Source organism: Flavobacterium sp. LK-23 (assembly GCF_058135255.1).
Map to the genome: position 1 here is coordinate 115344 of NZ_JBYUVT010000003.1, position 57671 is coordinate 173014.

The window sequence follows — 57671 nt, forward strand, 5'->3', positions numbered from 1 at the left end:
ATTGTGACCAATAAAAAGACCAAATAGAAAAATTAATCCTGATTCATACAGGTTTTATATCTTGTTAGTTTTTAGATTCCCCAAATCTGCCTAAAACATTCATATACTCCGATAAAATCTTAATTTTATTAGTCCATTTTGTCTCTAACTAATAACTGTATTAAAATGATAAAATTTATAGCAAAAAGTGCTTTTGTTACAGCATTTCTGTTTTATAGCCCGTCATATTCTGCAACCATTCAGCCAGATAAAAACGTTATTTCAGCAAAAATTAATAACGCTGTTATAAAAACAGGTGCAGACAACTACGAAAAATACTTACCGCTTTTAAAAGATAAAAAAGTTGGAATTGTAACCAACCAGACCGGAATTTTATCTAATAAAACGCATGTGGTTGATTTTCTATTGGAGAAAAAAATTGCTGTTCAGACTATTTTCGCTCCCGAGCACGGATTTAGAGGAACAGCCGATGCCGGTGAACATATCGTGGATGGAAAAGATCCGAAAACAGGTCTTCCGATTATTTCACTTTATGGCGACAACAAAAAACCAAAACCAGCGCAGTTATCTGGAATTGATGTGATGATTTTTGACTTGCAAGATGTAGGAGCAAGATTCTATACCTACATTTCTTCTTTGCATTATGTAATGGAAGCTTGTGCAGAGAACAATATTCAGCTTATTGTTTTTGATCGTCCAAATCCAAATGGTTCTATTGTTGACGGACCGCTTTTAGAAAAAGAATTTACAAGTTTCGTCGGCATGCACCCTATTCCGCTCCTTCACGGAATGACAATTGGTGAATATGCTCAAATGGTAAATGGAGAGAAATGGCTAAAAGATGACGCTCAATGTAAACTAACCGTTATTCCTTGTGTAGATTACAGCAGAACAATGCCATATAGTTTATTGGTAAAACCATCTCCGAATTTACCAAATGACCAGTCTATAAATTTATACGCAAGTCTATGTCTTTTTGAAGGAACAAACGTAAGTATGGGACGCGGAACTGAGAAACAATTTCAAATCTACGGTTCTCCATATTTAACCAAAACCAATTTCAGTTTTACTCCAAAACCCAATTTTGGCGCAAAAGATCCTTTATACAACGGAAAAGAATGTTTTGGAGAAGATTTGACTGCATATCCCAAATTGAAACAATTAGAATTGAAATGGCTTATTAAAGCATACCAGAATACCAGCGATAAAACAAAATTCTTTAACGCATTTTTTACCAAACTGGCTGGAACAAAAAAACTACAGCAGCAAATTGAAAGCGGTGCTTCTGAAAAAGAGATAAGAAAGACTTGGCAGAAAGATCTAGAAGCTTTCAAAAAAATGCGAACAAAATACCTGATTTATAAATAATATTTCTAATTCAGTTCCTTTAGACTTAATTTTTTAAACAATAGAAACATAGACTTTGATAGACTTACACAAAAGCGTTTCATTAGCATAAACACACACATATATATTGCTATGCAGAAATGTAGTTCTCTTTGGTTTGCTTTTTAAAGATTGGTTACCTTTTTAAACAAAAATCAAAACCTGTGTTTCTATGTTTTAAAAATTAAATTCTATTCTAATAAAAATATCAAACTATTAATGTAAAATAGAGAAGCCTGATAGTAGAAAAATCTCGGTTTCAACAATCAAAAAAAAGAAAAATGAAAAATAAAAATCCTGAAACTGAACAAGAATCTTTGTACAAAGACTTGGATCAAATGAGCGTGAAAGAACTTCTTACAAACATTAATACAGAAGACAAAAAAGTTCCGCATATTATTGAAGAGCAGATTCCTAAAATAGAAAAACTGGTTAAGGCCATTGTAAAAAAAATGCAATTGGGCGGAAGATTATTTTATATCGGAGCTGGAACTTCTGGGAGAATCGGAATTTTAGATGCATCTGAATGTCCGCCAACTTTTGGTGTTCCGCATGATATGATTATCGGAATCATTGCCGGTGGAGACACTGCCATTAGAAAAGCGGTAGAAAATGCAGAAGATGACACCGAACAAGCATGGAAAGATTTGGCTAAGTTTGAAATTTCAAGTTTAGATATGATTATCGGAATTGCTGCTTCTGGTAATACGCCATACGTTTTAGGAGCGCTTAAAAAAGCTAAAGAACACAATATTAAAACAGGAAGTATTTCTTGCATCAGCAACGGACTTATCGCTCAAGAAGCTGATTATCCAATTGAATTAATCGTAGGCCCTGAATTCTTAACAGGAAGTACGAGAATGAAAGCTGGAACGGCTCAAAAATTAACTTTGAATATGATTTCTACTTCGGTAATGATCAAATTAGGAAAAGTAAAAGGCAACAAAATGGTTGACATGCAGCTGTCTAATGAAAAATTGGTAAAACGCGGCATCAAAATGATTATGGAAGAACTTGGCATTGAATATGATGTTGCCGAAGAATTACTCCACACACATAAAAGCGTTAGAGCTGTACTTTCAGCTCACAACAAAAATCAGGAAAACTAAAACCACACTATCAAAATCTTTTTATAGATTTATACAAATTCAAAAGCTGAATAAATTCATTTTTTGGAGTTTTTAACACCGACCTAACAGAGTAAAATCTGTTAGGTCAATTAAAAAATCTTCTTGATTTGAATTATTTATAAAAACCAAAAAAACACCAAAACTATAAAATGACACCAAGTACCATCCTTCTCCTTATTATCATTTATTTCGGAACATTATTCTATATATCGCACAGAGTCAGCAGAAAAGACAGCGGAAATGAAGCTTTTTTTACTGCCAATAAAAATTCAAAATGGTATTTAGTTGCTTTCGGAATGATTGGAACGGCTCTTTCTGGAGTAACCTTTATTTCTGTTCCTGGAGAAGTTGGCGCGCCAAGTGGTGAACAATTTAAATATTTTCAGTTTGTATTAGGAAATGCTCTTGGATTTATTGTCATTACCAAACTCTTGCTGCCACTGTATTACAGAATGAATCTGACTTCAATTTACGGTTACATCGAGCAAAGAATGGGCTTTTTCAGCTATAAAACAGCCGCTTCTATTTTCTTAATTAGCCGCACAATAAGTTCTGCTTTCAGATTGTATTTGGTCGTGATCGTTTTACAGCGTTTTGTATTCGATTTTTATCATGTTCCTTTTGCGTTTACGATTTTAATTTCGCTGTTGCTTATCTTTTCTTATACCTATAAAGGCGGATTAAAAACGATTATTATTACCGATACTTTACAAACCTTTTTCCTTGTAACTTCTGTTTTTCTTACGATTTATTTCATTTGCGATCGTATGGATTTGAGTGCCATTAGCGCATTTGAAGAAGTAAAAAACAGTAATTATTCTAAAATCTTTTTCTTTGATGATTTCTTTGGAAGTAAATTCCATTTCATAAAACAAATTCTGGGTGGAATGTTCGTAACCATTGCTATGACAGGTTTGGATCAGGATTTAATGCAAAAAAACTTAAGCTGTAAAAACATTGGCGAAGCACAAAAAAACATGTTCACTTTTACAGGAATCTTTGTTATCATTAATATTTTCTTTTTGAGCGTTGGAGCACTTTTATACATCTATGCAAACAAAAACGGAATTGCTGTTCCAACCGATTTAGTTACCGGAAAACCAAGAACCGATTTGCTTTTCCCTGAAATTGCTTTAAATCACTTAGCGCTAATTCCTGCAATAGTATTTTTATTGGGAATTATTGCTGCCACTTTTGCTACTACAGATTCTGCCCTAACAGCCTTAACAACTTCATTTTGTGTTGACTTTTTAGGTATGGACAAAGCAGAAAACAGCCATAAGAAAAACACTGTAAAAATTAGACATTTAGTGCATATCAGTTTTTCTATTTTAATCTTTTTTATCATCCTAATTTTCAACTCAATTAACGACAGTTCTGTAGTGGGTATGATCTTTAAAGTTGCCTCTTACACTTACGGTCCATTATTAGGGTTATATGCTTTTGGTTTGTTCCAAAAATCAAGACATGTAAACGACAAACTGGTTCCATTTATCTGTTTGCTTTCTCCATTGTTTACTTATTTCATCAATGAATATTCTAAAGTTTTATTTTCAGGATATGTTTTTGATAATGAATTAATTATACTAAACGGATTAATTACTTATTTAGGATTGTTTGTTACCAGTTCGCGCAGTGAGAAAGAAATAAGTTTCTAATTCAGCTTAATACTATTGATGAATCAATTTGAGTTTAATGCACTTAAACTCAAATTGATTTTTAAAAAAAATTATATGAAAAACTCCTTCATAAAAATTAGTTTATACGCCGCTTTTATATTTTTAATTACCAATTGCGCATCCAAAAAAAATAATGGCGCAACAGATGATAAAAAGGATATTCCTTTACAAGACACTGTTGTTTACATACCCAAAAATACTTCAGAGAAAAAAAACTTCTTTAAAGATTCTGATAAAGAAACGGCTTGGGTTGACAGCATTTACAGTAAAATGACCGTACAGGAAAAAATCGGGCAATTGTTTATGGTTTCGGCCTATTCCAATAAAGATTCTGTACATGTTAACCAGATCAGCAAACTGATAGAAGATTATAAAATAGGAAACGTTATTTTCTTTCAAGGCGGGCCAGTTCGTCAGGCGAAATTGACCAACTTATATCAATCGAAAGCTAAAATTCCTTTGATGATCGGAATCGATGCCGAATGGGGATTAGCCATGCGATTAGATTCAACGTATCGTTATCCTTGGAATATGACTTTGGGCGCTATTCAGGATTTAAGTTTAATTGAAAATGTGGGAAGAAATATGGCAGCCGAAAACAAACGAATCGGCGTTCATTTTAACTTTGCTCCTGTTTTAGATATTAATACCAATCCGAAAAATCCAATTATCGGAAACCGTTCTTTTGGCGAAGATAAAGTTAATGTAACCGAAAAAGCTCTTGCCTTAATGAAAGGAATACAAGGAAATGGCGTTTTCTGTACCGGAAAACACTTTCCTGGACATGGAGATACTTCAACCGATTCGCACCACGCCTTGCCTACCGTTAATTTTTCTAAAGAACGTATGGAATTGGTCGAACTATATCCATACAAAAAATTATTCGACGAAGGTCTGGCTTCTGTAATGGTCGCGCATCTTAATATTCCAAGCTTAGAATCACAGCCAAATTGTCCTTCCTCGGCTTCTTATAATGTGGTTACCAATTTGCTTCAAAAAGAATTAGGTTTTAATGGCTTAATTTTTACAGACGGTTTGGCAATGAAAGGCGCAGCCAATTTTAAAGGTCCTGGAGATCTAGAAATCGCTGTTATTTTAGCAGGAAACGATATTTTACTTTGTCCAGAAAATGTACCAGTTGCTTTTCAGAAATTGGAAGAGGCTTACAATACGCAAGTAATTACTGAAGAACGATTGGCACATTCGGTTAAAAAAATTCTTCATTTTAAATACAAAGCAGGACTGAACAAATACAAACCGATTGATTTAAATAATTTGTATAATGATTTGAATCCGTCGCAAAATGATGCTTTGCATTATAAACTATATGAAAATGCTATTACGGTTTTAAAAAACGAAAAAGAAATTCTTCCTATAAAAGATTTAAGCGAAAAAATCGCTTATATAAAATTGGGTGAAGACACGAACAGCGCTTTTATTTCTACGCTAAAAAAATATACTGAAATTACAGAAGTCAAAGACACCAATCTTGACAGTCTGAATAAAGAATTGAAAAAATTTGACAAGGTTATTATCAGCTATCATAAAGTAAACAAAGCTTGGGAAAAACAAGAATTCACATTACAAGAAATGCTTTGGCTGAAAGAAATTGCAAAACACAACAAAGTGATTTTGGACATTTTTGCAAAACCATACTCGCTATTATCAATCAACAATTTTGATGATATTGAAGGATTGGTGGTTTCGTATCAAAACTCAGATATTAGTCAGGTGGTTTCGGCAGGATTGCTTTTTGGTGCTATTGAAGCCAAAGGAAAACTACCTGTTTCTATCAATGATGCTTTCCATGTAAATGATGGTTTGACAACCGAAAAACTAAATCGTCTTGCTTTTACAGCTCCAGAAAATGTAAATATGAATCCGGCAATTCTATCCAAAATTGATGCTGTGGCACAAAAAGCTATTGACGAAAAAATGGCGCCTGGAATGCAAGTTTTGGTGGCTAGAAAAGGAAATGTTATTTTTCAGAAATCGTACGGAGCACAAACTTATGATAACGGAAAAAAAGTAACCGATTCAGATTTATACGATGTGGCTTCGATTTCAAAAATGATTTCAACATTGCCGAATGTGATGCAATTGTATGACAAAAATAAAGTAGAATTGGATACCAAACTGAAAGACATGCTGCCTTTTTTTGCCAAAACAAACAAAGAAAACATCACTTTCAAAGATTTGCTGAATCATTACGCAGGACTTCAGGCTTGGATTCCGTTTTACAAAGCGACATTAGACAGCAACATTCAGCCTTCTGAAAAATACTATCGAAAAGCAGCCGAAAACGGTTTTACAACAAAAGTAGCTGACAATCTTTATATCCGAAACGATTATCATGATACGATTATGAAAATCATTGCTGAAAGTCCTGTGGCTTTGAAAAAAGAATACAAATACAGCGACTTTACTTTTATCATTTTAAAAGAATATTTAGAAAGAAAAACACATAAAAAATTAGAAGAGCTGAGTCAAGAAAATTTCTACAGCACTCTAGGAATGACTAATACGCTTTATAATCCGCTAGATAAATTTAACAAAAGCAATATTGCTCCAACTGAAATTGATAACTATTTCAGACATCAAGTCATTCAAGGTTATGTACACGACATGGCCGCGGCAATGGAAGGCGGAGTTGCAGGTCATGCAGGAATTTTTTCTAATGCCATGGATGTTGCCAAAATGATGCAGCTTTATCTGCAGAAAGGAAATTATGGCGGTATTCAATATTTTTCTCCACAGACTTTTGATGCTTTTAATACGTGCTATTACAAAGATCAAGGCGTTCTTCGCGGACTAGGATTTGATAAAAGAGTACACAAAGGCGGACCAACCTGCGACTGTGTTTCTGAAGCAAGTTTCGGCCACACCGGTTTTACAGGAAACATGGCTTGGGCAGATCCAGAAACCGAAATTGTGTATGTTTTTCTATCCAATAGAACGTATCCAGAAGTAGTAAATGACGAAAATAAATTAGCCAAAGGAAAAATCAGAGAAGAAATTCAACAGATCATTCAAGACGCGATAATGAAATAAAAATTCCAAATTTTAAATTCCAAATCCCAAAATCTATATTCTATATTCTATATTCTAAAATCTAAATTCTAAAATCTAAATTCTAAAATCTAAAATTCTAACCTATCTAAAATATCAACCCAATGACAAAAGAACGTTTAACCTCACTTGATGTCTTTAGAGGATTTACCATTCTCTTAATGACGATTGTCAATAATCCGGGAAGCTGGTCATCTATTTACCCGCCTTTAGAACATGCTGAATGGCATGGCTGTACGCCTACTGACTTAGTTTTCCCGTTTTTTGTTTTTATTATGGGAACGGCGATTCCGTTTGCAATGCCTGTAAAATATTTTGACGGAAGTGTTTTCAATAAAATTTTAGTGCGTTCGCTTCGAATTTTCTGTTTAGGATTATTTTTAAGCGTTTTCAGCAGAATTCATTTATTTGGTTTAGAAGGAATTCCGTTATTAGGATTGCGATTAATAATTGCTTTTGCGGTTGCGTATGCCCTTTTAGGAAACTTTTCAATGAAAGTCAAAACCATTCTTGCCATTGGTGTGTTTCTAATTATTATTTCATTATCATTTAGCGGACTTGAACATTTTGAAGACACGAGAATTCCAGGCGTTTTACAGCGAATTGCCATTGTGTATTTCTTTACTTCTATTTTGTATTTAAAGACTAATTTAAAAACACAGCTTTTAGTTTTAGCAGGACTTTTAGTTGGATATTGGCTTGTAATGGCTTTTGTTCCCGTTCCCGGTTTTGGTCCTGCCAATTTCGACAAAGGCACCAATTTGGCTGCTTGGATAGACGATACCCTTTTAAACGGACATTTATGGGCTTCATCTAAGACTTGGGATCCTGAAGGAATCTTAAGCACTTTGCCAGCCATTGGAACTGGAATTTTAGGAATGTACATAGGCCAGCTATTAAATTTATCTGTTGATAAAATGGAAATCGTAAAAAAGACTGCCATTGCAGGAACTGCTTTAGTAATTGGAGGTTTAATTTGGAACATCTTCTTCCCTATTAACAAATCGCTTTGGACAAGTTCTTATGTTTTATATACAGCCGGAATTGCAACGCTATGTTTAACACTTTTGTATTATATCATTGATATTAAAGGACATAAATGGACAAAATTATTCCTAATCTGGGGTGTAAACCCGATGATTGTATTTTTCTTTTCTGGAATAATTCCGAGAGTTTTAAGTGGCATAAAAGTAGCCGACCCTGAAAAAGCTGGAGAAGAAATTGGACTTCAAGCGTACATCTATAATCACGGAATAGTTCCTTGTTTTGAAAACCCACTAAATGCATCACTCGCTTATGCTTTATCATACGCTGTTTTCTGGTCGTTGATCTTATGGATTTTCTACAAAAAGAAGTTGATTTTTAAAGTGTAATTAAGATTATAATGAATTACCACAACCAGTTACAATTTAATATTCCGTAGGAATATCTGGTCGGTAGAAAAAGAATATGTCATTTTGCATGGTGTTCGATTTTATATAACAGCGTTCTGTTTTACCAACCAAACGTTCCTACGGAACGTATAACCGCAATTCAAATTTAATTCTACCGATGAAACATTCCTACGGAATGAATTGTTTTTGAGGATATATAATCGCCGTAATTAGCATAAACTTCGCAGAAGAAAGTGACGCACTTAAATGCTTGATTAATTTCAGCCAATGGGTTAATTCCATTTTATTCATTAAAATAAAAATATTTCAGCCGGACTTAATAGTTTGATTTGGTCATCGTTCTAGCACTTATTTAGGTAAGATCACTTTTCTTTTTTTCTAAAATTTTTAGAAAAGCAGTATCTTGCCGTACTAATAAAAAGTGTCAGTTTATAAATTATGGATAGTCCAGTTGAAATTCCTTTTAAAAGCTTTATTCAGCTTAAACCAGAAGAAAGCACTGCTATTTATCTGCAACTTGTTTTTGAGTTTATCAAAGCCATACAAACGGGTTTTCTTCCCGAAGGCACCAAACTTCCCGGTACCAGAATTTTATGTAAAGTGCTTTCTGTTAACCGAAACACTTTAATCAAAGCCTTTCAAGATTTAGAATCACAAGGCTGGATTGAAACACTTCCGAACAAAGGAACTTTTATTTTATCTCAGCAAAAACAAAAAAACAAAGCCGACTTTACTATTTCGAAAGAACAAAATGTATCTCAAGATAATATTGGCTTTAGTTTTCAGCGTTCGACTATTCTTGAAAGTCCAATAGAAATCAGTAATCTGCCACATCAATTTAATGACGGAATGCCAGATTTAAGATTAGTTCAAACCGATGTTCTGGCGAGATTATACGTTTCAAAACTAAAAAGACGAAAAACATCTAAAACCTACGAGCAGATAGAATTGCGTTCGCATTCGAATTTTAAAACTCATTTTTCTAATTATCTCAATCTTACTCGAGGCATTCGTATTTCAACTTCAAATCTTCTTACGACAAGCAGTCACGAAATTGCTTTGTATTTGGTTACAAAAGTACTTATTACTCCAGGCGATAAGGTCGTTGTAGCTTCACCAGGATATTATATGTCAAACATGACGCTGACCAATACTGGAGCACAAATAATTTCTATTCCAGTGAATGATGACGGAATTGACACCAAACGTTTAAAAGAAATTTGCGAAACAACAAAAATCAGAGTTTTATACTTAACATCCAATTATCATTATCCCACGACTATTTCGCTTAGCGCTAAAAAAAGAATCGAAGTTTTGGAATTGGCCAATCAATACGGATTTGTGATTTTGGAAGACGATTACGATTTTGAGTTTCATTACGATAATAATCCTGTTTTGCCATTAGCCGCTTTTGATTCCAATCAGAAAGTAGTTTATATCGGTTCTTTCGGAAAATCATTGCCATCAGGATTCAGTTATGGCTTTGTGGCCGCGACTGCCGAATTTATCAAAGAACTCGAAAAGCATCAAAACATTCTTGAACCAAGAATTGATGTTATAAAAGAACAGGTTCTTACCGAATGGATTACCGAAGGCGAAGTGCACCGACTTTCTAAAAAAAATAAAAAAATCTACAAAGAACGACGCGATTATTTTGTCTCAATTCTAAATGAAAAACTCAAAGGCAAAATCAAATTCAAAGTGCCACCAAGAGGATTGGCAATTTGGGTCGAATGGCTCGATCATTTTAATCTGGTTCAGTTTCAAAAAGAATGTTCCAAACAGGGTTTATTTCTGCCAAAGACTATTTTATATCAAACCAAAAATCTTACTGCCACACGTTTAGGATTTGGGAATTTGGAAAAGGAAGAAATGGTAAAAGCAGTTTCTATTTTGAGCGAATGTCTTGAAATAATCACACATTAAACTAGGTATAGAACACTGATAATTATATAATTACGAATTTTAATCCTATAACAGGAAAAACCTTTTTAAAAGTAACTTTGAAATAGAGTTTAATTCAAAAAGGTTTTTTTATGATCTACATCACTATACAATTACTATTAATTACTATTGGGGCGACATCAGCCATGACTTGGTTTAGTTATGTTATGTCAAAAAACTTTAGAGAATTGTATAAAGAACCTGTTTTATTGAGTTTTGCTTTAAAAAAAACAAATATCAATCTCTCCGAAAAATCTAGAAAAATTTTAGGATGGCTGATACATTACATTATTGGTTTTCTATTTGTTATGGGATATCATATAGTATGGGTGAAGGATATTTTACCAATTTCTCCACTAAGTGCTCTTATATTAGGAGTTATCAGTGGTGTAATTGGCATACTCAGCTGGATTATTATATTTAAAATGACCAATCATCAACCCCCAATTGATTTTAAAGGTTATTATATTCAGCTGTTCTTTGCCCATATTATTTTTGCCTTCACAGCAACGGCGCTTTACTATATTTTACTTACGCTTTAATACTTCTGAAAGCTTATGTCACTGTCTAAATACAATCAAAAGAGAGATTTTAAACAAACCCGCGAACCAAAAGGAATAGTGGAAAAATCGGCAAACGAACTGATTTTTGTCGTGCAGAAACATGCCGCATCGCATCTTCATTATGATTTCAGGCTGGAAATGGATGGTGTTCTAAAAAGCTGGGCAGTGCCAAAAGGTCCGTCAATGGATCCTGAAGTAAAACGTCTCGCAATGATGGTAGAAGATCATCCCTACAGTTACAAGGATTTTGAAGGTACAATTCCAGAAGGAAACTACGGCGCTGGAAATGTGATTGTTTGGGATAATGGAACGTATACTTCAGATGAAAAAACAGCTTCCGACGAAAAACAATTATTAAGCGATTTAGAAAAAGGGCGTTTGAGTTTTGTTTTAAAAGGAAAAAAACTCAAAGGCGAATTTTCGTTGGTTAAACTTCACGGCAAACAAGAAAATGCCTGGCTATTAATCAAGAAAAATGACAAGTATGCTTCTACTGAAGATATTTTAGAAAAAAATAAATCGGTTATTTCTAAAAGAAGTTTGGAACAGCTTATAAAAAAATCTGAAAAACTGGCTTCAAAAAAAGAAGAAAAAACAGTTGAGAAGAAAACGGCAAAAAAAAAGTCTAATCCGAAAATTGAAATAGCTGAGTTTATAAAACCGATGCTTGCCACTTTACGCGAAAAGCCATTTGATGATGATGAATGGGTTTTCGAAAATAAATACGATGGCTACAGGACGATTGCCGTTATTAATGATCAGCAGGTAGATTTATTCAGCAGAAATCAGCTTTCATTTACTGATAACTTCAAACCAATCGCCGAAGAATTACAACAAATAGATCATAACGTAGTTTTGGATGGCGAAGTTGTGGTTGAAAATGATGCTGGCAAAGCCGATTTTCAACTGCTTCAAAATTACATGAAAACCGGAATTGGGAATCTCAAATATTACGTCTTTGATTTATTGAATTTGGATGGAAATCTGATTACTGAATTATCGCTTTTGGAACGAAAAGAACTGCTGAAAATTCTCTTCAATAAATATCCTTTTTCGAATGTTTTTTATTCTGAACATACCGTTGGCGACGGAATAAAACAATTTGAAAAAGCGGTTAAAGATAAAACGGAAGGCATAATTGCCAAAAGAGCCGATAGCACTTATACAGCAAACAGAAGAAGTACAAACTGGCTTAAAATAAAAACAGCAAACGAAGAAGAAGCCATAATTATCGGAATCACCGAACCTAAAAATTCGAGAAAATATTTTGGTGCGCTTCTTTTAGGTCAATATCACGGTAAAAAACTGCAATATATTGGCAAATGCGGAACAGGTTTTACCGAAGCTGTACTGAAAGATTTATACACTCAACTTGAGCCTTACTTTATAGAAAAATCTCCGCTTGACGAAAAAATCTCTTTGCGCGATCATATACAATGGTTGAAACCAAAAGTCGTTTGTCAGGTAAAATTTTCCGAATGGACGCAGGATCAGCATTTGCGACATCCTGTTTATCTTGGAATAAGAGTAGACAAAAAAGCTACAGAAGTTAATTTTAATGGCAATATCAATGACAATATCAATGGCAATATCAATTTGGAAAACGATGTTAATGGGAGTTCTAATTTAATTGAAATGGAAAAATCAAACAAACACAAAACTGAGAACGATTACGATTTAAAAATTGGTAAAACGACCTTACATCTCACCAATCAGAATAAAGTTTACTTTCCAAAAGATGGCATTACTAAAGGTGATATTGTGCAATATTACAATGAAGTTTCGGAACTGATTTTGCCGTATTTAAAAGATCGGCCAGAATCGATGAACCGTTTCCCGAACGGAATTGATTCTCCTAGTTTTTATCAGAAAGATGTTGATGTCGATAAAATTCCGAAATGGCTTAAAACCAAGAAAATCTTCTCAGAATCCAACAATGCCAACATTGATTATCTTATTTGCAATAATAAAGAAACACTACTCTATATGGCCAATTTAGGCTGTATCGAAATGAATCCGTGGAATTCTACCATCAAACATATTCAGAATCCAGATTGGCTCGTAATTGATTTAGATCCCGCAAAAGACGACTTTAAACTAGTGGTTCAAACTGCTTTGGTTGTAAAAGAAGTTTTAGACGAATTGGAAACCGAATGTTTATGCAAAACTTCGGGTGCTTCGGGACTTCATATTTACATTCCGCTTGGCGCGCAATACGATTATGATTCGATTAAAATTTTAGCCGAACTAATTGCCAAAGAAGTACATTCCAGACTGCCCGATATTACTTCGATTGACAGAAGCATCAAAAAAAGGAAAAATAAACTGTACATCGATTTTTTACAAAACCGACGCGGACAAACTTTGGCAGCGCCGTATTCTGTTCGTCCAAAACTTGGCGCAACGGTTTCTACGCCTTTAGAATGGAGTGAAGTGACTGAAAAACTGCATCCGTCGCAATTTACCATCAAAAATGTATTAAATCGTTTTGAGAAAAAAGGCGATTTATGGAAACCCGTTTTATCGAAAGGCGCCAATATTAAAAAGATTATTCACAAACTGGAAAATAGTCAAAACAGTTAAGACGATTTTTTCTTTTTGTTTTCAAGACTGGCTTTCAGCATTTCCATTAAATCGTCGCTTTGTTTGTGCACGACTTTTAGTTTTGGAGCTGCTTTTTGAGGTTTTCCTTTGGCTTTCTTTTTAATGATATCCAAAAGCTTGGCGGTATATTCATCTTTAAAACCAGAAATATCAAATTTCTCCGTTAGCTGATCGATTAGTTTTTCGGCCATGTCCATTTCTTTTGTCGATTTTTTAGACATTGGCGGCAGTTTTAATTCAGCTGTACTTCTAATCTCCTGTTCAAATCGAATTCGGTTTAAAACAATGACATTTTTGTACGGTTTTAGAATTGCCAGACTTTCTTTATTTCGAAGTACAAATCTTGTAATACCCACTTTTCCTGAAGCTTCAAGTGCATCGCGAAGCAATCCGTAGGCATTCATGGCACCTTTATCGGGTTCTAGATAATACGGCTGTTCGTAATAAATACTTTGGATTTCTTTTTCGAAAGCAAAACTTTCAATATCGATTGTTTTGGTTTTAATAGCGTCTGCAGCTTCAAAATCAGAATCTTCCAGAATAATATATTTGCCATCCAAATTATATCCTTTTACTATATTGGCGTAATCTACTTCTTTGCCCGTATTTTCATTAACACGTTTAAATTTGATATTGGCATGATCTTTCGCATCCAGCATATCCATATCCAGAGTGCTTTCCTGCACTGCCGAAAACATTTTTATCGGAATGTTAATCAATCCAAAACTTACCGAACCTGTCCAAATCGATCTCATAATTTTTGTTTTAAAAATTGAACTCTAATTTAACTCAATAAAAAAACGTAAACCTTACAAAATCAACAGATTGTTTTATATAATTGTTAAGGGTTAAAGGGTTAATACTAACCGCGTATTCCCGTGGTTGAAACCACGGGCTATGTTTGAATAAATGTACGTATAGTACAAAAAAAATGAGTTATGAATTATAAGTTAGGCAACACTTCTAACTCATAACTCCTAACTCCTAACTCATAACTTTTAACTTTTAACTTAAAAAAATTACCAGCCTTTAACTGCTCCTCCTTTAAATTCTTGTTCAGCAGCTTTTTCTACTTCTGGAGATTGAAAAGCCTGTAAAAACTGTTTTACTTTTTCTTCGTTTTTATTGTCTTCGCGGCTTACCACCAAATTTACATAAGGAGAATCTTTGTCTTCAACAAACAAAGCATCACGAGATGGAACCAATCCTGCTGCAGAAGCAAAAGTATTGTTAATGATCGCAATAGACACGTTTTGGTCGTCTAAGGCACGAGGCAATTGAGGTGCTTCTAATTCTAAGATTTTTAAGTTTTTAGGATTACTCACAATGTCTGTTACTTTTGGCAATAAACCAACACCATCTTTCAACTTCAATAATCCATTTTTCTGTAGAAGCAACAAAGAACGCCCTCCGTTTGTTGGATCATTTGGGATAATAATTGTGCTTTCGTTTTTCAATTCAGAAAGGCTTTTTGTTTTTTTAGAATACCCAGCAATCGGATATACGAATGTATTTCCGATAATGGCTAATTTGTAACCTCTTTGTTTCGATTGCTCGTCTAAATAAGGTTTGTGCTGAAACGCATTCGCATCGATATCACCTTGGCTTAAAGCTTCATTTGGAATCACGTAATCGTTGAAAGAAACTAGTTCTACTTCCAATCCGTATTTTTCTTTAGCTACTTTTTTAGCCGCTTCCGCCACTTTTAGTTCTGGACCAGAAGCCACACCTACTTTTATAAAATGAGGATCGTTATTTTTTTTGTTTCCGCAATTGGATAAAACAAGCGCCAAAGCCAAAACTCCAGCCGTTTTTAAAATATTAAGTTTCATATATTTCTAATTGTAAATTGTTAATTATAAATTGTTAATTGAGGATTATCTATGATCGAATCGTTTTGATAATCTGTCTCCAGCAAACTGAATTACGAATACCAGAATAACCAATAAAGCCAAAACTGAGTTCATTGTTACGGCATCATAACCAATATAACCGTATTGATATCCAACTTGTCCTAAACCACCTGCTCCAACAGCTCCTCCCATTGCAGAATATCCGACAAGAGTAATTAAAGTTATTGATGCTGCATTGATTAAAGAAGGCAAAGCTTCTGGCAGTAATACTTTGTACACAATTTGCAAAGGAGTTGCTCCCAAAGCTCTTGCTGCTTCGATTAATCCCGACGGAAGACCTAGCAAACTATTTTCTACCAAACGGGCAATAAACGGTGCTGCACCAATACTTAACGGAACCAAAGCGGCACTCACACCAATAGAAGTTCCGACAATAGCACGTGTAAACGGAATCATCCAAACGATTAAAATAATGAATGGAATAGAACGAAAAACGTTTACCACAACTGATAATGTTCTGTTTAAAACCGGCTGTTCCAGAATCTGGTTTTTACGAGTTAAGAATAATAAAATTCCTGTTGGAAGTCCTAACAAAAACCCGAAAAAGCCCGATACAAAAGTCATAACAATGGTTTCCCATGTTCCTTTTAACAATAAATCTATAAGAGAATCAGACATAACCTATAATTTCTGTTTTAATATGTTTTGAATTAAAATATTGAATTGCTGCGTCGTAATTTTCGCGTTTCCCTGAAAGTTCAATCAGCATTACACCAAAATTCACTTCGCCAGCCTGATCCATTTGCGCGCTAACAATTTTAAAATCGGTATCAAAAAGTCTTGAAACTTCTGAGATAACAGGCTCGTTAACCGATTTTCCTGTCATTTCCAGTTTTAATAACGGATTCAGATTTCCGTTGTCTTCTTTTTGCAATTTATCCTGATAAACAGATGGAACTTCGATATGAAGCGAAGAAGAAATAAATTCTCTTGTTAATTCATGTTTTGGGTCTGCAAAGATTTCGCCCACACTTCCCTGCTCGATTAATTTTCCGTGACTGATTACCGCTACTTCATCGCAAATCGATTTTACCACTTCCATTTGGTGCGTGATCAGCAAAACCGTAATATTAAGACGTTTATTAATGTCTTTCAGTAAATTTAAAATCGATCTCGTTGTTGCAGGATCAAGCGCGCTTGTCGCTTCATCGCACAGTAAAACTTTCGGATTATTAGCCAAAGTTCTTGCAATGGCAACTCTTTGTTTTTGTCCTCCCGAAAGACTTGCTGGATAATCATTGGCTTTTTCTGCCAATCCGACTAATTGCAATAATTCTAAAACGCGTGTTTTGATTTCCGTTTTTGGCGTTCCAGCCAATTCTAGCGGAAAAGCCACATTTTCGAAAACCGTTCTCGAAGAAAGTAAATTGAAATGTTGAAAAATCATTCCGATTTGTCTTCTTTCAATCGCCAATTCCGCATTTGACAACTGCATCAAAGCTTTTCCGTCAACGATAATTTCGCCAGAAGTTGGTCTTTCCAACAAATTCACGCAGCGAATCAAAGTACTTTTTCCTGCTCCGGAAGTTCCAATTACACCAAAAATTTTCCCCTGAGGGACCCTTAGAGAAACATCAGACAAAGCAGCTACAATTCTGTCTTTCTGATGAAAAGTTTTGGTTACATTTTTTAATTCAATCATTCTTTACAGTTTAAAAAACAAAAAAGCCTTCCATTAATGAGTTGAAAGGCGTTTTCGAAATAAATTTTATCATTTTATATATTAAGCCAGATCAATAAACACCATAACAGCACCACAGCACATCATACTGCGACGATAATAATTATTCATTTTCTGGTTCTGTTTCTTCATAGCGAGTGCAAATTTAAATAGTTATTTTCAATTTTAAGCTATAAATTGTCAAAACTTTTATTGCCCTATCAATCTAGTAGGCTTTTTTTTTGAAATTCCAAATTTTTGAAATTCCAAATTCCAATCTTAGTTTTAAATTCCAATTTTAGAAATTCCAAATTCCAAATTCCAATCTTGAGAATCGAAATTCCAAAATCCAAATTTTATTTCAATTCAAAAAAATCCAAATTCCAATTTACCCGACACTTCGGAATTGGAATTTGGAATTTTTATTCTTTGGAATTTGAAATTTCAAGTATTGGAATTTTAAAAAAACTAGTTGTTCTGTTCTGCAATTACCGACTTATTCAATTTTATTACTCTGATTTTTTTATTGGTATTATCAGATAAGAAAATACGATCGTTAAGTTGTGCTGTTCCAACAATAGTTCCAAAAGCATTTTGCCCTAGAATATCAGAAACGCTTAAAGCCGCTTTATAATTCTTTTTAATGAACTCGTCTTTGGGATATAATTTTAAATAAGAGGCACTTCCAACATTTTCTGAAGTAACTGCCCAATCTTTGCTAAAAGATACTGCAACTGGTTTTATGTCTACAAATTGCACTTTTTCTGGCTCAATAGGAGTGGTTAACGAAGCTGCAGCATTGGCTTTAATATTGGCAATATTATAGTATAAATAGCTTTTTGCATCTCTTCCTCCTACAACCAAATTTCCATCAAAAACATCCAATGAATATACTTCTGTATATCCGTTTAAGGTATTTAATTTGGCAATAGGCTTTAAATTCCAATCGCTTGTTTCTGTAATTTGAGTAGCGTCAAGAACTTTTATGCTCTTTTCTTTTTCTTTTACAAACACCAATCCGTCTTTTGCTACAACGCCAAAAACGTGAACAAAAGTCTGCCACCATTGACCATTTCCAACAGTACTAATTCCAGCATTTGTAATCTCATCAAAAACAAATAATCTCGATTCTGTACTACCAACATAAATACGCCCACCATCAACAGAAACTGATGTTAAACTTGTTAGCGCAATAGTTGTGTTTCCTTTTTTATATTCTTTTATTGTTTTAATATGTTCTAAAGTCAGAGCATTAAAAATCTCTAGTACATTTCCGTTAATCACATACAATTTCTCATTTGCAATAGTGATTCCTTTTGGATCAAATGCGTCTGTGCTTCCTGGAATATTTACGTTTGTAATAGAAGCTTCATCAGTCGGATAATAATAGGTATAATCTTTAGATGCTGGATCATCTTTACTGCAACTTGTAAACAAACAAATTGCTAAAATTAGGGGCAGAATATGTTTCATGTGTAGTTTATATTTTAGTTCCATTTTCCTTCGCCTTTATATTTTAGCAAAAATGGATTTTTAGGATTAACAGTAAATACTGGTTTCTTATAAGTTCCTTTTACGTAAGCCGTTTTTGAATACGTTTTTAAAACGTCTGGATCTGTAAAGGGAAGGTCATTTAAATAAATTAAGTATTTATAAAAATGAGTAAGCATTTCCTGCTGACCTCCGCCTTCGCCGCTATTCGCCAAATTACTGCTGTGGTTAAAACCTATATGATGCGAATATTCGTGAGACCAAACCGACATTTCTCCAACCCAATGTCCAGTTACATAACCCGATTCCCATTGCGATGCCAGATTTCCTCCGCCCCAAGCAGAATCTCCTCCAACCATTGCCAGCCAAACGGTTCTTTTATCTAGATAATTCCAATATATTTTTTCGATTTCTTCTTTAGAATAATAATCGTAAACACCCTCTACATCATCAGCATTTCCGTGCCAGTTTAATGCGCCGTTTATAGCTGTTCCTGCTGTCGCTGCCTGTTCTTGTTTGTATTTGTCAAAATTGGTAAAAGTGTCATAATACAGAGGATGGCTTAAAGCATAAGAATAATTAATAATCATGGTAATTGCTTCTTTTGCCAATGCAGGATTCATAGGAAGAAATTTACCCAACTCATTAATATGGTATCCGTCATGAAACTGAACTAAATGATTTGATTTTATTTTTTTGAATTTTTTAAACAAAGGATCATCTGATTCTACAGAAAATTCAATTGCTCCAGATGAAAATCCTTCAATTTTATCAATTGTTACAGTGTTTCCTGTTTCTAACAAATAATCGTTTTTTTGCTCTGTCAAAGGAATTTTATGAAAAGAACGGTGAAAAGCAGGAACTTTTGAAAAACTATAAAGCAAAAACTTTTTATCGTAATTAGGCAATTTTGCATACACTTTTACGTCGGTCAATCCAACTGGAGAATAAAGCGAAATTTGTACAGAATCTTTTCCTTTTTGAATAATTTGAAACGGTTCGTTTACTCTAAACCAACGATCTGTTTTATCATACATTTTTGAAGGACTTTCGTTATCCTCAAACATGGTCATTGGTTTATTTTCTGCTGGTAAAGCCGAAGCATCTATACTTGGCAGGTAATTTGGCCTGTAGTTTTCGCCATCGTCACTACATCCAAAAATAATACTTGCCAATAGGGCAAATACGAAAAAGTGAGTGTTTTTTCTCATCAGTAAGTAAGTAGGTTTGGGGTTAAATATGGTGCAAAACTATCAATATACTTTGTATAAGCAAGTTAAATGCAAGAAAAATATGAATATAAAATATACTAAAAGTAAGTTTTTATAAACACCTACTATACTTAAAGGTCAGGTTTTAAAGTTTCTATTCCCTAAAATCTAATGTCTTGATTACAGTTAAATCAGAATTGAACTCAACAAAGCTTGCGGGAAAATCTGCACGTATTTTTCCTATTTTATTTTGCATGCCAATTGCAGCAGCTACTCTTGTAGTCGCCATTTTTATAGCTTCATCTGCCGAAACATTCAAATGATTATAGGCATTTTGCACTGCTTCTGTCATTGAGATTGAAGCACCAGCAAGATTGCCATCCTCATTTCTATAGAAACCATCAACCAAATGAGCGTCAAAGTTATCCCATTTAAAATTAGCCACTTTACGCCCTAAAAAGGTAGCATCACTAATTAAGAAGAATTTATCTTGTTTTAATTTGTACGCTATTTTTGCTGCTGCATAATCACAATGCACTCCATCGAGAATAACAGGAGCGTAGACTTCTTCGTTTTCAAAAACAGCTCCAACCAAACCCGGTTCGCGATGTCCGAATTGTGTCATGGCATTAAACAAGTGTGTAACTAGATTAATTCCTTTTGCAAAATAAGGCTGGGCTTCTTTATGCGTAATAGTAGAATGTCCGATCGAAATTGTAATACCGCTTTCGATCAGCATAGTAAGCTGTTTTTCTGTAAAACATTCTGGAGCTATGGTAATGACTTTTATAACGTCTTTTCCTTTGCTGATAATTTCTTGAAGTTCTTCGTCAGTTGGTTTTCGAACCTGATCGATACTATGTGCTCCACGCCTTTGCGGATTTAAAAATGGTCCTTCCAAATGCATTCCGATCACACCATTCTGATGCTTTTTCATGTAATTGCGAACCGCTTCAATTCCTTCTAAAATAGTTTCTTTTGATGAAGATATTAAACAAGGTAAAACATGCGTTGTGCCATATTTCATACTGGCATCGTAAATATCCTGAATGGTTTCTTCGTTTGGTGTCTGGCTGAAATAATACTTTTCTCCGCCATTGATCTGGATATCTATAAATCCTGCCGCAAGGTGATTTCCTTTTAAATCAATTGTCTTGATATCGTTTGGAATTTCTTTTTGTACTGAAATAATAGTTCCGTTTTCTACAATTACAACTCCGTTTTCTATTATTTCTTCTCCTGTGTGTACGACAGCATTTATAATCGCTTGTTTCATTTTGTTTATTCTTATAACGTTCCAAAGTTAAATATTATAAGTTTTAAGCAAAATAAACTCTTTTAAAATCGGCAGAAATAATTTGGTTAATCTGCACCCCCATCAACACTATCAAATGTTTCGCGTTCTTTTGGTTTTACGCTATATTTTAATGAAACCATTGGCCCGTAGTAAACGTCAAACTGAGTTCCGTTTGCACGCAACTGCATTTGTCCTATTACGCCTGCCAAAAAATGAATATTCGGGGTAATTCCAGCAGTATAATAAACCGATAGTCTGAAAATATCAAAATGTTCGTCGGCATAATCTTTAGAAGCAAACTTTAGCATGAGTTCTGTGTAATACCCAATATTTGGGGCCAAAAAAATTGGTTTTTCCTTACTTTGTCTCAAATAATGATTAACTCCAAAACGTGCTCTTATTCTGGGAACTGTTTGATGATTGCCATTTCTGTCATCAAAAAACTTGGTTTCAAAACGCACTTGCTCAAAAAGAGACCCTTTAGGCATTTCCTGTGTATAGGTTCCCATTACGATAAGTCTATTTTCTAAAGTTTTGTAATTCCCCGCTTCTTCTATCGCATATTTCTGATTGTGTGCATATCCTAACCAAAGCTTCATATTTTTAAAACCAGAATAAATAATCCAAGGTCGTATTACTTTTCGCTGTGTGTATTCAAAAGGATTTCCGTTTGTATAAGCGCCTTGTGTAACGAGCTGCATATCTGCCTGGCCGCTCAAATTCCATTTTTCTATTAAAGGAAAAGCAACATCAACTTCACTTATAGATGCTGGGATAAATCCCATTGTGTAAGGAGCGTCTTGGGCTTTTAAAACTTGAGAAAGAATGATGCAACAGAATAAAAGGAAACTCTTTTTTAATAAACTCATAATTCGTCAGTTTAAATTACACGGCTTCAAAATAAGAAAGTCTATCAAATTTAAATAAAGAAGTTTTTAACTTTTTTAAAAAGCGGTTTCATGTTATAATTTGAAACCGCTTTTTTAAAAGATTTCTGCCAAATAAAAAAAGCTTTAGAAAATATCTAAAGCTTTTTTAACTCAAATTCTGAAAAAATTAATATAATGCAGACAGGTACAAAGCTGACTGTTATTTTTGTGTACATACAATATCTTTCGCCCTTACAGGGCTATTTTATAAATCAAAAATACATTCCTATAAATATTTCGTCCCGCTGGGACATTTTACAGCTCTGGAAGAGCGAAATATTTATAACTAAATCTACGTCCCTAAATTCAAAAGCTCCGGCGGAACGACATATTAAATCACTGCCATTTCAACTATTCGATTATACATCGAAAATTATTAATCTGGATTTGCTAATATTTTGTACAATTCGGCATTCGACAGATAAAACTGATTCTCTAAACTTATTTGCGACAATTTTGCGCTTACGAGATTATTTTCTCTCGAATTGATTAAGAAAATCGAACTCTCGCCAAATGAGAATAATTTTTCTTCTGAATTCAGCATCGTCATATAATCTTGTACAAGATTGTCGATTACGATTTTCTGTTTTCTTAACGAAGCAATTTCTGTCTGCTGCGCTTTGATTTTATTTTTAAGTTCCAATCGCTGCTGTCCAATATCATATTGCATATCCTGAATTTTCAGTTTAGCCATTTTTAAACTTCCACGTTCTTTTCTTAAGAAAATCGGGAAACTGAAATCGATATTAAACTTATAATCATCGGCATTAAAATTATTCCAGTAATTGGGTTCTGAAATGTAATTGTAGCCCACATTTATTTTCGGAAGCAACGAATTGGCTTTCAGCTGGCGGTTGACTTCCAAAATATCCATTTTAGTTTCTAAAGATTGAATCTTTGGGTGGGAATCTAATGATTCAACATCGACCATCATGGCATCCGTTTTTAAAGTTTCCTCAATGGTCTGAATTAGGTTTTGTTCTGGTTTTACCAAATCTCCCAATTCAACCGGAACATTTTCAATCCATAAAAAATTGGCCAGTTTCAGTTTCGCTTTCGCTAATTTCAAATTTCCGTTTTCAACATTCAGTTCTCTGTTTCTTACGGTAATTTTAGCTTCAACGCTGTCAATTGCTGGCGCATCTCCTGCTGCAATTAGTTTTTTAACCCCTTGAAAACGAGTGCTCGCAAAACCTAAATAGTTCTTATACAATTCTGCTTCGTTATAGCTTCTTCTCCATTCAAAATAAGCTTCACTTGCTTGATATAAAACTTCAATTGCTCTCAATTTTCGCTGTGCGTCACTCAGTTTTACCTGAAGTTTTCCTTCGCGAACATCGGCCATTCTTTGGTTAATAAACATTCCCTGTCCTAGAGCAACATTAATTCCGAGCGAAGTTAAACCTGCTTCTGGAGTTTTGTTCTGCGGATTGTAATATTCTCCATTTGTATCGTCAAAACCTGCTTTTACTTCAATTCCATACCAAGTCGGAATTTTGAAACTGCTGTTTAATAACGAATAATATTCTGTGCCTTTAAATTCTTTCTTATTGTAATCTACTTCCAATTTTGGATCAAATCCGCCTCGTGCCATCATCAATTTTGCCTGAGCATTTGTCACTTCAAGATTGGCTTGTTTTACCAACGGGTGATATTTTTTCACATATCCCAAGTACTCGATAAAAGTAAGTTCCTCTTGATTAAAATTCTGGCTATGAAGTGTAGAAAAACAAAATAGTATTAAGAAAGAAAACAATTTTACAAGATTTCTCATTTTACTTTTTCTCCTTTCCTTTATCTTCTTTTTCTCCTGAATTATAATAGTTTGGCGGAAAACCATTTAAGTTTCGCCAAATCTCGTACCATACCGAAACGGTTTCTAGCAATGCAATACTTTGCGCACCTGCACCAATACTTAATTCTTTTGGCCAGTGGCGATCTTCTCCATCTGGTGAGACCAAAATTCTATATTTCCCGTTCGGACTTATAAAGTTTTCTATCGCTACAACTTTACCTCCGTAAGTTCCATAAGACAATCCAGGCCATCCAGAAAATACGATTCTAGGCCATCCATCAAACCAAACACGAACTTTAGCACCACGATGCACCAGCGGTAAATCGATTGGATCTACGTAAGTTTCTACCGCAATATCATATTTAGACGGCATAATGCTCACAACAGGAGTTCCTTCTTTAATCGTTTCTCCAAGACCAGCCAGTAAAGCTCGGTTTACATAACCGCTCTGTGGCGCTGTAATATAATATAAACCGTTTCTAAGTCTGTAATTAGTATATTGGTTCTCTAATTTATTTACCTGAGCTTCTGTATCGTATTGTGTGCTTAAAGCAGTAAATTTATCGCTTCTTGATTTTGATATTTTTTCAGCATATTCAGCAGTAATTCTATTGATTTCTACTTTTGCATTTATCAATTCGTTTTTGCTGCTCAACAATTTATTTTCCTGCGTAATCACATAAGCTTCGGACTCTTGCAGTTTTAATCTTTTCTGCTCGACATCTGTCAGCGGTTTAAGACCTTCTTTGTTTAAAGCAGTCGAACGGTCAAATTGTGTTTTTGCAATTCGAAGCTGTGTTTTTACCGCTACAAGATCCATACTGTCGCTTTTTATTTTCAGCTGTGACTGACGAATTTTGTTTTGCGCTTGCTGCAATTTTAGCTGTCTTTCCGTGTTAAGCGACTGCGCTTGCACGTCAAGAGAATTTACTTTATCGCCATACGATTCTACCGCCATTTTTTTGGCATCTACTTGCTGTTTGGTGTTATTAACCAAATTAGGATCTAGATAATCTTCTTTGATCTCCGAAATAAAAAGAATTGTATCTCCTTTTTTTACGTAATCTCCTTCTTTTACAAACCATTTCTCTATTCGTCCTGCAATGGCATTATGAACAGTCTGTGGTCTTTGATCTGGTTTTAAAGTCGTTACAGAGCCCGTTCCTGAAATATTCTGTGTCCAAGGCAAGAAAAGGCATAAGACAGCAAAAATCAAAAATCCGATTATGACTTTATTTAAAATTGCGTAATGTGGTCTACGAGCAACACTTGTAATCGATTTGTATTTGCCCGGCGTTATAAGTACGTTGTTATCTTTAGATAGGTTGAGCATGATTAAAGCTTTATGTCGTTAATAATTTTTCCGTCATCAATCGTAATCATACGACTGCATTTGCTTTTCCAAATATCATTTTTAGAAGTTACAATAACAGTCCAGTCATTTTCTTCCGAAAGTAAAAAGTCTACAATTTTACTCGAAGTCAAATCGTCCATTTTGTCAACTGGATCTTCTAAGAATAAGATATTCGGTTTACCCACAATACTTCTTGCCAAAAGAATTTTTTGAACATCAGAAGCAGATAGTTCACGACCTCCAGGATGAATTTGATTCTCCAATCCGTTTTCAAAAGTTTTAATATATGGAGTAAGGCCAACATTATCTAAAGCCCATTTTAAATCATCGCTGTTTAATTTTTCATTTCCAAAAACAATATTCTCGCGAATTGTTCCTGCAAAAAGTGTATCGCCTTGCAAGAATGTACCTGCTTGCGCTCTATATGTATCTTCGTTAAGGCGATTCATATAATTGTCAGTTACGTACATTGCTCCGCTTTCTGGTTCTAAAACACCCGAAAGCAATCTTAGCAAAGTACTTTTTCCTGCACCATTTGTTCCTGTAAGAATGATTTTTTCTCCTTGAGAGATTTTTAAATTGATATTCTTCAGTGATTTTTTGTTGTGTCCTGGATAATGGTAATTAATGCTTTCTGTCTCAATATTGATTCCTTTTTCAGTTTTATCTGAAGTTTGAGGAATGCATGAAATTTCCATGTCAGTCACCTGACCGATTTTTTCAACAGAAGTCAATACATCGTAGAAAGACTCTAATCCGAAGATGATTTTTTCTACCGAGTTGATCAATAATACAATTACGATTTCAGCTGCTACAAACTGCCCTATGTTCATTTGGTGGTGAATTACCAGAAAACCACCGATCGATAATAAGGCAGCAGTAACAATTACTTTAAAAATAGTCAGCTGAATATATTGTTTCTTCATTACCTGAAAGTGCTTTTCACGGTAATTTACGTAGCTGGTTGCATATTGGTCATTTCTTTCCAAAGCATATTCAAAAGCTCCTTTTCTGCGGAAACTTTCTCTATTTCTAGCAATTTCCTGAAGCCATGCTGCCACTTTATATTTAAATTTCGATTCGTTCAAACTGGTTTCGAGACCGTCTTTATACGAAAATTTAAAAATGACATATAAAATGACAATAAATAAAAGTCCAATTACCATAAAGAAAGAATGATAAAGAACCAATAGAATAATCCCCAGACCAACCTGAAGGAATGCGGTGCAGAAATCAAGCAATAGTTTTGCAGTGCCTTTCTGTACCATTAAAGTATCAAAAAAACGATTGGCTTTTTCGGGAGCATACTCCGAGTACATTTCTTTAAATTTTATTAAAGGCATTCTGTACGCAAACTCGAAAGAAGAGCGCACAAAAATTCGCTGCTGCAAATTCTCTACAATTCGCAACTGTAAAATTGTTAGAACTCCGCCAAAACCAACTCCAACCGTCACTAGAATCACGAGAACGATCCACGAGACGCTCAGCTGTCCGCTTTGAATAAAATTAATAATAGCTTGGATTCCCAAAGGCAGAGAAAGATTGACTAACCCTGCAAATGCAGCATAGAAGATAATTTGATACACATCGCGCTTATCGAGCTGCAATAAGTTATAAAAACGTTTAAATGGTGTCATGAATTTAAGTATAAATACAGGATTATTACATAGAATAAATATACGGCAAAAACCGCAATTCTGGATTAAGATTTTTTATCCCAATCCTTAAAAAACAAGTATTTATGAATTCACCCTTGGAGGCGGTATGTCTATTTTACCATGAAAACCAAACGAAAAGATCGTATTATCAATATATTTTTTCCCTTCTGATTCTATTAGAAAACAAAAATTAGGCATCAAAGATTCTGATGAAATCAAATATTCCATTAACGGAATGCCTTTTGCTAATTTGGCCGTTTTAGTGTCCTTTGTTTTGTAGTCGTCCAGTTCTTCTGGGATTCCATCACACTTGAAGATTTTTTTCAGAAAGTTACAGGTAATGCCTTTTACTGTGTAGGTTTCAGCGTTATCGCTTAAGATTCTTCCAACGCTATTAGAAATATTTAAACTGCTAATTAGAAAATAGCCGACAAGCAATACCTGAAGGCATTTACATAAAAAGCTATTTTTAATTTTGTTCAACATACTCTAAAAAAGGCTAAAAGTTTAATTGCATCACATGGTTTTGAATCAAAATCTCAGTGATTTAAGGCGTTTATTATATTTTTTCTGAGCGCGCAATTTAGAGCCATTTTTTTTGTAGAACATTAAAATAACATTAGAATTTAGAATCATTCAAAACTTTAAAATTATATTAACAAGGCATTCTTACAGACCTATCGGAATTATGTAAAGACCGACTACAATTCTATAACTCAAAAGGCTATCAGCATTCTACTTTTGATATTCGAAAAATTTAATACAATTCTTTAAAAAAATATATTACAAGTGTTACCGATTAAACAAATTAGATTCACTAACCATTTAATACAGAATCAAGAGATGACTTACGCAAAAAATGATTTGACCCGATTTTTAGATGCGCAAAATAAACTTTATCTGACAGCATTATCTGAAATAAAAAAAGGTAAAAAAGAAACCCATTGGATGTGGTTCATTTTTCCGCAGATCAAAGGACTTGGCAAAAGTGCTCTTTCTGAATATTATGCCGTTGCAGATCTTAAAGAAGCTACTGAATTTTTAAAGCATCCGATTTTATCGAAACATTTAATTGAGATCTCTAAATTGCTGCTGACCTTAAAAAAGAAGTCTGCCGAAGGAATTTTAGGAGAACTTGGCGCAAGAAAACTGCATTCTTCTATGAGTTTATTTGTTCAGGTAGAAAATGCGCATCCTGTTTTTCAGGAAATTCTAGATACTTTTTTCTTCGGACATTTAGATCAGCTGACTTTAAATTTTACACAAAGAGCAAGTGTCTTATCAGACACTGTACTTTCTTAATAAAAATGTTTTTTTGCCACAGATTTTAAGGATTAAAATGATTGTTTTTTTATTAGGAAACTCAAAAAATCTGTAAAAATCAATTTAATCTGTGGCAAAAAACTCGTGTCCTGCCAGACACACTACTTTCTTTATATTCTTAGGACTCTAAAAAAAGCGGTTATTTCAATATGAAATAACCGCTTTTTATTTTTATAAATATACCGCAATCATTCCGTAGGAATGTTTCGTCGGTAGAAAAAATACAGACAAATTGTTTTATGTTCCGCAGGAACGTTTGATATGGGAATGATAAAAAATGATTTAAAATCAAACGTTCCTGCGGAACGTTGAATGATGATTACAATATAATTTTTCTACCGACGAAATGTTCCTAGCGGAACAAGTAAATATGTAAAAAAGACATCAAAGAGGTAAAATATGTCGCTCTTTCAGAGCTTTCTTTTATTTGGGTATTTATTATCTATAAATATTAAACTCCTCCGGAGCTTCGTAATTCAAAATAAAAAAATAAGACTGATTCAAATGAATCAGCCTTATTTTCTGAAACTGCTCCAGCGGAGCAGAATATTTATAGCAAAGATTATCTCTGAGAATCAAAAAGCTCCAGCGGAGCGACATATAAATCTTTTTGAGACAGCTTTTTTATTAGCTTTTCTCAAAATTAGAAACCCCTTTTTTAAGCCAGTTCAAATATTCTTCGATATCTGGATTATAAGCAGACGTTTCATTTAGCGTTTCTCCATTATGATCTACCAAAACATAAAATGGTTGCGCATTGGTTTTGTAAGTCAGTGTTTGGAATTCGCTCCATTTCTGTCCAATATATTTTAATTTTTTCCCTGTTAGTTTAGAGGTAATCTGTTCGTGCGGATTTAGTTCTCGTTTATCGTCTACATAAAGTGAAATTAAAACCAAATCGCCTTTTAAGATCTTCTGCACTTTTTCATCAGACCAAACATTGTCCTCCATTTTACGGCAATTTACGCACGCGTGACCTGTGAAATCTATCATAACTGGTTTTCCGATTTTTTTGGCATATTGCATTCCTAAATCATAGTCAGTAAAAGCCAGAATGTTATGCGGACCAAGTTCTGCTCCTTCTGGCAGATTTTGCGTTATTTCTTTTGAACTGGAATTATTCAATCCATTTGGAATTTCGCTGTAATGCATCGGTGGCGGAAAACCGCTAATCATTTTAAGAGGCGCTCCCCAAATTCCAGGAATCAGATAAATGGTAAAAGCCAAAACCAAAACACCCAATCCAAGTCTTCCCACACTTATACTTGAAACTGGACTATCATGCGGCAACTGAATTTTTCCGAACAAATAAAAAGCCAGCGTTCCAAAAATGGCAATCCAAATTGCTAGAAAAGTTTCTCTTTCCAGCCAATGCAATTGCAGAACCAAATCGGCATTAGAAAGAAATTTGAAAGCAAGAGCCATTTCTAAAAATCCTAAAAATACTTTAACCGAATTTAACCAGCCTCCCGATTTTGGAAGTGAATTGAGCCAGCCTGGAAAAGCGGCAAATAAAGTAAAGGGCAAAGCCAAAGCTAGAGAAAAACCAAACATTCCGACAAATGGCGCAATTCCGCCTCGCGAAGCAGCTTCGACCAATAAAGTACCTACGATTGGCCCAGTACAAGAAAAGGACACAATGGCCAGAGCCAAAGCCATAAACAATATTCCTACGATTCCGCCTCTATCGGCTTGCGAATCGACTTTGTTTGCCCATGAATTGGGAAGCATGATTTCGAATGCGCCCAAAAATGAAAACGCAAAAATCATTAAAAGGACAAAAAACACCAGATTGAACCAGACATTTGTAGAAAGCGCATTAAGCGAATCTGCCCCGAAAGCCCAAGTTACAACAGCTCCTAAAAAGATATAAATGGCAATAATCGCAATTCCGTAAAAAACGGCTTTTCGTATTCCCTGCGATTTGGTTTTACTCTGTTTGGTAAAAAAACTCACCGTCATCGGGATCATCGGAAAAACGCAAGGTGTTAGCAAGGCCGCAAATCCAGAGAAAAACGACAGCAAAAAAATAGTCCATAAACTTCTTGATTCTGTTTTTGGTTCTCTTTTTTTGATTTCTTTCTGAGGTATTTTTACAGCTTCAGCAGCAAGAACTTCTTCTGTTTTTTCTTTTATTTCGATAACCGAAGAATCTATTTCCACAGTTTTACCTTCTGTTTTAGCTGCCGTTTCTATTAAAGTTTTCGCTTTCGCGGAAGGGCTAACGGTAAATTCCAATTCGTCTGAACTTGGCGGCAAACAATTTTCATCGTTACAAACCATAAATTCAACTTCAGCCTTGATTTTAAAAGGTTTAGATGAAAGTTTTTTAACACGCTGTCTAAAAGTAGTCTCTTTTTCAAAAAACTTAATCTGCATTTTAAAGACAGGATCATTAACCGTTTTTCCTTTTTCTTCTTTTACAGCATCAGTCAACTGAAAATCTGCGCTTTTTATAAAATTAAAACGCGTTGGAATCGGTCCTCCGTCTGCAACTTCTTGGCTGTACAAATGCCAACCTGACTCTATAATGGCTTTTGCCTGCAATTCGTATTCAGTATCGGAAATTTTCTCGACACTGGTTTTCCATTTTATGGGATTGTATATCTGAGCCTTTACGAATATGGAAAACAGCAGGAAAAAGCCCAGTAAAAAAATATTCTTTTTCATGGGTGAAAATCTTTAAAAAGAGGGTTGAATAGCAAAAAACAACCCTCTAAGTAATCCGCTATACAAACTAAATTGCTTACTAATTCAAAATAACTATTTGATAGGGAAATACAAATTAAACTCTAGTAAATAAAGGGGTCAGATTATTTTAATGGTTTAAAAACTACTTCATAAGAATCTGCTTTGTTCAAAAATGAATTAGCAAATTCCTGAATATCTTTGGCTGTGATGCTTTTTACAATATCAACATAAGTTGCAGGGTCATTCATATCGTAAGCATTCTCAAAATAATTATAAATCAAGTTCATGCTATAACTATTGAAGTTTTTGCTGTCTTCTCTAGATTTCAAATAGTTTGTTCTTGTTTTTTCAATGTCTTCAGCAGCGATTTCTCCTTTTTTGATTTTATCAATTTCCTGATACACAATTGGCAGTAAATGTTCCACTTTATCAGCATCGCAATCAAAATTAATCTGAAGATTTGCTTTAGAAATCGGAAGTTTATCAATAGTTCCTCTTACTTGTGCACCGTAAGTTCCGCCTTCTTTTTCGCGAAGACTTTCAGTATAACGCAAAGTCAGCACATCGCTTAAATACGAAACCAAGATTCTGTTTCTTTGAGAAAAAGCAATATCTTTTAAAAAGGCAATACGAACAGAACTTTTTGGTGTTTCCATTTTGATAAAAACATCTCTATCAATTTTATTTGATGTCCATTTCGGAATCTCTGTTTTAAACTTTTCTTTACGTTTAATTCCGTTTATACTCGCAATATATTTTTCTAACAAAGGTTTTAAAACTTCTGGCGTAACATCTCCAACAATATAAAATTCAAAGTTTGAAACATCTGCAAAACGATCCAAATAGAAAGCTTTCATTTTATCAAAAGATAAACCGTCGATAAATTTTTGATTCAATGGCTGTATTCTTGGGTTGTTTTTTCCATAAACGACATCTGTTAAACTGTCTCCCATTTTTGCATTGATATCATTTGCTCTGTTTTTAAGTGAATTTTCTAATCTTTGCTTCATAAGTGCATACATCTGATTATCAAATCTTGGCTGCACAAAACGCAAATGAACCAATTGCATCATTGTTTCGAGATCTTTTGCATTTGCCCATGCCGTAACTGTCTCTTTCAACGAGCCTACATCTACAGAAGAGCCAGCAATTTTTCCTTTTAAAACTTTTGTCAAATCAACATTTGACAACTCACCCACCCCAGACATTAGTGCTAATTCGGTTGCGCGACTAACTGATGGTAAATCTTGAGGTTCATACAGAGAAGATCCTCCAAAACTTTCACCTTTCAGATCTACTTGCTTCTTATTTTTATCGGCAAATTTATAATGCACTTTTACGCCATTGCTCAATACAAAAGTGGTAGCATCAATTGCTGTTTCTTTTTTCTCTGAAATAATTTTTCCTGAATTGATTTTCAGATTTCCTAAAAGTGTTTTTCCTTCAAAAGTATCCACATAAGGTTGTAACGAAGCATCGTTTTCGGCTTTCTGAATAATATCAAAAGCTTTTTCCTGAGTTAAATTATTCTCGTTTTCTACACCTGTAACCGCTACAACACGATTTTGTGCTGTATATAATTTACCAATTTGCTCTTGAAGAATTTTAGTGTCAACATTTTTCAAAATGCTTTTTACCATTTCAAATTCAGCTTTTGGATCGGAAATAACTTCGTGATTTAGGTAATCATCTTTCACCATTCCAATAACATCCTTATGCGAAATCTCATTTAGTTTTTCTAAATAATTTTCGTAACCCGAAATGTTTTCTGCAACAGCCCTTTCAATTTCTCCTTTAGAAAAACCAAATTTATAAGCTCTAACCCATTCATTCATCACCATTGCAAAAGCTTCGGCTTGTTTTTCTGGTTTTGGAGAAACGTTCAAAATCCAGATATCATTCAAACGAGTATAGTTTTGATAACCAATTGAGGCACTTTTAAATGGGCATTCTTGTTTCTGCGCCATTTCTACCCAACGATTATTTAAGATAGAAAAAGCAAGGCTTCTTTGGGTAGATTTTTCTAATTCGGCATAGGTATTAGTTGATTTTTCAGCCGTATGGCGAATCATATAACTAATATTTGAAGCCGAAATTTCTTTATCTAAAGCCAGTTTAAAAATTGGTTCTGTTCTTTCTGGAATGGCAATTTCAAAACGTTTTTTAGGATTTACTGGTGTCGGAATATCAGCAAAAAGTTTTTTGATTTTGGCTTCAATTTCATCTGCGTTAATATCTCCTACAATTGCGATTGCCTGCAAATCTGGACGATACCAATCTTTATAAAAATCTTTTAAAACCTGATATTTAAAGTTTTTAACGATTTCCATATCACCAATCGGCATGCGGTCTGCATAAAGCGAATTGTTGTAATAATAAGGCGCCAACTGATTGTAAATTCTAGCTCTAGCATTTTGTCGCGTACGCCATTCTTCGGTAATTACACCACGTTCGGCATCGATTTCTTCATTCGTCAGAGATAAAAAATTAGACCAATCGTGCAAAACCAGTAAACAGGTATCTACTACTCCGCCATCTTTTGACGGAATATTATCTAAGTTGTAAACCGTTTCGTCTGTGCTTGTATACGCGTTGATATTTCTGCCGAAAACAGCACCTTGTTTTTGAAGCGTATTCAGGATTCCTTTTCCTTCAAAATTTTTCGTTCCGTTAAACGCCATGTGCTCCAGAAAATGCGCCAGACCTTTCTGCTGGTCGTTTTCTAAAATTGAACCAACGTTTTGAATGATATAATAACTTGCCGTATTTTTATTGACATCTGTCGGATAAATATAATACGTCATTCCGTTTGGCAGCACTCCTTTTTTTATTTTTTGGTTGACTGCAATTGGATCTGTTGCTTTAAAGTTTTGCGCTTGCGACGAGTTTATAAAACCTGTCAGAAGCAGAAGAACTATAGATATTTTTTTCATTAGTTTTTTGTTTGATGTTTTAAATATTTTTAAACACATAGAAACATAGTTTAGCTACCTATAAAAGGCGTTTCACTTAATCTTAAAGAACATAGTGACTATGTGGAAAATCTTGATTCTAAAAATATCTTTCTCCATTTTTTTGATCTATGATTCTATGTGTTAAAATATTATTAGGTGCTTATTTAGCTCTTCAATAATTTATCCAGTTGCACTCTCAACTCTGGATTTGACGGACGAAGTGCATCTGCATTGATAATGTTTCCTTTTGGATCAAACAATAAAAATCTCGGAATGGCATTTACATCATAATTTTTTGCCACATCAGAACCAAAATCTTTATCGGCCATTAACTGGATACCTTTTAATTGTTCTTTGGTAACGTAATCTTTCCATTTTTGAGCATCTTTTGGTTTATCTAACGAAAGACTTACAAAAACAATATTTTTTCCGTGATAATCTTCTTCGATTTTTTTCATGTGAGGAATCTCTGCTTTACAAGGTCCGCACCAAGTTGCCCATAAATCGATGTAAACAAATTTACCTTTAAAATCTGAAAACGAAACCGCTTTATCGTTAATGTCTTTATATGTAAAATCTAATCCTTTCTGACCAACGTTTTTATGCAATACTTTTTCATATTCTAATAAAAATGCTTTGCTATTATCAGAAATCATAAACGGTTTTATGCTTGGTGCGATTTTTTCGTATTCTTCAATTTTCATTCTTGAATTTGCAACTGCATCACGTAAATAAACATCTTTTAAAGCAGAATCTGTAATATGGGTAATTGCTTCAGTTAAATCTAAACGTTTTGGTGCATCACCAGAATTCATAGTTACGTAAAAGAAATAATTTGACATTAAAGAAACGCCGTTTTGCAATTTTAGTAAATCTGGATCTGTAAACTTTTTGTCTGTCTGCCATGTTTTGATTACTGCTGGACGATCGTCTTTGTCTGGAAATGCGGTTCTTGGCATTCTAAAAAAAGTATAAGTCAATTCTTCAACATCTGTTGCAACGGCCAATTTTAATAACTTATTAAAGTTAGCATCTTTCGTTTTTATTGATTTTGAAAATTCTTCTGCTTTAGCCACACCTTTATCAATGAAAGGATAAAATTCTACATAGGTTTCATTTCCTCCCAATCTCGCGAAAGGCGCAAAATCGTTGTAGATTTCATTTGCTTTTTGAACTAAGGCATTTTGTCCGACATTTTTCCCGCTCAAAACATAATTCGTTTTATTGATTACAAGATTGATGTCTAATTTTGGTTCTAAATACAAACGGATTAATTGGTTTCTACTTTTAAATTGTCCGTAATCGATATAATAAAAGCCAGCAGCTGAAACTGGTGTCATAAAGCCGAATTCCCCCAGCGAATTAACTTTTGCGGTAGCGGCAACGGCTGGCTTTCCTTCTTCGACACTATAAAGCGTAACTTCTTTTGCCTTGAAATCTGGAATTGAAATTGTCCCTCTGATTACTGCATATTCTGAAAGGTTGGCAGCAAAACTCATTTGAACCGTGATAAAGGTCAAAATGAAATAAAAAATGTGTTTTTTCATTGTTTCTTTGTTTTTGGATTGATATTTTAAATTGAAATTCGCATGGATTGATCGCCTTGTTCTATAATAAAGTCTTTACTTTCTTTGGTTTCTTTCAGCTTTTTAAGATTTTCAGAATTCAATAAATCCTTGGCTTCAAAATCATTGATTTGTGTGACTTTGGCGCCAATTTTGACTTTCTTCAAATCTTCATTTTCCTGATTGATAATTCTTTTTACAATAAGATTTTGGTTTTCGTCAAAATCTAAAATAAGTCCGCCTAAATAGATAGAAGAAGCTTTTTTGAAACTTTTATTCGGTTCGAGATAAACGGTTTTATCCAATAAATTAATTGTAAAATTGAATCGTCTGATTAAGTCAATTCCGAGAGAACCATCGGCGAAAGCCCAGTTTTTATTAGCTTCGTCATATTCTTGCAAAGCAATTGTTACGTTTGGAAAATTGTTTCCATTTATGGCAACATTTGGAATGGCTCCTCCTACAATTTTGGTTTGTTTTCCTAGACTGTAATTCACAGACGTATACTCGGTTTTTAAGCTTGCCTCTAGATTATTTTTATGATTGAAAGGGCCATAAGCAATTAAATCATAACCCGCTCCAGTATCAAAAGTGAAACTGCCTTCGACTGTTTTCTTATCTTCAAAAGTCAGATTCATTTTTACTACCGGAAGTCCCGATTTATAATCAAAAACCAATGGCTTTGCTTTTCCCCAATACGTAAAATTTCCAAAATTGTACAAGTCAATCGTCATGGTATGAAAATTGACAGAAGTAATAAAATTGCGAAGCAGATTGGCTCCAAATAATCCGTCGTAAATCCCATGTTTCGGAAAAATAACCAAACCTTGATTCTTTAGAACCTGATCGCCAATATAAATCGTATTATCTGCCGAATACTGCACTTGCTGACTTCCACCAACTACAGACGCCGATTTACTTTTGGTAACCACAACTCCCGCTTTGTACGCGCTGTCTGGATTGAGCGCCATTCCGTCGGCGCCCGTATCAAAAAGCATTAAAAACTCGCGATCGGCTTTGTTAAGTTTTATTTTAATGGCGATTCCGTTTTCGATAATTTCAAATGGAATACTTGCTACTTCTTTTACTTGCGCGTGTCGATCCACTTTATACAAACCATCAAAAAAAGTCACGTATAGCATTTTATTTTCTGAATTGAAAACAATTTGAGACGGCTTTTTCTCCTTTCCATTAAAACAGAAATCTACCAAGACAAAAGTTTCATTTTTAATCGCCACAGATTTTCCAATCTGAATTGAGTCTAAAGCTTGAAATGCTTTAAAAATACCATTCAGATAAAATTCGTTTGAAGAAGCATCTCCAACGCCAACTGTAAATTGTGGCGCCAGAAGATCTTTCATTTCTTGATAACTTTTATTCTGAAAGGCTTTTTCGAAAGTTTTAATAGATTTCTGAATGTCGTTTTGAGCATAAATTGAGCTGCCAAAAATCAATATTAAAAGCAGGAATGTCTTTTTCATTTCGGTTTACTTTTGTGCCGTATTTGGTTTCACTACCACTTTTTCTACTCCGAAATCTTTCAATAGAATGCCTGAATATTTTGTAAATTCTTCTGGCGTATAAAGTTCTTTTGAATCATTTACTAATGCTGTAAATCCTTTCAAATCATTCTTTTTCTCAAACTCTTTTTTCTTGCGTTGCAGAATCGTAAATACATGATTTGTAACGCTCCATCTTCCATAATCTGTCGCTAATTTTTTACTCGCAAAAAGAAATGGATCGTCATATTGTTTTCCTACTCTTAATCCAGTAATGATTACAAAAGAAACCTCTTCAGAAGCATCCTTAGATTTCAAATACGTATCAATAACCTCAAAAGGTACATTTCTTTTTCCGTCTAGATAGGCTTGTCTGTAAAAATCTGGATACTCTTTTTCTTGAATTTCAGGACTGTACTTTTTGAAAATTCCTTTTTTGGCCGCTTCTTTCGCGTTCTGAAGCAAGGCAGTAAATTGCTCTACGTCATGAAAACCGCCTGCAATGTCAATTATTTTTCCATCAGAATTCATCAATAAAAAAGTTGGAAAACCAGTTACGCCATATTTCATGCATAATTTTTTCCCGATTTCTTCTTTTAAAATATCTGATTTGAAGGTCACAAAATCGGTATTTAAAACCGCCGCAACTTTTGGATCTGGAAATACTTCTTTGTCCATTTGTGCGCACGGCATGCAACCTGTGAAATACAAATCGACAAAAATTAATTTTTTCTCTGTTTGTGCTTGTTTTTTAGCTTGTTCCCAACTTTCTTGAGTGGATTGCGCTTGTGCTTTTAAGGCAATAGATGGACTGGCAAGCAGCAAAACTGCGCTTGCGATTTTAAAAAAACGTTTCATAAAATGTGGTTTTTAGAAACCGAATGAAGAATGAGATTTATACTTCATTCGGTTTTATTTTTAGATTTTTAACTTTCTATCATTATCGAACACGATAAGTAACATCGACAATTTTGCATAAGCCTGAATAACTGTTTTCCAAAATTAAATTTCCGTTTACAGGTGGTACGGTATACAATTCTAACTTTCCTGTTGTACTGTAAGAACCCACAATTAATTTGCCTAGAATCTCTTTTTTTCCTCTCTTGCTGAAACCTAGATAGGTAATTTCTTCATTGCCTTTATCTAACATTAATTTTGCAGATTGCGTTCCGCTGTCGTACTCATACACTTTGTTTCCGACTGTGTAAAATAAATATCCAGCATCTGGACTTACGGCAAATTTTGTAGCTTTATCTAAATCAGGCGCATTCAGCATCTCTTTATAATACGTTTGTACGGCACTTGTATTAAAACGAAGCAAAAAGAATTTACCTGTCGAAATATTCTTTAATACGGCAAAACTTTCGTTCAAATTAAAATTTGATGTAGTCATATAAACCAGCTCGCAGTTGGGATTATTCCAATCTAGTGTTGTTGGAGAAGCTGTTACCGGAGGCATAGCCGAACAAGTTCCTTTTGAAGTATTATAACGCAGAAAACGATGTTTTTCAGCATCAAAAAAGACAGGGGTTCCTACCGATGAACTTTCTGCGATAAAAGGAGCTGCATAGAAAGTTTTAGTTTCTAGATCTACTTTATTTTGGGGCAATCCATATCTAATTTGCTGTGCTCTATTATAATAATAAATATCACCATCTTTATACAGGAAATTTTCTGATCCAATAGGACATTTCATAAAATCTACTGCAAAATTGGTTGGAAAACTTCCTCCAACGGTTTCATATGCAATATTCATGGTCTGATTCCATTCAAAAGAATCGGGTTCTAATCTTGCTGTTCCAGATTCTGATGCTGTTACATAGATTCCATAAATGATACTTCCTGGCAAAGGCCCGCTAAAAGTTTCTACATCTACAGCTTTTCCCTTTAATTTCAATGCAGATCCAGCAACATCTAACACATCATTTATAATACGCGGCTGCGGAATTCCTGGAATTACAGAAACCATATCTAGTCGAGCTTTTCCGTCTACATCTCCCACAACCAGCCATCCTTCATAAATAGACGAAACTACATTTAAGGTAATAATGGGCTGCTGCCAGTTGACTCCCGTTACTTTATCCTTGATAAAATAATAAAGACTATATTTTGCCGGCGGTAATTTTAAAATCCCATCCAAATTTTTTGTAGTCGCAATAGTTGTCCTTGCTTCGTCAACCAGTTTTAAAGGATTTACCGCAACCCATTTATATTCATATCGGTCAGGATCTTTGCCATCATCTAAAGTTGGATTTAATTCGGGTGCTATCTTAAAATAATCTCCCGTATAAACCGTATATTCTTCTTGTATTCCTGTTACATTAAATTCATTGATCTTCTCATAATTGTAATTTCCTTCATCGCTTACACATCCGTATGCTAAGAAGAGAAGTGCTATTATGGCTGTCTGTATTTTTATATTTTTAAACATCACTTTATATTTTTAAATTAAAGAATGGTTTTAAGGAAATAACATTTCTTTTCCGTCTTCCTCATAAATAGTATTGCCATTGGCTTTCTGATCGGCCAGATAACGTTTCATAAAACTTGCATAATACAAGACTTCAGGTATTGAAAGTCCTGGCGCAGTTGTAGGCAGGTTAAACATTTCTGGTTCCAGATTCATCAGATCACACATTAAAAAGAATTTTTTAGCGGTAAATACTCCAAATATTCCTGGTTGCCAACTTATTGGCTGTGTAAGCTTGTCTGTAAAAGTCAACTTAAAACGCGTATAGTGAATTTTTTTCTGTGTCAAAACATTTGTTATCCTGTCTTTCATATTGACAGTAAAAAAATCGTTTTCTTCCAAATTCAAAACTAATGTTACGGACTTATCTTTTAAATCTAAAGTTCTGTTAACTCTTACAGGAATAGAATCTATTTCTCTACCAGCGTGCAACACAATATTTTCGGGCAAAGAAAAATGTGTGCCTAAAACTGCGGTACTTGAAGGATCTACAGAAACTTTAATTTGACGGTCAACATCACTTACGGCTCCTTGAACTTGTACTGGAATTCTATAAATTCTTCCGGTAATAGAAGCTTCATCAAAACTAAAACTGAATCCTGTACTGTCTATAAGCGGTGCATTGTTGTATGCTGGAAATACAGCAAGCGGAAAATAAATGTTATTGGTAGCTTTATAAGTTTCAATTTCTTCTTTATCGCAAGATGTTAAGCCAAACAGAGAAAAAAGAAGAATACTTAAAATCAATATTTTTTTCATGATTACTTTTTTTAGTTTTGAAAATTAACTTCCGATTCTGGTAATGGCACTACATATTTAACTGCATTCATGGTAACATTCCCTGAAGCAGCAGAACCATTTGGAATTGCAGTCGAATTGATTCTTTTGTAGTAGAAAAACAATTGCCCTTCGCCTATAAATTCTTTTCTGTACTCTTTTGTAATTTCTGTAGCCAATACTGCAGTCGCGGCTAAATTGGTCAAACCTCTATTAAATCGCAGTGTGTTTAAAAAAGCTATACCATCGGCTGGCACGGGCGCCGTTTCTGCTGCAATAAGATACAGTTCTGATAATTTCAACATTGGAATCTGAAGACGGAAAAGTTTCGTTTTGTCTGTTACATCTTCATATTTAAAAAATGTCTTCTGGGTTTTTCCTCCCGTAATTGGAATTTTCCAGCTTGGCAAGCTTCTATAATCGTTATCATTAGACTCAAAAACAGCATTTATTCTGCTCAGCATTGGCGCATAAATATTAAACTCGTCTAAACTAGAATCAAAAAGTGCTTTTTGCTTGGTATACAAAGTATAATCACTAAGCGCAAAGAAATTTTCAGTAGAAAAAATACGATCTGGATTAGAAGTGTTTGTCGCTTCTAAAAATGGAGTCCAATAAATAAAAGACTGTGTTTTTACAAAATTTATAATTTCAGTTGCCAGAGCAAAAGCTCCCGTTTTATCTCCAGCGTATAAAAGAACTCTCGCTTTCAAACATTTTACCGCCAGTATATTCATTCTTTGTCCGCGGTTTACGGAATAATACGGATTGCCATCAAACGCTGTCGATCCCGTGATTTTTCCTGTAGTCAGTATCGGATCATTTGCTAAAAGAGCTATTGCTGCATCTAAATCGACAGTAATTTTTGCAATAACATCTTGAGCGGGCAAAATCGGGTTATTTACAGTTACGGCAGCATCGTAATAAGGTATTGATGGATTTGCTGGCGCTACTTTGTAAATTGGCCCGTACATTCTTAACATGTCAAAATGTATCATTGCACGAATGGCGATTGCTTCTCCTTTTAAAATAGCTGTTTTTTCGGCTGAAATAACTTCAGGATGTTCCTCAATACTCTCTAAAAACTTATTTGCAGACAAAACAGTTGTAAAAGCACTTTGCCAAATTCCAGCAAAAGTATTTTTAGAAAGCGTTTCTTCATACGAATACGTCGATATTTTGTTTTTAACATGCGATCCAGACATATTATACTGCTGCCCTAAAATTTCCACTGCATCCATAGTCAGCTGTCTGCCGTAAAGATTATTTACAGCTAGCTGAAGATAAAGTCCGTTATGTACATTTTGCACACCCGCTTCAGAGCTATATGCCTGATCTTCTAAAATTTTATCTTGTGGCACAACATCCAAAAAATCACTGCAGCTTACTACAACAAAAGAAGCAAGCAAAAGGAATGTAATTTTATATAAATACTTGTTCATAATCTCTTTATTAAAATGATAAATTAAGACTCAAAGAATATATTCTTGAGAAAGGATAATCAATACCACGTTCTGCTTTTATGGTTGAAACACGGAAGAATTCGTTTGCAAAAACATTAAATCCTAAAGCAGTTAATCCGTTTCTTTTTAACCAAGCTCTATCTGTTAATCTGTAGCCTAAGCGAATAGATTCTCCAGAGATGTAATCATCTTTTTGGATAAAACGGGATGAGATTGGAGTATTATTGGTTAGTCCGATCGCTTTAAATTGTGCCATCTGTCCAGGAGTTGTCCAACGGTCTGTAAAAGCTCTCACATCTTGATTATCAAAAATATTATCTCTTGATATATTTTCTACTTTGTTGTACAAGGCAGAGTTAAATCTTTCTGCACCAAAACTATAGCGCACAAACAATCCAAAACTAAAACCTTTGTAGTTTAAGTTTGTAGAAACTACTCCTGTAGCGGTTTCTCTAGAATTCCCCATTACTACTTCATCTTTTTTATCCAAAATAAAAGTAGTCTGACCATCTTTCTTTAAGAAAATTTCTCTTCCGGTTGCTGGGTCAATTCCTAATGAAGGTACAGCCCAAAGGTCATTGCTGCTTGCTCCATCATAATATCTCGTTAAACTGGTTGTTTTTTGTGCCTCAGAATTTAAAGAAGCCAATGCATTACCAAAACCTCCAAGTTCATTATCTCCTGTCGTTCCCATTAAACCTATTCCCCAAACAAAATTTCTGCTCAAATCATAGATAAAATTGTAGTTCATTTTTAACTCTAATCCTTGAGTAGTTAAATACCCAACATTTAAAGGATAACCGTTAAGTCCTGTTGAAGCTGCAAGATCGATCGCTACAATCTGTGGAGACGTTTTACGTTTGTAAGCTCCTAGAGTCATCGTAAATCTGTTTCTAAACATAGCCAGATCTAATCCTAAAGACAAATCTTTGGTTCTTTGTGCCTCTAAATTGGGGTTTGCAATTTGAGAGACTCCTAATCCAGGACCAAAAACGTTTGTATTTGGGTTATAAGCATATACATCATAAGAAGTAAAACCCACTAAGTTTTGATTTCCAGTCTGACCGATATTGGCACGAATTTTAAAAATATTGACAATATCTTCATTCATTTTAAACTCATTGTTTAAGTTCCACCCAAAACCAATTCCCCAATAAGGTGAATATTTTTTGTTTGTTCCGAAGTTTGTCGCTCCAGAAATGGTCTGAGTAAAATCGAATAAAAATCTGCGGTCGTAAGCGTAGTTAATCTGGTTAGTCAAATCAACACTTCTTATCAATTCTGTATAAACTTCTGGCTTCCCATTTGGCTCATATCCAAAAGCAAATGTTGGATTTCCACCAACACCAAGAGGAAATCCTCTTAAAGATGTTTTATAAGAATTGTTTTTTGTCTCTAAAGCCGAAGCTCTAATTGTATAATTAAAAGAATGAACGTTCTTAAAAACATTTGAGTACGTTGCACCAAGATTTGCATTCCATTTATCGGTAATGGCATCATACCTGTTATACGTTCCTTTTTCTGTCGCAATGTTATTTACAAAACGAGTATCGTCTGGAGAAACAAAAACGACATTGTAGTTATCCAATCTTGAAACAGATAGAGCTCCAGTTGCCTTGATATGCGAGTTTACATCATAATTAATAGCGAAGTTATTCGTAAAATTAAAGTCTTTTCCTTTGTCATAACTTCCTAAAAAGACATTGTAAAGCGGATTTGCCGGATGGTTTACAATGGTTTGTAAACTAGTTAAAGGCAATGACGAACCATCCATATAACGTGTTATCACTCCATTTTCGTTATACTTTGGATAATACGGACTTGCTTTTGCCCAAGTTTCAAATGAACCGTATGGAGATTCCTGATTCGTTCCTCCTGAAACAAAAAACTGGTTGTTAAGACTTAACTTGTTTTTTCTGTAAGTCAAAGTCGTATTATAACCCCAAGTATCGTGCTCAGAGCCTTTCATTGTTCCTGTCAGCGTTTTGTAATTTCCAGCAATGTTAAATCTAAACTCATCAGAGCCTCCGCCAAAATTCAAACTGTGTCCAGAAGTAATTCCCATCTGGATCGGTTCGTTTAACCAATACGTATCTACACCGCTGCGTACTGCAGCCAGACGTCTGTTATATTCTTTATCCCAAGTTAATGGAGTAGATTCGGCAGTTCCATCCTTAACAATGAATGCGCCTGAAAGTCTTTCAAATTCTAATTTTTGTGCTGCATTCATTAAATGATAAACACTTAAGTCTGCTAATTCATAAGAAGAATTATACACATAATTAAACTGCAGTTTTCCAGGAAGAGGTTTATTGGTTTCAATAACCACAACTCCATTTGCAGATCGCGAACCGTATAATGCTGTAGATGCCGCATCTTTTAATAAAGTGATGCTCGCAATTCTATTAATATCCAAATCGACAACTTGCTGTAAAGTAGTTGGAAATCCGTCCAGAATAAACAAAGGCTGATTTGGATCATCTCTAAACTGACTGTCAACCTGATTGGCCGTTAAACTTGTCTGTCCTCTCACCTCGATTGTTGGCAGAATATTAGGGTTTGAACCTGCAATATTATTATTGACCACAATAAAAGACGGATCTAATGACTTTAAAGCCTGTACCGCATTTTGAGTAGAAATCTGTCTTAGTTCCTCACCTCTAAAAACAGTAACTGCACCAGTAATTAATTCTTTCTTACGAACCGTAACCCCTGTATTTACTACAACTCCAACAAGTTCTTTAGTTTCTTGTGCTAGTGTAATATTGATTACTTTTCTTTTGTTTATCTCCACTACCTGCGCTTTGTGACCGATATAGGTAAACAAAATTTGCCCATCTTCTGGTGCACTAATTGTATATTTTCCATCAAAATCAGTTTGCACAGCAACATTTGTACCTCTTACTTTAATGTTAACTCCTGGCAGTGGCTCTTTGGCTTCATTGGTAACTGTTCCTTTAATTTCGATTATTTTAGATTGAACGACAACTTTCTCTGCTTTTCTTTCTTTTACAATAATCGTATTTCCAGCAGAAAAACTAAAATCAAAATCTTTATCAGAGAAACTGGCTTCTAATAAATCATTGACCTTAATTTTTCCTTTTTTTAAATGTACTTTAGGCAATTTTTTAAATAAATCTTCCTGATAAATAAAAGTATAATTGGTCTGTTTTATAATGATGTCAAAAACTTCGTCAACAGATACTGTTTTATCAGCTGTAATTACAACTTTCGTGTTTTGTGAAAATAGATTTACGGGAGAAAAACCAAAAATTGTAGTACAAAACAAGAAGATAAAAGTTCTCATAATGTTAATAATTAGCCGCTTTCTAAAATAGAAATAGGCACTGGTTAATTTAAATTTCATAAATTTACATGTTAATTGGTTGGTTGGTTAATAAAACGGACTTACTGGTTGATACACAGAAAGGGATAAAGCGCAGTACGGTGAGAGGTCTAAACTTTAATCCCTTTTCTTTTTTATTTGATTATAATTTTATTGTCTTTTTTCTCATAGGCATTAATAAAATTAATATTCTTGATCGTGGTTAATATGTCTTCCAATTTCTGATTCTTATTTAAAACCCCATTAAACTTGACATTGCCAAGCGCTGGATCTGCAAAGACAATATCAACATCGTACCATCTTGACAATACTCTCGCAATATCTTTTAGAGGCATTCCTTTAAACACGAACAAACCTTTTCTCCAAGAAATTTCATTATAGACATCAACTTCAGAAACATTAATATTTCCGTTATATTCTGTTATTTTAGATTGCTGGTTTGGAGTCAGAATTTGTTTTTTACTAGTATTGCTAACTGCTACAACTCCTTTGACCAAAGTGGTATAAATAGCAGATTCGTCTCTATAAGCTTTAATATTAAATTCGGTTCCAATTACTTCTACATTCTGATTTTCAGTTTTTACTTTAAATCTCGAACCTTTATGTTTGGTACTTGGCGATACTTCAAAATAAGCTTCGCCATAAACTAGTTCTACTTGTCTGGTTTCTCCATCAACAAAAGCGACAGGATATTTTAATTGTGATTCCGAATTCAGCCATACTTTGGTACTATCTGCCAACTGCACGAAAAACTGCCCGCCTCTCGGAATCGTTAAAAGATTATTCGCAATTGCTGCAGATTTTCCGTTTGAATTGTAAACTAACTTTTCTCCGTTACTAGAAGCATTTCCTTTTGTATATGATTTTCCTTTTTCTAAGGCAATTACAGAACCATCTTCCAGAGTCAGAGTTGCTTTGTCGCTTCCTATTAGGATTTCTTTGTGCGCCACTTGCGGAGTCTCAATCTTAAGCGGATTTGTTTTGCTTACTATTAATGAAATTGAAATCAGCAATAACAATGACGCCGCCATTGCAGTCAGTTTAAAAGCTGTTTTGGTGTAGAATGGCTGAATTGGTATTACTTTAAATTCTTCAGATTGAATGGCATTTTGAAGACGGTTTCTCATTCTAAATTCTAATTCTTCTTTAGACCCCAAAGCTTCGTCCCAATCTTTATCTGTCTGGAAACTTTCATAATAATTCAATAATTTATTATTCTCCTCGAGATTAGTATCACCGGAAAGATATCTATTTAGTAACAGTAAGAAATCCTCTTTTTTCATTTTTTATTGTATTATTTCGGGAGTATATAGAGTAAGTAACCTAAAAGGCATATACCCCCTAGTCCCAATTGCATTTTTATTGATTTTTTTTGAAAAAGAATTAAAAAAGAAGAAAAACCACACATCGACAGTCCAAACACTCCATTTATTTTTTTGCTAAAAGATATTTTTTGTGAGCCATAAAATCATGGCCATACTCATACTTTCGCCCATAGAAGATCGAATCGTATGCAACGCTTTTGTAATATGATTTTCGACTGTTTTTGTAGAAATGTTGAGTCGTTCGGCAATTTCTTTATGAGTTAGCTGTTCTTCTCTGCTCAACTTATAAACAGCTTGACATTTTTCAGGGAGTCCTGCAATGATTACATTAAGCTGCTGCACCAATTCGTCGTGCATTAATTGTGTTTCTGGGGTTGTAGATAAAAAACGCTTTTCTACATCATCAAAAAGTTCGACATGAACTTTGTCTTTATTTTTTCTCAAATGATTAAAAACCTGATATCTCGCGCAGGCATACATATACCCTTTAAGTGAAATATGAATTTCGATTTTTTCGCGGTTGTGCCAGATATTCATGAAAATATCTTGAATAATATCTTCGCACAATTCTTTGTCTTTAATCACATTGTAAGCCGATATAAAAAGTGCCTGCCAAAATTTATTATACAATTCTGTCAATGCCAATTCATCGCCGCCACGAAGGCGATCGATTAAAATTTGATCCTGATTTAAGATGGTATTGGGCAATGATAGGCTGTTTATGGAGATTGAATAATTCGCAACAAACTTAATAAATTCCGTTAATAATCCTAATTTGTTCTCATCAACGCATCTTTATTTTTGCAAGAAAACATAATTTTATAAATAAAAAAACTTTATAAATTTTTCAATTCTACCCATAAAACCTTCATGTTTTTTAAGTTTAAGTAAGATTCAGGATTAAAATAAAATGAATATTTTAAAATAATAGATTTAAAACGCTGTTGCGTTAATATTGTATTTTTATTAAATTTCAAAAAAATACCGTAGCCAATTTCTTTAAATATAAAATTGAGTCTTTTCAGGCTATCTTTTTTAACTCAAAATTTCTAAAATAAAAAAGAAATATAAAATTAGACACGGATAAAACAGATTCGCTATAGCGAAGACACGGATAAAAACTAATTTTTAAAAATCTCTGTTAATCTGCGCTTTCGCAATAGCGAATCTGTTTCTGCATTCAAATTTAGTTTCCTTAAGAAACAATTCTTTCTAATTAATAATAAATATTCAGGATAATATTCGACTTCGAATTATCGATAATTTTTTCAAGTCTTTTAAAAAACACTTCACTAACCATGGGACAGCCTTGGCTAAGGGCAATATAATGATCCTGTTCTCCTTCTGGAACTGCCGAATATGAATGCAATACAATCATTCTTTTAACGGCATTATTATTCGTTTGGTCTAGCCCTTTTAAAACATAAGCTTTTCCAAACATTCCTCTATACGATTTTCCTATTGCGTAACATCCAAGCGAAGTGCATTTAGAATTCGGTTCGTTGCTAAATTTCAATTCTCCTTTTACACCCGTTTCAGAACCTGCGCCATTTGCTACTAATCCTTCATCAATTACTTTGTCGTTTTCAAGATCATAAACAAAGAATCTATTTTTACCCGATTTAATTCTCATATCAATAAAAAATGCGATTTTAGAATTATAAACTCCAGAAGCGCTCATTTTTTTGACATTTTCAATCTGTTGATTAAAACGTTCTATATCAGAATCCTCTATCGTATTTTCTGCATTTGGTTTTGGGTTGCCAAAAACACACGCTGTTATTAGGATTATTATACTTACTATTTTCATAAACCCATCATTTTTAAAACATTAAAAATCAATTATTTGACGATGCAAAATTAAAATGAGAGTTCCGAAAAAATGTTTCCTAAAAGTCTAAAAAACAACAAAATAAGGTATTTCTTTTAGCATAAATATTATTATTATTCCGTCAAAAAAAGTTAATTTTGGACTACTGAATAAACTTAATTTAGCAACAACAAACAGTCCAGATGCTTCGACCTTGGCCATTACAAATTCATTTAGATAAAAAATCAGATAAAGCGATTTACCTGCAGATTGCAGATGCTGTAATTGAGGCTATCAAAACAGGAAAACTGGTCAACGGAAATGCATTGCCCGGTAGCAGACAATTGGCTGAATTACTGAAAGTAAATCGAAATACTGTTGTAGAAGCTTTAGATGTTTTAACTGCTGAAGGCTGGCTGGTAACCATTGACCGAAAAGGAACTTTTGTAACAGAATCGTTGCCAAAAATCAGTCATTCGTCAGAAAATGAAAAAGAGCAAAAAGTTGAAGTTGAAGATCCTAAAAATTTTTTAGTTTTTGACGACGGACTTCCTGATAGCCGATTGGCACCAATGAATGATTTGGCTAGAGCGTATCGCGAATTATTTAGCCGAAAATCACGTTGGCAGATTATGGGTTACAGCAGCGAGTTGGGAAATTTAGAATTCAGAAAATCAATTGCTCAAATGCTCAATTTTAAACGCGGCATGAGTATTTCGCACGATCAAATCTGTATTACCCGCGGAAGTCAAATGGCGATGTATCTTGCCTCTCATTGTATTTTAAAATCAGGCGATTTTGTTTTGGTTGAAAATCCTGGGTACAAACCCGCTTGGGAAGCTTTTGAAAATGCAGGTGCAACTCTACTTCCTGTAAATATAGAATCGGATGGATTGGATATCGATCAAGTCGAAAAATATGTACAGCATAAAAATATAAAGGCCATTTATGTTACACCCCATCATCAATTTCCAACTACTGTTACCTTGTCTCTAAAAAAGAGATTAAAATTGATCGAACTTTCCAATCAATATCATTTTACGATTATTGAAGACGATTACGATAACGAATTTCATTTCGGACTAAGACCAATACTTCCTATTTCGAGTTATTCGGGTCTGAAAAACTATATTTATATTGGCACTTTCAGCAAAATTGTTGCTCCTGCGCTTCGTATTGGATATTTAGTCAGTTCACATGAGAACGTTTTAAAGATTGGAAATCATAGAAAAATCATCGATGTCCAAGGTGACAATATTATGGAAGAAGCAATTTTAAGCCTTATTAATGAAGGCAAAATAAAGCGCCACCTTAAAAAGGCTAATTTGGTTTATAAAAGCAAACGAGATTTCTTCGAAAGCTTGTTAAATCAATATCTTCAAAATAAAATTACGTTCATCAAACCCGAAGGCGGACTTGCGTTTTGGATTGTTCCAAAAGAAGATTGTAATGTTTTAGAAATATTTGAAAAGCTAAAATCGCAAGGCATTCAAATCATGAGCCCAAACCGATTTAGTTTTGATGAAACCATTAAAGGTTTTCGTCTGGGTTATGCTTCTCTTTCTGAAAAACAAATGGAAGAAGGAATTATAGCGCTTTCTAAATTGTTATAAAAAGCCTTTCAACTTCGCTCAGGGTGACATAAATCGCTGTCTGGCTGAGCGGAGTCGAAGACTTTCTAGTCATCAGTTTCTTTTAAAAACTAATTACAGTTTTCCATTTCAATAATAGAAAAACCATTTTCTCGAATCTGATTTTCTACTTCAATCGGCGCTTTATCAATATGGCAAAAACGACATTCTTTAGAAGACAAAGTCTGTCCTTCTTGCGCAACACTTTTCAGGTACTTTTTTCCATATTCGTATACTTGCTCTGCATCGTTAACATTTTCGTCTACCAAAATATCAAAGTGCATAATTTTTCCGTCTTTGCGGGTTACATAGGTATCCCAAACTGCTATTTTCATTTCCTAAGTTTCTAAGTTACTAAGCCGCTAAGGGACTAAGTTTTATTGTTTTATGATGCAAATTTACATTGGATTTAAAAGTTGAAAATCATCCAGTTTTTTCATTTTTTGAGATGTACTGGTCCAGTAGAATTTTGTGGTTTCCATTTAATTTTGCAATATGAAAAACGATATTATTTTTAATTTAATTAAAGTGCATCAGCGTATTGAAAATGCTTGCAAGATTGCTGGAAGAAATCCTGAAGATGTTCAGCTTTTATTGGCAACCAAAACTGTTCCTGCCGAAAAAATACGAATTGCGATAGAAGCTGGCGAAACTTTAATGGGCGAAAACAAAATGCAGGAATTGCGAGATAAAAATGATGTTTTGAAAAACTTACCTATTGAAAGGCATTTTATTGGACATCTCCAAACGAACAAAATAAAAGATGTATTGAAATATGTTACTTGCATTCAATCTTTGGATAGAATCAATTTGGCTGATGAATTGCACAAGCAGCTTCAGAACCAAAACAGAAAATTGGATGTTTTTGTTCAAGTCAATACTTCCTACGAAGAAAGCAAATTCGGATTGGCACCAGAAGACGTTTTATCTTTCATTAAAAAGATAAAAACGTACGAAACCTTGAATATTAAAGGTTTAATGAGCATTGGGCTTTTGGATGTTGAAAAAGAAAAAATGATTCCGTCGTTACGACTTCTAAGAACCATACGAGATGAGATTTATTCAGAAAGGATCGAAGGCTTACAAGACTTAAAACTTTCTATGGGAATGTCTCAAGATTTGGAACTTGCCATTGCAGAAGGTTCTAATATGGTAAGAATTGGCACGTCAATTTTTGGAAACCGTTTTTTAGGAAAAGAAATCTGGAACGAAAACATTGCAGAATAAAACTTAATTTTGCAGCAAATTAAAAGTAGATGAACCTGAATGATCTTACCGTAATTGATACTGAAAAAATTGCTTTAGACGATTTATTTTTTAGTGATGAAAATAAAGCCGCTTTGCTTCAGATTATCAAAGAACATCAATATATCGAAGAATTAAAAAAATACAATCTTAAAGTCGATAATAAAATTTTACTGCACGGTAGTTCTGGCTGCGGTAAAACGACAACCGCAAAAGCGATTGCCCATACTTTAAACAAAAAGATTATCATAGTCAACCTCAGCACTGTTGTCGATTCTAGGATAGGCGAAACTTCTAAAAACTTAAAAGCTATTTTTGATAAAGCTATTCGCGAAAGAGCCGTTTTATTCTTGGATGAATTTGACCAAATTGGAAAAAGCCGCGACAGCGACGACAAAGATGTGGGCGAAATGAGACGTTTGGTCAACACAATTATTCAGCTTTTTGATTATTTCCCTTCAGATAGTTTATTGATCTGCGCAACCAATCATTACGAAATAATAGATAGCGCTTTACTGCGAAGATTTCAACTTCGCTTGAAATATGAAATGCCTTCAGAAAAACAGTTGGATATTTATTACGATAAGATTTTAGGCACGTTTCCAGAACATTTTCAAAACATAGACAGAAAATATTCTGTTTCTTATGCCGAAGCTCTGGATTATACCAATACCACAATGAAAAGGCAGATTATTGCTGCCTTGGATTCTAAACAAAACGCATAAAAATTCTCGTTTTTTATATGTTCCATAGGAACATTTCATTTTATTTTTTTTACCGACGAAACGTTCCTACGGAACGTATAACCGCAATCTAAATTTTAATTCTACTACCAACCAGACGTTCCTACGGAACGTATAATTGCTGAGGGAATTTCAATTTTAGCATTCCTGAGGAATGAAAATGCTATTAATAAAAAAACCCGCTGACACTACAGCGGGTTTTCATTGGGCGGAGTTTTATATAATAGAATGAATAGTGTACTAAATTTATAGTCCTCTTGTCAACCAGCCTTTTTTGTTGGCTGTTGCAATGGCATAAGGCGCAATCCAGAATAAACTGAAAGTGTAAAAAACACTGTAAGAATAGGCCCAGAAAGATTCTGAAAGCGTGTATCTTTTTGCGTAAAACAACATTGAAAAACTTGAAAATATTAAGATTGCCATTAATGTTGAACTTAAAAATAACACGGGGTGAACCGCGATAAAGTAAAACATAAACAATAGAAATGGATACGTCATTGCAATTTTAAAAAACTGATTTAAAAACAGCATTCTTGGTCCAAATTTTGAATCTTTTCTAAAATCTTTGAAAACAAATTTTGCCATCATAAGATTTTCACGAACGTTACTTCTCGCCCATCTAATGAACATTTTGTATAATCCTTTGTATTCTTCTGGAACATTGGTTAATACCACTGCATTTCTTTGAAATTTCACTTCAAAACCTTGTTTTAAAATCATATTGGTAAGAGCGCGATCTTCTCCAATATCTGATGGCTGCCCCATAAAAGTTTGGTTGATCCATTCTGGAAGACAGTTGAAAACGGCATCTCTTTTGTACGCTGCCAAAGCACCTGGTGTACATAATACAGAACCTAATTCACTTTCTGCAGAACGTTGGAATTCGAAACTCATTACGAAACTTACATTAAGCATTTTTGGTAAAATTGCTTTTTTGTTGTTCAAAACCTGAACGTTTCCTGCAACGGCACCACATTTTTTGTTTACTACAAATGGGCTAACTAGGTTTCTTAGAGTATCTTTTTTTACAATAGAATCACTATCTACAGTTACAAAAATTTCTCCTGTTCCTAATTTAAATCCTCTGTATAACGCTTGGCGTTTTCCTTGGTTTTTAGGCTGCTGAAAAATCGTTACACGATCTCCTAATTTTGCTTTTGCTTCTTGCATCCAATACCAAGTATCATCTTTACTTCCATCGTCAATAGCCAAAAGCTGTAGTTTTTCTGCTGGATAATCGCTTTCTGCAAGGCTCAATAAAGTATCCCAAACTAGTTTTCCTTCATTGTATGCAGGAACGATAATCGTACAAGTTGGCAATAAATCGTCTGAAACCGACGGAATTGCTTTGTATCTTAAGTACAAATAAGAGCTATACAAGAAAACTCCTGTTTGGTAGAAAAACAATATTGTTGTGATTATTAAAAATGGCAATCCCCAAGTCGAAGCAATTCTTTCAAAATGAAATTGTTCGAAATCATCTTGCAATTGAATTACCATAAAGACACCTGCAATTAATAATAAGAAGGTTGCAATAAGAACCGCTAATCCGAAAGGACTTGTTGGTCTTTCTACATGTACTTTTTGTGATTTTTCGTTGGTTCTAAAAAAAGAACCGTTTAATGTTTTTTCGCTGATAGCTGAACTGCTGTTCGCATAAAATTGTTCTGAGATAATTGTTTCGCTTTTCATGCTTATACTCCTTTTTTAATTTCCTTAATTGGGCTTTTAGCAAAATCTTCTTCCTTTCAAAAACGGATACATTAGAAATTTTGACATTAACACAATTTGCAAGCGGCATGCCAATACGGTTTTAAACTGGTATAGAGCCGTTTAGAAAAATAAGATCAAAAAAGAGTGTGTAATTATTTTACACTTTTTGGATACGGGTATACACTAAAAAGATGATTTTTTAAATGAAAGAAGCGAGATTCCAGAAGGGTTTACAGTATTTTCTGTTCTATTTGGTAAAGAAATAAGAATCTCAAAAAGCGTGTCTTAAAAACATAAAATAACAAGAATGAATAAAACGTAATTACTAAACTAAAATTGCATAAAAGAAAGAAAACAATCTAATTTTACGTTTATTTACGTCTTTTAAAAAACATTCTTCATAAAAAAACAAGAAGTTTTACTGAAAAAAGTTAAATTTATCCTAGTAAAATTCAAACACTAAATTTTAAGGAGACTAAAAAATGACCAAAGAGCATTATTATCTTTTATTGGCTGATGATGACGAAGATGACTGCCTTTTCTTTAAAGAAGCTCTCGACGAAATAACAATTAGCACAACTCTATCAGTGGTACACGACGGCGTGCAATTGATGAATTATTTAAAAACTAATAGTACCAATCTTCCTGATGTCCTTTTTTTAGACTTAAACATGCCACTAAAAAATGGTTTGGAATGTCTGGCTGAAATAAAAGACAACGAAAACTTAAAAAATCTGCCGATTATTATATTTTCTACTTCGCTAGACAGCGAAATCGTTGATAAATTATATCTAAAAGGCGCTTCATTTTATATTCGAAAGCCTGGAGAATTTTCTAAACTCAAAAATGTAATAGAAAAAGCCCTAACCATTGCACCCGAAAATAGTTTCAAACAGCCCGAAAGAGCTAATTTCATTTTGCAACCTTAATCCTCTCTGAAAATGAACCGCAAACAAAAGGAACATTATTTTCTTTCCGAAGGTGGAGAAATGGGAGAATTAATTCGTTCCGCAGATTGGAGTAAAACCCCTTTGGGTAATCCTGAAAAGTGGCCTCAAAGTTTAAAAACAATGACTGCAATGATGCTGGGCAATCCGTTTGGAATGTACATTGCATGGGGAAAAAATTATACTCAAATCTATAATGATGCTTTTCGTCCTATTTTGGGCGCTTCTAAACATCCAGAAGCTTTAGGCGGAAGTTCTAAAGATACATTTGCAGAAATCTGGGATACCATAGGGCCTTTATTTACCGATGTCATGAAAGGACATGCAGTAAGTTTCCCTGATTTCAAAGTGCCACTTAATAGAAATGGCTATACAGAAGATTGCTTTTTTGATTTTTCGTACAGTCCCATAAAAATAGAAGATGGATCTGTTGGAGGCATTTTGGTTACTGTTATTGAAACCACAGAAAAGAAAATCGTTGCAGACGCTTTGCATGAAAGTAATGCACGATTCATCAATAATATTATGCAAGCTCCGGTGGCAATGTCCATTTTTAGAGGTGAAAATCATATCGTTGAAATCGCTAACGACCAAATGCTGAGGCTTTGGGATGCAAAAGCAGAAAACATTATTAATAAACCTATTTTTGAAGTTCTTCCCGAATTAAAAAAACAAGGCCTTGATGAAATTCTGCAAAACGTTTTTATCTCTGGGAAAAAAGTCATCACAGAAGAACTTTTTATTCCTTTAAATCGAAACGGTCAAACCGAAAATACTTATATCAATTTTGTTTACGAAGCTTTACGCGAAAAAGACGGAAGTATTTCTGGCGTTGCAGCAATTGCTACAGAAGTTACCGCTCAAGTTTTGGCTCGTGCTAAAGTGGAAGAAAGCGAACAAAAAATAAGACAACTGGTTGAAAACGCCCCTTTCCCGATTGGTGTTTATGTCGGAAAAGAAATGCGTATTGAACTCGCAAATGAATCTATTATAAAAATCTGGGGAAAAGGCCCAGATGTAATTGGAAAAACCTACAGAGAAATTCTCCCCGAACTACAAAACCAGTCGGTATTTGAACAAGTTGAGTCGGTTTTTGAAACTGGACAATCTTTTCATTCGAGAAATTCTCGTATTGATCTTATGATCGATAATAAATTGCAATCTTTTTATTTCAATTACAGCTTTACGCCTTTATATGATCTGACTGGTAAAATTTACGGTGTAATGAATACCGCTGTAGAAATTACAGACTTGTACTTGGCAAAACAAAAAATTGAAGAAAGCGACAAACGTTTCCGTAATACCGTAAAACAAGCTCCTGTTGGCATCACAATTCTTCGAGGCCCAGAATATATTGTGGAAATGGCCAATGAAGCTTATCTTAAACTTGTAGCTCGAGAAGAGGAATCTTTTGTCGGAAGACCATTGTATGATTCTCTTCCAGAAGTAAAAGAAACCGTTAGCGATTTATTAGACAATGTATTAAAAACTGGAATTCCGTTTCACGGCATTGAAGTTCCTGTTCCTTTAAACCGATACGGAAAAATCGAAACTGCTTATTTTGATTTTCTTTATCATCCCTTAAAAGAAGAAAACGGAACAATCTCGGGAATCTTGGTTACGGTTACCGAAGTAAGCGAAAAAGTGGAAGCCAGAAAAAAAATCGAACTTAACGAAGATCGTCTTAAAATTGTTGTAGAAGCCAGCGAATTGGGAACTTGGGAATTGAATGTTAAAACCAGAATACCTACTTATTCCAAAAGATATCTGCAAATTCTTGGGGGCTATACCGAAGATGTAATGCTTTCTCACGAAGAGTTGTTGGAGCATCTTCACCCCGATGATTTACATATTCGAAATAAAGGCTTTAAAGAAGCTCTAAGTTCTGGATTTTTAAATTATGAGGTTCGTGTTATCTGGAAGGATCAATCTATACATTGGATTGAAGGAAAAGGAAAAGTTTTTTATGATGAAAACCATCAGCCTCAAAAATTAATTGGAACTATTCGGGACATTACCGAAGAAAAAAAATACCAGCAAAAAATAGAAGAAAGCGAAAAGAAACTACGCAATCTTATTATGCAATCGCCTGTTCCAAAAGCTATTTTGCGTGGAGATGATTTTGTAATCGAAATGGCCAATTTTGTTTTACTGCATAATATTTGGAAAAGAGAAGCATCTGAAGTTGAAGGAAAAAAAATACTCGAATTATTTCCCGAACTCAACAAACAAAAATATGCCAAGTTATTAAGTAAAGTTTACGAATCTGGCGAAGTGTATTCAGAATCTGAATCTTTACTTTTTATTGCTAGTGAAAATGGCGGCAATTCATTTTATGTTGATTTTGAATTTGCCCCGCTGCGCGAAAGTGACAATTCGATTTCTGGAATTAGAATGACATTAATTGACGTTTCTGAAAAAGTCGAAGCCCGAAAAAAAATAGAAGAAAGCGAGAAGAGATTCCGTTCGCTTACCGAAAGTATTCCGCAGCTAATCTGGGAAACCGACGCAGAAGGAAATGCACTTTTTACCTCAGGAAAATGGTTTGAATATACTGGAATAGAGCCTGGAGCCGAAGGTTCTTGGCAGAAAATGATTCATCCTGATGATTTTGACGAAAATGTAAAAATCTGGCAGCATGCTCTTGCAACCGGAGAAATGTATCGCTGCGATGTACGTATGCATAGAAAAGATGGTTCGTACAGATGGCATACCGTTATTGGAGAACCTGTTTTGGGTCCTGATAATAAAATTTTAAAATGGGTTGGTGCATTTACCGACATTCATACCGAAAAAGCTTTTACTCACGAACTCGAACAGCAGGTTACTGCTCGTACCAAAGAACTCATACAGATCAACGAATCACTCCAAAAAAGTGAAGAACGTTATCATTTAATGGTCGAAGAAATTCAGGAATATGCTATTTTGTACCTCAACCGTGAAGGTATTATTGAGAATTGGAACGCTGGTGCCGAAAAAATAAAAGGCTATAAAACAGAAGAAATTGTCGGCAAATATTTGTCAATTTTTTATACCGAAGAAGATCAAAAAAATAATCTGCCTCAAAAACTTTTGCAAATTGCAAGAGAAAA

The 57671-nt window shown here is 34.2% G+C and carries 40 protein-coding genes (1 of these 40 only partly in view); 14 read left to right on the forward strand and 26 right to left on the reverse strand.

Annotation, left to right across the window (positions count from 1 at the left end; translation table 11 throughout):
• Window positions 1-165: 165 nt before the first annotated feature.
• From AC3Y25_RS06135 to ligD, 8 genes are all read left to right on the forward strand, one after another.
• On the forward strand, window positions 166-1368 hold the full coding sequence (locus tag AC3Y25_RS06135) for an exo-beta-N-acetylmuramidase NamZ family protein (RefSeq protein ID WP_489902114.1): 1203 nt from the start codon (window positions 166-168) through the stop codon (window positions 1366-1368).
• A 299-nt stretch (window positions 1369-1667) separates the two neighbouring features.
• The gene (gene murQ, locus AC3Y25_RS06140; RefSeq protein WP_250836957.1) at window positions 1668-2495 is read left to right on the forward strand and encodes an N-acetylmuramic acid 6-phosphate etherase; all 828 of its coding nucleotides are present in this window, start codon (window positions 1668-1670) and stop codon (window positions 2493-2495) included.
• 170 nt (window positions 2496-2665) lie between these two features.
• Window positions 2666-4174, forward strand: a complete 1509-nt coding sequence (locus tag AC3Y25_RS06145; RefSeq protein ID WP_489902115.1) for a sodium:solute symporter — start codon at window positions 2666-2668, stop codon at window positions 4172-4174.
• Window positions 4175-4249: 75 nt separating this feature from the next.
• Window positions 4250-7246, forward strand: a complete 2997-nt coding sequence (locus AC3Y25_RS06150) for a serine hydrolase domain-containing protein (RefSeq protein WP_489902116.1) — start codon at window positions 4250-4252, stop codon at window positions 7244-7246.
• Between the two features lie 122 nt (window positions 7247-7368).
• Window positions 7369-8637 carry an acyltransferase family protein gene (locus tag AC3Y25_RS06155; protein ID WP_489902117.1) on the forward strand — a complete coding sequence of 423 codons (1269 nt, stop codon included), beginning with the start codon at window positions 7369-7371 and terminating at the stop codon, window positions 8635-8637.
• Between the two features lie 459 nt (window positions 8638-9096).
• Complete coding sequence (locus AC3Y25_RS06160) at window positions 9097-10584, forward strand: aminotransferase-like domain-containing protein (RefSeq protein ID WP_489902118.1); 1488 nt, start codon at window positions 9097-9099, stop codon at window positions 10582-10584.
• A 110-nt stretch (window positions 10585-10694) separates the two neighbouring features.
• On the forward strand, window positions 10695-11144 hold the full coding sequence (locus AC3Y25_RS06165) for a hypothetical protein (RefSeq protein WP_379796634.1): 450 nt from the start codon (window positions 10695-10697) through the stop codon (window positions 11142-11144).
• Window positions 11145-11159: 15 nt separating this feature from the next.
• Window positions 11160-13748: a DNA ligase D gene (ligD, locus tag AC3Y25_RS06170; protein WP_489902119.1), complete on the forward strand. Its 2589-nt coding sequence runs from the start codon at window positions 11160-11162 to the stop codon at window positions 13746-13748.
• Here the strand turns inward: ligD and ku are convergent.
• The 12 genes from ku to AC3Y25_RS06230 all read right to left on the reverse strand — a co-directional run bounded on the left by ku (window position 13745) and on the right by AC3Y25_RS06230 (window position 27563).
• The gene (ku, locus tag AC3Y25_RS06175) at window positions 13745-14524 is read right to left on the reverse strand and encodes a non-homologous end joining protein Ku (protein WP_489902120.1); all 780 of its coding nucleotides are present in this window, start codon (window positions 14522-14524) and stop codon (window positions 13745-13747) included. The two genes, ligD and ku, sit on opposite strands and share 4 nt — an antisense overlap.
• 264 nt (window positions 14525-14788) lie before the next feature.
• Window positions 14789-15601 (reverse strand): methionine ABC transporter substrate-binding lipoprotein MetQ, encoded by an 813-nt coding sequence (metQ, locus tag AC3Y25_RS06180; RefSeq protein WP_489902121.1) that lies wholly within the window; start codon window positions 15599-15601, stop codon window positions 14789-14791.
• Between the two features lie 45 nt (window positions 15602-15646).
• Window positions 15647-16300, reverse strand: a complete 654-nt coding sequence (locus AC3Y25_RS06185) for a methionine ABC transporter permease MetI (RefSeq protein WP_095929005.1) — start codon at window positions 16298-16300, stop codon at window positions 15647-15649.
• Window positions 16293-17324, reverse strand: a complete 1032-nt coding sequence (gene metN, locus AC3Y25_RS06190; protein ID WP_489902122.1) for a methionine ABC transporter ATP-binding protein MetN — start codon at window positions 17322-17324, stop codon at window positions 16293-16295. Before metN ends, AC3Y25_RS06185 begins: the two co-directional genes overlap by 8 nt.
• 486 nt (window positions 17325-17810) lie before the next feature.
• Complete coding sequence (locus tag AC3Y25_RS06195; RefSeq protein ID WP_489902123.1) at window positions 17811-18839, reverse strand: NHL repeat-containing protein; 1029 nt, start codon at window positions 18837-18839, stop codon at window positions 17811-17813.
• On the reverse strand, window positions 18830-20044 hold the full coding sequence (locus AC3Y25_RS06200) for a hypothetical protein (protein ID WP_489902124.1): 1215 nt from the start codon (window positions 20042-20044) through the stop codon (window positions 18830-18832). The genes AC3Y25_RS06195 and AC3Y25_RS06200 overlap by 10 nt, the downstream gene beginning before the upstream one ends.
• 154 nt (window positions 20045-20198) lie before the next feature.
• Complete coding sequence (gene nagA, locus AC3Y25_RS06205) at window positions 20199-21320, reverse strand: N-acetylglucosamine-6-phosphate deacetylase (protein ID WP_489902125.1); 1122 nt, start codon at window positions 21318-21320, stop codon at window positions 20199-20201.
• An 86-nt stretch (window positions 21321-21406) separates the two neighbouring features.
• Window positions 21407-22210, reverse strand: a complete 804-nt coding sequence (locus AC3Y25_RS06210) for a DUF2490 domain-containing protein (protein ID WP_427874806.1) — start codon at window positions 22208-22210, stop codon at window positions 21407-21409.
• A 436-nt stretch (window positions 22211-22646) separates the two neighbouring features.
• Window positions 22647-24044, reverse strand: a complete 1398-nt coding sequence (locus tag AC3Y25_RS06215) for a TolC family protein (protein ID WP_489902126.1) — start codon at window positions 24042-24044, stop codon at window positions 22647-22649.
• Between the two features lies 1 nt (window position 24045).
• Window positions 24046-25398 carry an HlyD family secretion protein gene (locus tag AC3Y25_RS06220; RefSeq protein ID WP_250836970.1) on the reverse strand — a complete coding sequence of 451 codons (1353 nt, stop codon included), beginning with the start codon at window positions 25396-25398 and terminating at the stop codon, window positions 24046-24048.
• A gap of 2 nt (window positions 25399-25400) precedes the next feature.
• Window positions 25401-27056: a peptidase domain-containing ABC transporter gene (locus tag AC3Y25_RS06225; protein WP_489902127.1), complete on the reverse strand. Its 1656-nt coding sequence runs from the start codon at window positions 27054-27056 to the stop codon at window positions 25401-25403.
• A gap of 102 nt (window positions 27057-27158) precedes the next feature.
• Window positions 27159-27563 carry a hypothetical protein gene (locus tag AC3Y25_RS06230; RefSeq protein ID WP_489902128.1) on the reverse strand — a complete coding sequence of 135 codons (405 nt, stop codon included), beginning with the start codon at window positions 27561-27563 and terminating at the stop codon, window positions 27159-27161.
• 357 nt (window positions 27564-27920) lie between these two features.
• Between AC3Y25_RS06230 and AC3Y25_RS06235 the strand changes: the two genes are divergently transcribed.
• Window positions 27921-28379, forward strand: coding sequence for a DUF1810 domain-containing protein (locus AC3Y25_RS06235; protein ID WP_489902129.1), 459 nt, complete (start codon window positions 27921-27923; stop codon window positions 28377-28379).
• 648 nt (window positions 28380-29027) lie between these two features.
• On the opposite strand, the gene AC3Y25_RS06240 is transcribed toward AC3Y25_RS06235, so the two are convergent.
• The 12 genes from AC3Y25_RS06240 to AC3Y25_RS06295 all read right to left on the reverse strand — a co-directional run bounded on the left by AC3Y25_RS06240 (window position 29028) and on the right by AC3Y25_RS06295 (window position 48300).
• Window positions 29028-31070, reverse strand: a complete 2043-nt coding sequence (locus AC3Y25_RS06240; RefSeq protein WP_489902130.1) for a protein-disulfide reductase DsbD family protein — start codon at window positions 31068-31070, stop codon at window positions 29028-29030.
• Window positions 31071-31213: 143 nt separating this feature from the next.
• A complete protein-coding gene (locus AC3Y25_RS06245) occupies window positions 31214-34024 on the reverse strand; it encodes a M16 family metallopeptidase (RefSeq protein ID WP_489902131.1) in 2811 nt (936 codons plus the stop codon).
• Between the two features lie 185 nt (window positions 34025-34209).
• Window positions 34210-35592 (reverse strand): TlpA family protein disulfide reductase, encoded by a 1383-nt coding sequence (locus AC3Y25_RS06250; RefSeq protein WP_489902132.1) that lies wholly within the window; start codon window positions 35590-35592, stop codon window positions 34210-34212.
• A gap of 26 nt (window positions 35593-35618) precedes the next feature.
• Window positions 35619-37091: a retropepsin-like aspartic protease gene (locus AC3Y25_RS06255; RefSeq protein WP_489902133.1), complete on the reverse strand. Its 1473-nt coding sequence runs from the start codon at window positions 37089-37091 to the stop codon at window positions 35619-35621.
• A gap of 6 nt (window positions 37092-37097) precedes the next feature.
• Complete coding sequence (locus tag AC3Y25_RS06260; protein WP_489902134.1) at window positions 37098-37967, reverse strand: thioredoxin family protein; 870 nt, start codon at window positions 37965-37967, stop codon at window positions 37098-37100.
• An 82-nt stretch (window positions 37968-38049) separates the two neighbouring features.
• Entirely contained in the window at window positions 38050-39540 is a 1491-nt protein-coding gene (locus AC3Y25_RS06265) for a PKD-like family lipoprotein (RefSeq protein ID WP_489902135.1), read from the reverse strand.
• A gap of 30 nt (window positions 39541-39570) precedes the next feature.
• Entirely contained in the window at window positions 39571-40338 is a 768-nt protein-coding gene (locus AC3Y25_RS06270) for a DUF4843 domain-containing protein (RefSeq protein ID WP_489902136.1), read from the reverse strand.
• 11 nt (window positions 40339-40349) lie between these two features.
• Window positions 40350-41798, reverse strand: coding sequence for a RagB/SusD family nutrient uptake outer membrane protein (locus tag AC3Y25_RS06275; RefSeq protein ID WP_489902137.1), 1449 nt, complete (start codon window positions 41796-41798; stop codon window positions 40350-40352).
• Window positions 41799-41808: 10 nt separating this feature from the next.
• Window positions 41809-45126, reverse strand: coding sequence for a SusC/RagA family TonB-linked outer membrane protein (locus tag AC3Y25_RS06280; protein ID WP_489902138.1), 3318 nt, complete (start codon window positions 45124-45126; stop codon window positions 41809-41811).
• Window positions 45127-45299: 173 nt separating this feature from the next.
• Entirely contained in the window at window positions 45300-46448 is a 1149-nt protein-coding gene (locus AC3Y25_RS06285) for a FecR family protein (RefSeq protein ID WP_489902139.1), read from the reverse strand.
• A 156-nt stretch (window positions 46449-46604) separates the two neighbouring features.
• Window positions 46605-47198, reverse strand: a complete 594-nt coding sequence (locus tag AC3Y25_RS06290; protein WP_489902140.1) for an RNA polymerase sigma factor — start codon at window positions 47196-47198, stop codon at window positions 46605-46607.
• A gap of 508 nt (window positions 47199-47706) precedes the next feature.
• Window positions 47707-48300, reverse strand: a complete 594-nt coding sequence (locus AC3Y25_RS06295; protein WP_489902141.1) for a murein L,D-transpeptidase catalytic domain-containing protein — start codon at window positions 48298-48300, stop codon at window positions 47707-47709.
• A gap of 203 nt (window positions 48301-48503) precedes the next feature.
• Here AC3Y25_RS06295 and pdxR point away from each other — a divergent pair, with 203 nt between their 5' ends.
• The gene (gene pdxR / locus AC3Y25_RS06300; protein WP_489902142.1) at window positions 48504-49913 is read left to right on the forward strand and encodes a MocR-like pyridoxine biosynthesis transcription factor PdxR; all 1410 of its coding nucleotides are present in this window, start codon (window positions 48504-48506) and stop codon (window positions 49911-49913) included.
• Between the two features lie 89 nt (window positions 49914-50002).
• Here pdxR and AC3Y25_RS06305 read toward each other — a convergent pair whose 3' ends face one another.
• Window positions 50003-50266 (reverse strand): DUF2024 family protein, encoded by a 264-nt coding sequence (locus AC3Y25_RS06305; RefSeq protein ID WP_095929017.1) that lies wholly within the window; start codon window positions 50264-50266, stop codon window positions 50003-50005.
• Window positions 50267-50426: 160 nt separating this feature from the next.
• Here AC3Y25_RS06305 and AC3Y25_RS06310 point away from each other — a divergent pair, with 160 nt between their 5' ends.
• Window positions 50427-51158 carry a YggS family pyridoxal phosphate-dependent enzyme gene (locus tag AC3Y25_RS06310; RefSeq protein WP_427874821.1) on the forward strand — a complete coding sequence of 244 codons (732 nt, stop codon included), beginning with the start codon at window positions 50427-50429 and terminating at the stop codon, window positions 51156-51158.
• A 29-nt stretch (window positions 51159-51187) separates the two neighbouring features.
• A complete protein-coding gene (locus tag AC3Y25_RS06315) occupies window positions 51188-51901 on the forward strand; it encodes an AAA family ATPase (protein ID WP_427874822.1) in 714 nt (237 codons plus the stop codon).
• A gap of 264 nt (window positions 51902-52165) precedes the next feature.
• Here AC3Y25_RS06315 and AC3Y25_RS06320 read toward each other — a convergent pair whose 3' ends face one another.
• Window positions 52166-53611, reverse strand: a complete 1446-nt coding sequence (locus AC3Y25_RS06320; RefSeq protein WP_250836990.1) for a glycosyltransferase family 2 protein — start codon at window positions 53609-53611, stop codon at window positions 52166-52168.
• 503 nt (window positions 53612-54114) lie between these two features.
• Between AC3Y25_RS06320 and AC3Y25_RS06325 the strand changes: the two genes are divergently transcribed.
• Together AC3Y25_RS06325 and AC3Y25_RS06330 are read left to right on the forward strand one after the other, a co-directional pair.
• On the forward strand, window positions 54115-54561 hold the full coding sequence (locus AC3Y25_RS06325) for a response regulator (protein ID WP_379796668.1): 447 nt from the start codon (window positions 54115-54117) through the stop codon (window positions 54559-54561).
• Between the two features lie 12 nt (window positions 54562-54573).
• On the forward strand, window positions 54574-57671 hold the 5' portion of the coding sequence (locus tag AC3Y25_RS06330) for a PAS domain S-box protein (RefSeq protein ID WP_489902143.1). Its footprint extends 922 nt past the window's final position; only the first 3098 of its 4020 coding nucleotides appear in the window; the start codon lies at window positions 54574-54576; its stop codon lies beyond the right edge, outside the window.

Coding starts and splice junctions, on each gene's coding strand:
- AC3Y25_RS06135 (WP_489902114.1), top strand. CDS start 166: ATGATAAAATTTATAGCAAAAAGTGCTTTTGTTACAGCATTTCTGTTT.
- murQ (WP_250836957.1), top strand. CDS start 1,668: ATGAAAAATAAAAATCCTGAAACTGAACAAGAATCTTTGTACAAAGAC.
- AC3Y25_RS06145 (WP_489902115.1), top strand. CDS start 2,666: ATGACACCAAGTACCATCCTTCTCCTTATTATCATTTATTTCGGAACA.
- AC3Y25_RS06150 (WP_489902116.1), top strand. CDS start 4,250: ATGAAAAACTCCTTCATAAAAATTAGTTTATACGCCGCTTTTATATTT.
- AC3Y25_RS06155 (WP_489902117.1), top strand. CDS start 7,369: ATGACAAAAGAACGTTTAACCTCACTTGATGTCTTTAGAGGATTTACC.
- AC3Y25_RS06160 (WP_489902118.1), top strand. CDS start 9,097: ATGGATAGTCCAGTTGAAATTCCTTTTAAAAGCTTTATTCAGCTTAAA.
- AC3Y25_RS06165 (WP_379796634.1), top strand. CDS start 10,695: ATGATCTACATCACTATACAATTACTATTAATTACTATTGGGGCGACA.
- ligD (WP_489902119.1), top strand. CDS start 11,160: ATGTCACTGTCTAAATACAATCAAAAGAGAGATTTTAAACAAACCCGC.
- ku (WP_489902120.1), bottom strand. CDS start 14,524: ATGAGATCGATTTGGACAGGTTCGGTAAGTTTTGGATTGATTAACATT.
- metQ (WP_489902121.1), bottom strand. CDS start 15,601: ATGAAACTTAATATTTTAAAAACGGCTGGAGTTTTGGCTTTGGCGCTT.
- AC3Y25_RS06185 (WP_095929005.1), bottom strand. CDS start 16,300: ATGTCTGATTCTCTTATAGATTTATTGTTAAAAGGAACATGGGAAACC.
- metN (WP_489902122.1), bottom strand. CDS start 17,324: ATGATTGAATTAAAAAATGTAACCAAAACTTTTCATCAGAAAGACAGA.
- AC3Y25_RS06195 (WP_489902123.1), bottom strand. CDS start 18,839: ATGGAACTAAAATATAAACTACACATGAAACATATTCTGCCCCTAATT.
- AC3Y25_RS06200 (WP_489902124.1), bottom strand. CDS start 20,044: ATGAGAAAAAACACTCACTTTTTCGTATTTGCCCTATTGGCAAGTATT.
- nagA (WP_489902125.1), bottom strand. CDS start 21,320: ATGAAACAAGCGATTATAAATGCTGTCGTACACACAGGAGAAGAAATA.
- AC3Y25_RS06210 (WP_427874806.1), bottom strand. CDS start 22,210: ATGAGTTTATTAAAAAAGAGTTTCCTTTTATTCTGTTGCATCATTCTT.
- AC3Y25_RS06215 (WP_489902126.1), bottom strand. CDS start 24,044: ATGAGAAATCTTGTAAAATTGTTTTCTTTCTTAATACTATTTTGTTTT.
- AC3Y25_RS06220 (WP_250836970.1), bottom strand. CDS start 25,398: ATGCTCAACCTATCTAAAGATAACAACGTACTTATAACGCCGGGCAAA.
- AC3Y25_RS06225 (WP_489902127.1), bottom strand. CDS start 27,056: ATGACACCATTTAAACGTTTTTATAACTTATTGCAGCTCGATAAGCGC.
- AC3Y25_RS06230 (WP_489902128.1), bottom strand. CDS start 27,563: ATGTTGAACAAAATTAAAAATAGCTTTTTATGTAAATGCCTTCAGGTA.
- AC3Y25_RS06235 (WP_489902129.1), top strand. CDS start 27,921: ATGACTTACGCAAAAAATGATTTGACCCGATTTTTAGATGCGCAAAAT.
- AC3Y25_RS06240 (WP_489902130.1), bottom strand. CDS start 31,070: ATGAAAAAGAATATTTTTTTACTGGGCTTTTTCCTGCTGTTTTCCATA.
- AC3Y25_RS06245 (WP_489902131.1), bottom strand. CDS start 34,024: ATGAAAAAAATATCTATAGTTCTTCTGCTTCTGACAGGTTTTATAAAC.
- AC3Y25_RS06250 (WP_489902132.1), bottom strand. CDS start 35,592: ATGAAAAAACACATTTTTTATTTCATTTTGACCTTTATCACGGTTCAA.
- AC3Y25_RS06255 (WP_489902133.1), bottom strand. CDS start 37,091: ATGAAAAAGACATTCCTGCTTTTAATATTGATTTTTGGCAGCTCAATT.
- AC3Y25_RS06260 (WP_489902134.1), bottom strand. CDS start 37,967: ATGAAACGTTTTTTTAAAATCGCAAGCGCAGTTTTGCTGCTTGCCAGT.
- AC3Y25_RS06265 (WP_489902135.1), bottom strand. CDS start 39,540: ATGTTTAAAAATATAAAAATACAGACAGCCATAATAGCACTTCTCTTC.
- AC3Y25_RS06270 (WP_489902136.1), bottom strand. CDS start 40,338: ATGAAAAAAATATTGATTTTAAGTATTCTTCTTTTTTCTCTGTTTGGC.
- AC3Y25_RS06275 (WP_489902137.1), bottom strand. CDS start 41,798: ATGAACAAGTATTTATATAAAATTACATTCCTTTTGCTTGCTTCTTTT.
- AC3Y25_RS06280 (WP_489902138.1), bottom strand. CDS start 45,126: ATGAGAACTTTTATCTTCTTGTTTTGTACTACAATTTTTGGTTTTTCT.
- AC3Y25_RS06285 (WP_489902139.1), bottom strand. CDS start 46,448: ATGAAAAAAGAGGATTTCTTACTGTTACTAAATAGATATCTTTCCGGT.
- AC3Y25_RS06295 (WP_489902141.1), bottom strand. CDS start 48,300: ATGAAAATAGTAAGTATAATAATCCTAATAACAGCGTGTGTTTTTGGC.
- pdxR (WP_489902142.1), top strand. CDS start 48,504: ATGCTTCGACCTTGGCCATTACAAATTCATTTAGATAAAAAATCAGAT.
- AC3Y25_RS06305 (WP_095929017.1), bottom strand. CDS start 50,266: ATGAAAATAGCAGTTTGGGATACCTATGTAACCCGCAAAGACGGAAAA.
- AC3Y25_RS06310 (WP_427874821.1), top strand. CDS start 50,427: ATGAAAAACGATATTATTTTTAATTTAATTAAAGTGCATCAGCGTATT.
- AC3Y25_RS06315 (WP_427874822.1), top strand. CDS start 51,188: ATGAACCTGAATGATCTTACCGTAATTGATACTGAAAAAATTGCTTTA.
- AC3Y25_RS06320 (WP_250836990.1), bottom strand. CDS start 53,611: ATGAAAAGCGAAACAATTATCTCAGAACAATTTTATGCGAACAGCAGT.
- AC3Y25_RS06325 (WP_379796668.1), top strand. CDS start 54,115: ATGACCAAAGAGCATTATTATCTTTTATTGGCTGATGATGACGAAGAT.